Origin of the sequence: Streptomyces atratus (assembly GCF_900119365.1) — a bacterium.
In the GTDB taxonomy this organism is placed as follows: domain Bacteria; phylum Actinomycetota; class Actinomycetes; order Streptomycetales; family Streptomycetaceae; genus Streptomyces; species Streptomyces atratus_B.
Map to the genome: position 1 here is coordinate 57,672 of NZ_FPJO01000016.1, position 55,644 is coordinate 113,315.

Below are 55,644 nucleotides of genomic sequence, written 5' to 3' on the forward strand. Positions count from 1 at the left end.
CTGCTGCTTCTGCGGGGTCCAGTGCGGGATGTATCTGCGGGTCGACCGCGGCGGCAAGGTCTTCGGCGTCGAACCCCGCAACCACGACATCAACCGGATGCGGCTGTGCCCCAAGGGAATCAACGCGTACCAGCAGGTCAACCACCCCGACCGGCTCACCGCCCCGCTGATGCGCCGATCCCGTGACGAGGACTTCCGCGAGGTCTCCTGGGACGAGGCGCTCGACTTCACCGTCGCCGAGATCAAACGCATCCAGCAGAGCTACGGGAACGATGCCTTCGGACTGCTGGGCGGGGCCAGTCTCTTCTCCGAAAAGACCTATCTGGTCGGCAAATTCGCCCGGGTCGCCCTCAAGTCCCGGCATGTCGACTACAACGGCCGGCTCTGCATGGTCAGCGCCGCGGGCGCCAACAAACTCGCCTTCGGTATCGACCGGGCCGGCAACCCCTTCTCCGACATCCTGCTCACCGACTGCCTGCTGATCGCGGGCTCCAACATCGGCGAGTGCTTCCCCGTGATGACCCAGTACGTGTGGGGAGCACGGGACCGCGGTGCGAGCCTGATCGTCGTCGACCCGCGCGAGACGGCCATCGCCCGGACCGCCGACATCCACGTCGCCCTCAGGCCCGGCACCGATTCGGCCTTCTTCAACTCCGTGTTGAACGTGGTCGTCGAGGAAGGCCTGACCGACGAGGCCTATCTCGCCGCCCATGCCACCGGCTGGGAGGAGGTGAAGGCCAAGGCGGCCGAGTACCCGCCGTACCGGGCCGCCGAGATCTGCGACATCCCCGTCGAGCAGATCGCCCAGGTCGCCCGCGCCTTCGCCCGCGCACCCAAGGCCATGGCCTGGCACGCCCGGGGCATCGAGCACCACTCGCAGGGCGTCGAGAACTGCCTCAGCGTGATCAACCTCTGCACCGCCACCGGCCACATCGGCAGCCCCGGCGCCGGCTACGGCACCATCACCGGCCAGGGCAACGGGCAGGGCGGCCGCGAACACGGCCAGAAGTCCGACCTCCTGCCCGGCGGCCGCTCGATCATGAACGAGGAGCACCGCAGGCAGATCTGCGAGATCTGGGGCATCGAGGAGTCCGAACTCCCGCCCGCCGGAACCTCGATGATGGAAATGGTCTGGCAGATGCAGCGCCGCGAGATCCGCGGCCTGATCGGCATCTGCAACAACCCCTTCGTCTCCCTCCCCAACTACAAGGTGGTCAAGGAGGGGTACGACGCCACAGAGTTCCACGCCCAATTCGATTTCTTCCTTTCCGAGACCGCCGCCAACGCACATGTCGTCTTTCCCGTCACCACCTGGGCCGAGGACGAAGGGGTGATGGCCAACGCCGAGGCCCGGGTGGTCAAGCACAACAAGGCGCAGGACCCGCCGCCCGGTGTACGGACCGACACCTGGGTGATGTGCGAACTCGCCAGGCGCCTCGGCGCGGGCGACAAATTCGCCTTCGCCGACTCCCGCGCCGTCTTCGACGAACTGCGGACCGCCTCCGCCGGCACCGTCAACGACTACTACGGCATCACCTACGAACGGCTGGAGGAGACCGGCGGGATCGCCTGGCCCTGCCCCTCCACCGACCACCCCGGCACCCCTCGGCTCTTCGAGGACGGCAGGACCTACCACCCCGACGGCAAGATCCATCTGCAGGTCGTCGAGTGGCACCCGCCGATGGACCCGTACGACGACGAGCACCCCATGTCGCTCACCACCGGACGGACCGTCGCTCACTTCCTTTCCGGCAACCAGACCCGCCGTCTGGGCGCCCTCGTCGAACAGACCCCGCGCCCCTGGGCCGAGCTCCATCCCTCCCATGGCTTCCGCAACGGCGAACCGGTCCGCGTCGTCACCCGGCGCGGCAGCGAGGTCTTCCCCGCGCTGGTCACCGAGGCGATCCGCCCCGACACCGTCTTCATCCCCTACCACTGGCCCGTCCCCACCGCGGCCAACGCCCTCACCCTCGACGCCCTCGACCCCCGCTCCAAGATCCCCGAGTACAAGGTGTGCGCCTGCCGTATCGAGCACGCCGGGAAGATCGACGAAGTCCCCGCACCTCCCGTCGCGCCCGGCCACGTCGGTTACCCGGAGACCCAGGTCTCCCGTACCGACCCGCTGCCGCCCACGGCCCCCCAGGGGCGTGGCACCTCGGAGAGGAGCTGACCGCCGCATGATGGGCAGAACGATCTTCATCGACCCCGGGCGCTGCATCGGCTGCCAGGCCTGCGTCTCCGCCTGCCGGGAGTGCGACTCGCACCGCGGCAAGTCGATGATCCACCTCGACTACACCGACGAGGGCCAGTCCGTGGCCTCCCTTCCCACGGTCTGCATGCACTGTGAGGACCCGGTCGCCCCGTGCGCCGAGGTCTGCCCCGCCGACGCGATCCTGGTGACCGCGGACGGTGTGGTGCAGCAGGCCGACACCACCCGCTGCATCGGTTGCGCCAACTGCGTCAACGCCTGCCCCTTCGGCGTCCCGAAGATCGACCTCCAGGCGAAGCTGCAGATGAAATGCAACCTCTGCTACGACCGCACCGCCTACGGCCTCGCCCCCATGTGTGCGACCGTCTGCCCGACCGGAGCGCTGTTCTACGGGACCGTGGAGGAGCTCCAGGCCGAGCGCCCCGGCGTCCAGGTCGCCGACACCTTCACCTTCGGCCGGAGCGAGGTACGCACCGGCGTGGCCATGGTCGTTCCCGCCGACCGGGTGCGGTGGCCGGTGCCCGGCGGCCTTCCTGTCGTCGAGATCAACGGGAAGGACGTCCGCCGATGAGCGTCACCGGCCAGCCGCCCTCCGGCGATCCGCGCGAAGCCCTGCACGACCGGATCGCCGCCGACTCCCTCACCACCCGGCGCGACTACCTCCGGATCGTGGCGACCGTCTCCGGCGGACTCGCCGTCGGCGGCCTCGGCGTGGCGAGCGGAATCCTGCCGCGCCACGGCGACCCCGACGACGCCAAGGCACCGGCGCCGAAGCGGATCGCCGCTCAACTCCTGCCCGGCGAGTCCCTCGCCTTCCACTACCCGGACGAAGAGGACCGGGCGGTCGCCGTCCGGCTGGACGACGGCACTCTCGTCGGCTACTCCGCGATCTGCACCCATCTCGCCTGTGCCGTGCTCTGGCGCAAGGACCGCGGTACCGAGGGCGAGCTGTACTGCCCCTGCCACGAGGGCATCTTCGACGCCCGCACCGGTGAGGTCACCGCCGGGCCACCGCCCCGTGCGCTGCCCAAGGTGGTGCTCACCGAACAGCCCGACGGCAGCATCTGGGCGGTCGGCACGACGCGCTCGGGCGAGAGCGTCGAGCACGGCCTGTGCCGTCAGCTCGGCCAGGACCGCCCGGACCTCGCCTCCCGTATCGGCTGTCCCGCCGTCAAGGGCGGCGGGGCGGAAGCCCCGCCGCGCGGGGCCGGGGCCGAGACCTCCGGCAGGCGGCCATGACCGACGCCCGGCAGTCCTGGAACCAGGAGTCCCCGGAGCCCGGGGCGTATCCGGAGTACCACCCGGGAAGTGCTCGCCCCGAACTCAACCGGCCCGTCCACGAGCGCTATCCGCAGCTCCGTGCCACCAGCGGCTACGGCGACCCCCGGGTCCGCCACACCGGCCCCGGCCCGGGGGCGGGCACCGACCAGGAGCCCGAGCGGTCCTCGAAGCTGACGGCCCGCCTGGCCCTCGCCATGACGGCGGTCGTCGGACAGCTCTGGGGTCTGACCGTCGTCATCGACGCATGGATGGAGGGTCACACCGGCACGGCCTGGTGGGGTGCCGGCTTCCTCTGCCTGTCGTTCCTCGTCGTCCTCGGGCTGTGGCTGATCGACCCGAAGGATCGCTGACCATCGCCGTACCCTTGACGTATGAGCACCGCCCCCGCCCCCGGCCCGCGCGATTCGAAGCCCTCCCAGTCGGAGCGGCCGAAACCGAAACCGGCTCTGATCTTCGACGATCCGCTGGACCAGCAGTCCTCGGACGATACGGACCGAGGGTGGGGCGAGCGGGCCCCGGCCGGTGGCAGCGCCGCCGATCTGGCGCGCTTCCTCGATGAGAAGCCGCCCCACCACATCTGATCCCCCTGCTCCGTGGTGGTCCGGCGGTGGTGCCGCCGGTTCCTGAGCCGCGCGTTGCGCTACTGGTCGTGACCTCGGCCGGGGTCCTGGCCGGGGGTCTCGCCCGCCGGACCGCCGGGCTGCGAGACGAGGGCGTCGCGGATCTCCTTCAGCACCTCCAGCTCGCTCACCTCCAGCGTCTCCTGCACCGCTTTGAACCCTTCCAGCAGACTGACCTTCTTCTCGCTCACGGATGAGCCTTCCTTCGCGTGTGCCATAGGCGGAGCAAACTCCTCCGCAACTTACGGCAGTACGCCTGAAAACCACACAATCCGAGGGTTTGTCCAGGTGACTTGACCGATCATCCGTGCGAATCAGCACAGGGTCACCGCCAGTTGGGACGAGATGCCCGCACCGGCCAGTGCGGTGGCCGTGTCCCGGGGGACGGAGAGCACGATCAGCGCTCCGTCCTGGGCGGAACCCTCTGCCGGGCCCTGCGGCACCTCCGCCACCCGCGCGCCCCTCGCCAGCACCCGGGCCTGGGCTCCGGCCCCGGTTCCGGTGCCGCCCTCCCCGGTGGCGATCACGTCGACGCGGTCACCCGGCCGCAATAAACGAACCGCCCCCGCATCCGCGATCCGGACCGGAGCGGACACCGGCCGAGCCGTTCGCCGGGCCTGCGACGGCGCCGGGCCGGCCTCACCCCCGGCCCCCGCCCCGTACGCGGCGCCACCGCCCGTGCCCGCGCCGCCACCGCCCAGCCCCGTGGCGGCGAGCGCGGCAGCCGTCAGGGCCAGTCCGGCGGCCAGGGCACGGCGCTGCCGCCACAACGCCCGCCGCAACCGGCACCCACCGCCCCCGCGCACCCGCAAGGGTTCGAACGCGGGCACCCCACAGGGCGGAGGCGCCGGTGACGCAGACGGCAATGGCGAGAACGGGGACGAAGGCGAGGACGACGGCGAGAACGGGGACGAGGACGAAGAAAACGTGGATGACGCGGACGAGGACGAAGAAAACGTGGATGACACCGACGACACGGACGACGGGAACACGGTCGACACCACCTGACATGAGGAGTTCCGGACGAACACCCCTCACGATCCACCGTCCGCGAGATCCCCGCCGAAGCCTGTGGACGGCCATGGCGTTGTGGACAACTCCGTCACCCACACACGCCACAACCATCCCGGCGCACGCGCTAAGGCAGCTCGATCCCCGTCTCCAGACCGTCCAGCGCATGCGAGCACGGGCAGTCCCGGTCCGCCTCCGCCGGCAGTGCGGCCACCACGTCGAAGAGCACCGAGCGCAGCCGGTCCACATTGGCCGCGAACACCTTCAGCACCTCCCCGTGCGAGACGCCCTCGCCGGCCTCCGCGCCCGCGTCCAGGTCCGTCACCAGGGTCGTCGTCGTGTAGCAGAGGCCCAGTTCGCGGGCGAGGACGGCCTCCGGGTGACCGGTCATCCCGACCACCGACCACCCCATGGCCGCATGCCAGCGCGACTCCGCCCGGGTCGAGAAGCGCGGCCCCTCGACGACCACCAGCGTCCCGCCGTCCACCGGATCCCAGCTCTTCGCCCGCGCCGCAGCCAGCGCGGCCCGGCGCCCCGCGGGGCAGTACGGATCGGCGAAGCCCAGATGCAGGACGTTCGGCTCCGCCCCGTCGGCCCGGACCTCCCCGTCGTAGTACGTCTGCGTCCGGGCCTTGGTGCGGTCCACCAGCTGGTCGGGCACGAGCAGGGTGCCCGGCCCGTACTCCGGGCGCAGGCCGCCCACCGCGCACGGGCCGAGCACCTGGCGTACGCCGACGGAGCGCAGCGCCCACATGTTGGCCCGGTAGTTGATGCGGTGCGGCGGCAGGTGGTGGCCGCGTCCGTGGCGGGGGAGGAAGGCGACCCGGCGGCCGCCGACCTCGCCGAGGAAGAGGGAGTCGCTCGGCCGTCCGTACGGGGTGTCCACGCGCACCTCCGTGACGTCCTCCAGGAAGGAGTACAAGCCCGAGCCGCCGATGACACCGATCTCTGCGTTCACCATGCGATCACAGTAGCGGCGCGGGAAAACGCCGGGAGCCCCGCCGAACGGATCGACGGGGCTCCCGGTGGAAGCGCGGTGCGGTGTGCGACTCAGGCGGCCGACGTGCCGCTCTTCGAGGCCGACGTGCCGCTCTTCGAGGAAGACGGGGCGGAGGCCGAGGAAGAGGACGCGGACGACTTCGAGTCGGATCCCGTCGAAGCCGACGTCGAGGACCCGGACGACGAGGAGTCGGACGACGAAGCGGAACCGGACGTCTTCGCCGAGGACGAAGCCGACGTGCTGCTCGACGAGGAGCCGCGGCTGTCGTTCCGGTAGAAACCGGAACCCTTGAAGACGATGCCGACCGCCGAGAACACCTTCTTCAGGCGTCCGTCGCAGCTCGGGCACACGGTGAGGGCGTCATCGGTGAACTTCTGCACCGCCTCGAGGCCCTCGCCACATTCGGTGCACTGGTACTGATAGGTCGGCACTTGCTCCTCCTGGCACTCTGACTCAATGAGTGCTAACGACGCTCCATACTGACGTATTCCGCAGCATCAGTCCACCGTGACCGGCTTCCGGTGACCGACACCACGTGTCACGGTCCGTCCCGAGGCGGCGGGCACGAGCCTCGAACGCAGCCCCACCAGGATGATCAGGGCCAATACGGTCCCGGCCAACGGCACCAGGAATCCGGTGCTGGCCCCGTGGGCGTCCGCGAGCCGTCCGGCGACCGTCACCGCCGCCGCCTGGCCGAGCGCGACCGAGCCCGTCAGCCAGGTGAACGCCTCGGTCCGGGCGGATCCCGGAACCAGGGCCTCGACCAGCGTGTAGCCGCTGATCAGGGCCGGGGCGATGGAGAGGCCGACCAGGAGTCCGAGCCCGGCCAGCAGGGGCACCGAGTGCACCGCCCACAGTCCGGACGCGGTCAGGGTCAGTGCCGCGTACCCGACGATCAGCCGCCGACGCGGCCCGATCTTCCAGGCGATGGCACCGCAGGCGATCCCGGCGAGCATGTTGCCGGCCGCGAAGACGCCGTACATCAGGCCGTTGGCTCCCGGGCGGCCGATCTCCTCGGCGAAGGCGGTCAGCGAGACCTGCATGCCGCCGAAGACCGCGCCGATCCCGAGGAAGGCCACCGCGAGCACCCGTACACCCGGTACGGACAGCGCGGAGGCGTGCCGCTGGGCGGTGCCGGACGCGGCGTTGCGCACCGCGGGCTGGGTGCGGCGCTGCGCGGCGAAGAGCAGCCCGCCGACCAGGGTCAGCGCGGCCTCCGTGATCAGGCCGGCCGCCGGGTGCACTCCCGTGCACAGCGCGGTGGCTAGCACCGGGCCGATGACGAAAGTGAACTCGTCCGTCACCGATTCGAAGGCGGCCGCGGTGGACATCAGCGGCGAGGCCTCGCGGTCCGGTGTCGCGCCGAGCACGGCCGCCCAGCGGGCCCGCACCATCGGCCCGACCTGCGGGACGGACGCACCCGTCGGCACGGCCGCCACGAACAGCGCCCACAGGGGCGCGCCCGCCAGCGCGAGTGCCGTCAGCACCGATACGGACGCGGCGTGCACCAGGACCCCGGGCAGCAGCACGGCACGCTGGCCGAAGCGGTCGGCGAGCTTGCCGGTCTGCGGTGCGAACAGGGCCATGGAGACACCGGTCACGGCGGCGACGGCGCCCGCGCTGCCGTACGAACCGGTGGTGTGCTGGACCAGGAGCACGATGCCGATGGTCAGCATCGCGAAGGGCTGCCGTGCGGCGAAGCCCGGGAGGAGAAATGTCCACGCACCCGGGGTGCGCAGCAACTGCCCGTAACCGGGGCGGTCGGTGACCGTGGACGCCACGGTCCATGCCTTTCTGCCGCCTGGTGGCCGGGCTCCCGCAGGCGGGCGGCACCGAGGGTGCGGGCCCGTTCGTGCGGGTGCTGCCGAGAGCTGTCCTCTTCGCGCGGGACTGCGGTAGATGCCGGGCGCTCAGCAGAGGCGGAGGACGCCACGACCGCCATACGGTCGCGCCAGCTCTGCATCAGGCAGAGTTGGTCGTTCTGATTGGTCGATCGGATCGACCGGCCCCGTCACGGGGTCGATCGATTCCCTTCATGATACAGGCAGGGGTCCTTGCGCCCCTGTGATTGTACGCAAGGACTCCCTGCAAGGCCTGCACCCACAAGGCCACAGGGCCACAGGGCCACAGGGCCACAGGGGCGCAGAGGCCGGAGGGCCACAGGGCCACAAGGGCGCAGAGGCCGCAGAGGCCGCAGAGGCCGAAACCGCACCGGACATCTGCGCCCTCAGTGGTGCGACTTCGGTCCGCCGGTCTTCCCCAGCCGCTTCACGGCCTTCAGCGCATGTGTCACGTCGTGCACCACGTCGTGCCCCGCATGGGCCCCGGCGGTGCTCTCGCCGCCGCTTCTGCCGCCGGACCCCAGCCAGCCCGCGAGCTTGCCGTTCTCGCCGACCGCGTGCAGCCGTTCCTCCGCCGCGTCGCGCACCGGATCGGTGGCGACCACCAACAGCTCGTCGCCGCGCCGCAGCACGGTCGAGGGCGCCGGTACGAAGCTCTTGCCGTCCCGTACGACGAGGGTGACGGCGGCCCCGGCGGGCAGCCGCAGCTCCCCGACCTCCACGCCGTGCATCTTCGACCGGCCAGGAATGGCCACGGACAGCAGATGGCCGCGCAGCCGCTCCAGCGGCGCCGACTCGATACCCAGGTCGGCGGCCTCGGCCGGATCGTCGGAGATCTTCAGGGCCTTCGCCAGCCAGGGCAGGGTCGGCCCCTGGATGAGGGTGTAGACGACGACGAGGACGAAGACGATGTTGAAGATGCGGGTGGACCCCTCGACCCCGGCGACCATCGGGATGGTCGCCAGGATGATGGGCACGGCGCCGCGCAGCCCCGCCCAGGACATCAGCGCCTTCTCCTGCCAGGGCAGCCGGAACGGCGCCAGCGAGATGAAGACCTCCAGCGGGCGTGCCACCACGGTCAGCACCAGGCCCACCACGACCGCGGGCCAGAAGTCGTCGAGCAGGTCGTGCGGGGTGACCAGGAGCCCGAGCAGCACGAACATGCCGATCTGGGCCAGCCAGCCGAGCCCGTCGGCGAAGCCGCGGGTGGCGGGCCAGTGCGGCAGCTTGGCGTTGCCGAGGATCATCGCGGCCAGATACACGGCGAGGAAACCGCTGCCGTGGACCAGGGCGCCGGCAGCGTACGCGGACACCGCGATCGCCATCACGGCGATCGGGTACAGGCCGGAGGCGGGCAGCGCCACATGGCGCAGTCCGTACGAGCCGAGCCAGCCGACGGCGATACCCATGGCCGCACCGATGGCGAGCTCCAGGGCTATCTCGCCGATCAGTACGTACCAGCTGTCCACCGGCCCCGTGGTCGAGAAGGCGACCACCAGGATCACCACGGGGGCGTCGTTGAAGCCGGACTCGGCCTCCAGTACGCCGGTGACCCGGGCGGGCAGCGGCACCTTGCGCAGCACGGAGAAGACCGCCGCGGCGTCCGTCGACGAGACGACCGCGCCGATGATCAGCGACTGCCGCCAGTCCAGGCCGACCAGGTAGTGCGCCCCGGCCGCCGTGACGCCCACGCTCACCGCGACACCGACCAGCGAGAGCATCACCGCGGCGGGCAGCGCCGGTTTGATCTCTTTCCACTTCGTGCCCAGGCCACCCTCGGCGAGGATCACGACCAGTGCGGCGTAGCCGATGACCTGGGTCAGTTCCGCATTGTCGAACTTGACGTCGAAGATGCCGTCCTGCCCTATGGCGATCCCGATGCCGAGGTACAGGAGCAGGCTGGGGAGCCCGCTGCGGGACGAGATCCGTACCGCCACCACCGCGACGAGCAGTACGAGCGAGCAGACGAGCAGGAGTTCGTTGAGCGTGTGGACAGACAGTGGCCGTTCCTTCCCTGCGTACGTCTGCCGAGTCGATCGACCTTCGGCATCGACCTTCGGCATCGGCCGTTGGCGGCCGGTACTTCGTTACCTTACCTAATCTTTAACGCTTTCTTGACGCGTTCGAGCGTTCGTACGATCGCTGCGCAATTCGAATCATCCCGATGCCGCGTCAGAGCCGTCCCGGCGCTGCGCCTATGGTTGCTCCTGCACTCCCAGGACCACCTGCCCCTCGAAGGACAGCGATGCCCGCCAACTCAACCGCCTCTTCCGCCTCCTCCGGTGCCCCCGGTGTGAAGACGGGCAGGAAGAAGGGGCGACGTGCCCGCCTGATCGTGATCGTTCTGGTGCTGGCGCTTGTCGCGGGTATCGGTTACGGGACGTTCTGGTCCGTATCCACCGTGCGGGCGTCGTACCCGCAGACGACCGGGTCGACGAAGCTCGACGGCCTCGACGGCAGCGTCGACGTCAAACGCGACAGCTACGGGATCCCGCAGCTGTACGCGGACTCCGATGCCGATCTCTTCCGCGCCCAGGGCTTCGTCCAGGCGCAGGACCGCTTCTGGGAGATGGACGTCCGCCGTCACATGACGGCCGGCCGGCTCTCCGAGATGTTCGGCTCCGGACAGGTCGAGACGGACTCCTTCCTGCGCACGCTCGGCTGGCACAAGGTCGCGCAGGAGGAGTACGACAACGTCCTGTCCGAGGACACCAAGAAGAACCTCCAGGCGTACGCGGACGGCGTCAACGCCTACCTCAAGGGGCGCGACGGCAAGGACATCTCCGTCGAGTACGCGGCCCTCGGCTTCACCAACGACTACAAGCCCGCCGAGTGGACCCCGGTCGACTCGGTCGCCTGGCTCAAGGCCATGGCCTGGGACCTGCGCGGCAACATGCAGGACGAGATCGACCGCTCGCTGATGACCAGCAGGCTCGACGCGAAGCAGATCGAGGACCTCTACCCGCCGTACCCGTACGAGAAGCACCGGCCGATCGTGGACCAGGGGGCGATCTCCCCGGTCACCGGGAAGTTCGACCCGGACGCGACCCCGTCCGACACCACTGGCTCGAACACCGCGCAGGGCGCCACCGAGGGCCTGAACACCCAGCTCTCCGCGCTCTCCGACACCCTCGACCAGATCCCGGCGCTGCTCGGCCCGAACGGCAACGGCATCGGGTCCAACTCCTGGGTGGTCTCCGGCGACTACACGACGACCGGCAAGCCGCTGCTCGCCAACGACCCGCACCTGGCGCCGCAGCTGCCCTCGCTCTGGTACCAGATGGGCCTGCACTGCCGCGAGATCACGGCGAAGTGCCAGTACGACACCGCGGGCTACACCTTCTCCGGCATGCCGGGCGTGATAATCGGTCACAACCAGGACATCGCCTGGGGCTTCACCAACCTCGGCGCGGACGTCACCGACCTCTTCCTGGAGAAGGTCTCCGGCGACGGCTACCTGTACGACGGCAAGATCAAGCCCTTCACCACCCGTGAGGAGACCATCGAGGTCGCGGGAGGCAAGGACCGGAAGATCACCGTCCGCGAGACCGACAATGGCCCGCTGGTCTCCGACCGCAGCAGTGAAATGGAGAAGGTCGGCCAGAAGGCTCCTGTCACCAACTCCGCTCCGGACCGGGCCGACGGTTACGCGGTCGCCCTGAAGTGGACCGCGCTGGAGCCCGGCAAGTCCATGGATGCCGTCTTCGAGCTGAACCGGGCCAAGAACTTCAAGACCTTCCAGGCGGCGGCCGAGCACTTCGAGGTCCCCTCGCAGAACCTGATCTATGCGGACACCGAGGGCAACATCGGCTACCAGGCGCCCGGAAAGATCCCGGTCCGCCTCAAGGGCGACGGCACGATGCCCAGCCCCGGCTGGTCCTCGAAGTACGGCTGGGAGAAGGACCCGATCCCGTTCGACGAGCTGCCCTACGAGTACAACCCGAAGCGCGGCTACATCGTCACCGCCAACCAGGCCGTCATCGACGAGAAGTACCCGCACCTGCTGACCAAGGACTGGGGCTACGGCAGCCGCAGCCAGCGGATCGACGACCTCATCCAGTCGAAGATCAAGGGCGGCGGGAAGATCTCGACCGAAGACATGCAGAAGATGCAGATGGACAACACCAGCGAGATCGCCGCGCTGCTGGTGCCCGAGCTGATGAAGATCAATGTCTCGGACAAGAACGTCCGCGAGGCACAGAAGCTCCTGGAGGGCTGGGACTACACCCAGGAGCCCGACTCGGCCGCGGCCGCGTACTTCAACGCGGTCTGGCGCAACATCCTCAAGCTGGCCTTCGGCAACAAGCTGCCCAAGGAGCTGCGGGTCGAGGGCGAGTGCCTCAACGTGCCCCGGGCCGGCGGTTCGGGCCCGGTCGACGAGCAGGACAGGCTGGTGCGCGAGTGCGGCCGGCGGGACGCGGACTCCGCCCAGCCCGACGGCGGTGACCGCTGGTACAAGGTGGTCGCCGACCTGATGGACGACCAGAACAGCGACTGGTGGAAGGCGCCGAGGAGCGGCCGGGACGAGCCGACCGAGAACCGCGACCAGCTCTTCGCCCGCGCCATGGAGGACGCCCGCTGGGAGCTGACCGCCAAGCTCGGCAAGGACATCAGCACCTGGAGCTGGGGCCGGCTGCACCAGCTGACGCTGAAGAACCAGACCCTCGGCACCGAGGGCCCCGGTCTGCTCCAGCGGGCCCTCAACCGCGGCCCGTGGAACCTCGGCGGCGGCGAGGCCGCGGTGAACGCCAGCGGCTGGAACGCGGCGGGCGGCTACGAGGTCGTCTGGGTCCCGTCGATGCGGATGGTGGTCAACGTGGGGGACTGGGACAAATCCCGCTGGATCAACCTCACCGGCGCCTCCGGGCACGCGTTCAGCGCGCACTACACCGATCAGACCGACAAGTGGGTCAAGGGTGAACTGCTCGACTGGTCCTTCGGTACGAACGCCGTCGCCAAGTCGACGACCGACACCCTGACCCTCAAGCCCTAGGGTCTGTCCGTCCGGCGGCTCGCGGCCGGTGTCACCACCACGTCCACGGGGTGGTCGTGCGGTTCCTCCGGGACCCGCGCGACCACCTCGTCGTCGTACAGCAGGACGATCAGTGCGGGATGGGCCCCGGCCGCGGCGAGCCGGGCCAGCACCCGGTCGTAGCTGCCGCCGCCACGGCCGAGCCGCATCCCGCGCCCGTCGACCGCGAGGCCCGGCAGCAGCACCGCGTCGGCCTCCAGGACCGCTTCGGGGCCGAGCCGCGCGCCGTCCGGCTCCAGCAGTCCGCGGCCGGCCCGGACGAGACGGTCCGCCCCCTCGTACGGCGCCCAGTCCAGATCGTTGTCCGCGAGGAGCACCGGCAGCAGCACCCGCACGCCCCGGGCGCGCAGGGCCTCCAGCAGTACCCGGGTGCCCGGCTCGCTGCCCACCGAGACGTAGGCGGCGACGGTACGGGCTCCGGACAACTCCGGGAGATCCAGTGCGCCCCGGGACAGAACCACCGCGGCGTTTTCCGCGTCTTCCTTGGTCAGAAGGCGCCGTGCGGCCAGCAGTTCACGTCGGAGCAGTGCCTTTCGGGACATCTCTGTGCTCAACGGGCACCTCGGATCTCTCATATGTGCGTATAGGCGTACAAAGTTAACCGGAGCCTCATCTTCCTCACATACGCACCGGTTATGGTTCTGCGCATGACTCAGTCGCACCCCAGGATCAGCAAGGCTGTCATCCCGGCCGCGGGGCTCGGTACCCGCTTCCTGCCGGCCACCAAAGCCACTCCCAAGGAGATGCTGCCTGTGGTCGACAAGCCCGCGATCCAGTACGTCGTCGAGGAAGCGGTGACCGCCGGCCTCTCCGACGTACTGATGATCACCGGGCGGAACAAGCGTCCGCTGGAGGACCACTTCGACCGCAATTACGAGCTGGAGTCCGCGCTCACCCGCAAGGGAGACGCCGCACGGCTCAAGAAGGTCCAGGAGTCGAGCGACCTGGCCACCATGCACTACGTCCGGCAGGGCGACCCGCGCGGCCTCGGCCACGCCGTGCTGTGCGCCGCGCCGCACGTCGGCGACCAGCCGTTCGCGGTCCTCCTCGGCGACGACCTGATCGACCCGCGCGACCCGCTGCTCGCCCGCATGGTCGAGATCCAGGAGCGCGAGGGCGGCAGCGTCATCGCGCTGATGGAGGTCGCGCCGGAGCAGATCCACCAGTACGGCTGCGCGGCCGTCGAGCCCACCGCCGAGGGCGATGTGGTGCGCATCACCGGCCTCGTCGAGAAGCCCGAAGCGGGCGAGGCGCCCAGCAACCTCGCCATCATCGGCCGCTACGTCCTGGACCCCGCCGTCTTCGACATACTGCGCAGGACCGAACCGGGCCGCGGCGGCGAGATCCAGCTCACCGACGCGCTCCAGATCCTCGCCGAGGACGAGAAGACCGGCGGCCCCGTGCACGGTGTCGTCTTCAAGGGCCGCCGCTATGACACCGGTGACCGGAGCGATTACCTCCGTGCCATTGTCAGACTCGCGTGCGAACGTGAAGACCTGGGCCCGGACTTCAAGACCTGGCTCCGCAGTTACGTCACCGAGGAGATGTAGCACTTTGAGCAGCACGATGTGGTCGGTGGACGAGCACCTGGCAGACATTCTCGAAGCGGTGCGCCCGCTCGAACCCATCGAGCTGCAACTGCACGATGCCCAGGGCTGCGTCCTGGTCGAGGACGTCATGGTGGAGATCGCCCTGCCGCCCTTCGACAACAGCTCGATGGACGGGTACGCGGTCCGCGTCGCCGACATCGAGGGCGCCGACGAGGAGTTCCCCGCGGTGCTCACGGTCATCGGTGACGTCGCGGCGGGCAGCGACGGCCTGCCCGGCGACCGGGCCGTCGGCCCCGGCGAGGCCGCCCGGATCATGACCGGTGCCCCGCTGCCGGCCGGCGCCGAGGCCGTGGTCCCGGTCGAGTGGACCGACGGCGGCACGGGTGGCGGCCCCGCCGACACCATGCGCTCCCTGAGCGACGCCCCGGAAGGGGCGGGCGGCGAGGTCCGGGTGCACCGCCCCGTCGAGGCCCGCGCCCATGTCCGGGCCCGCGGCAGCGACGTCAAGCCGGGCGATCTGGCGCTGAGCGCGGGATCGGTCGTCGGCCCGCCGCAGATCGGCCTGCTCGCAGCGATCGGCCGCTCGACGGTGAAGGTGCGGCCCCGGCCGCGTGTCGTCGTCATCTCCACCGGCAGCGAACTGGTCCAGCCCGGCGAGGAACTGACCGGCGGCCGGATCTACGACTCGAACAGCTTCGCGCTCACGGCCGCGGCCAAGGACGCCGGAGCGATCGCCTACCGCGTCGGCGCCGTCACCGACGACGCCGACACGCTCCGCGCCACGATCGAGGACCAGCTGATCCGCGCCGACATCGTCGTCACCACCGGAGGCGTCAGCGTCGGCGCGTACGACGTCGTCAAGGAAGCCCTCTCCTCGGTGGGCGACGAGGACGAGCCGGGCAGCGGCATCGACTTCCGCAGGCTCGCCATGCAGCCGGGCAAGCCGCAGGGCTTCGGCTCGATCGGCCCCGACCACACACCGCTGCTGGCCCTGCCGGGCAACCCCGTCTCCTCGTACATCTCCTTCGAGCTGTTCGTACGGCCCGTGATCCGCGCCCTGATGGGGCTGCCGGACGTGAACCGCCCCACCGTCCAAGCCGTGCTGGACACCGACAAGGCACTCACCTCGCCATCCGGCAGACGCCAGTTCCTGCGCGGTACGTACGACGCGGAGGCCGGCACGGTCACCCCCGTCGGCGGCGCCGGATCGCATCTGATCGGCGCACTCGCGCGGGCGGACGCGCTGATCGTGCTGCCCGAGGACGTCACTTCCGCCGAGCCCGGCACGGACACCGAGGTGATCCTGCTCCGCTGATTCCCGGACGGTGGCGGTACGGTGTCTGGCGCTGTGCCTTCCCGGGGACACCCCCGGGCCCCCGGCCCGCACCCCGGTGCGGGCCGAGCGGGCAACCGGCGCCCTACCGCGAGGCGGAGTTAGTTGAGTACGGAGAACAGGCTGACGCACATCGACGAGGCGGGCGCGGCCCGCATGGTCGACGTCTCGGAGAAGGACGTCACCGCGCGGGTGGCCCGGGCCGGCGGCCGGGTCCTCGTCTCGCCGCGCGTCGTCGAGCTGCTCCGTGGCGAGGGAGTCCCCAAGGGCGACGCCCTCGCGACCGCCCGGATCGCCGGGATCATGGGTGCCAAGCGCACCCCCGACCTGATCCCGCTCTGCCACCCGCTGGCCGTCTCCGGCGTCGAGGTCGACCTGAGCGTCACCGACGACGCGGTGGAGATCACGGCCACCGTGAAGACCACGGACCGCACGGGCGTCGAGATGGAGGCCCTGACCGCGGTCTCCGTCGCCGCGCTCACCGTGATCGACATGGTCAAGGCGGTCGACAAGGCGGCGGTCATCACCGACGTACGGGTCGAGTCGAAGTCGGGCGGCAAGTCCGGCGACTACCGGCGCACCGGGGCCGACGGAGCGGACACATGACGGCGCCCGGGGCATCACCGGCCCCGTCCCCCTACCGTGCCCTGGTCGTCACCGCCTCCAACCGCGCCTCGGCCGGCGTCTACGCCGACAGGGGCGGCCCCCTGATCTCCGAGGCGCTCACGCAGCTCGGCTTCGCCGTCGACGGCCCGCAGGTCGTGCCCGACGGCGACCCCGTCGAACAGGCCCTGCGCGCCGGAGCGGCCGCCGGGTACGACGTCATCGTCACGACCGGCGGTACGGGCATCTCGCCCACCGACCGCACGCCCGAGGCCACCCGCCGCGTCCTGGACCGCGAGATCCCCGGCATCCCGGAGGCGATCCGCGCCGAGGGCCGCGACAAGGTCCCCACCGCCGCGCTCTCCAGGGGCCTCGCGGGCGTCGCGGGCCGCACCCTCATCGTGAACCTGCCGGGCTCCACCGGCGGGGTGCGCGACGGACTCGCCGTCCTCGCCCGTCTCCTGGTGCACGCCGTCGACCAGTTGCGCGGCGGCGATCACCCCCGACCGGGGAGCCCGAGCTGAACGTCTCGACCTGGCCGGTGGTCCTCAGCGACGGCGAGATCGTGCTCCGGCCGATCAAACTGCGCGACCAGCGCATGTGGCGCGAGGTCAACCGGCGCAACCGCGACTGGCTGCGCCCCTGGGAGGCGACCGTGCCGCCGCCCGCCCCGGGCGGACCGGTGGCCCAGCGCCCCACGTACCGTCAGATGATCCGCCATCTGCGCGTCGAGGCCAACGCGGGCCGGATACTGCCCTTCGCCATCGAGTACGAGGGCCGGCTGGTCGGTCAACTGACGGTCGCCGGGATCACCTGGGGCTCGATGTGCTCGGGCCATGTCGGCTACTGGGTCGACCAGGAGGTGGCCGGCCGGGGCGTGATGCCGACCGCGGTCGCGCTCGCCGTCGACCACTGCTTCCGCACGGTCGGACTGCACCGCATCGAGGTGTGCATTCGGCCGGAGAACGGGCCCAGCAGAAGGGTCGTGGAGAAACTGGGATTCCGTGAGGAAGGTCTGCGCCCGCGCTATCTCCACATCGACGGTGCCTGGCGGGACCACCTCATCTATGCGCTCACCGCGGAGGAAGTACCCGACGGACTGCTCCGGCGCTGGCACCGGTCACGACCCGGAACACCACGGGAAATAAAATAAGTGTTCGATATTGATCGGCGGTTGACCGATGTCGCACACACAAACACCCATGGCTGATCTGAACAATCACAAAAAAAGTCCGTGATATCAGCCGGATCGTGCGACACACCGGGCCAATTGGCGGATGCCCCCGCGCAAACCCCTCTACGGTGTGAGACGTGAGCAGCAGCGGCCTCATCTATGCAGTCATCGTCGGGGCCTGGGCCGCCTACTTGGTGCCGATGTGGCTCCGCAGGCAGGACGAGCTCAACGAAGCCCGTCCGACGGAACGCTTCAGCACCGCCATCCGGCTGCTGTCCGGACGGGCGGCGATGGAGCGCCGGTACGCCAAGGACCTGCGGGAGCGCATCGGCGAGGAGGCGGAGCCCGACGGGGACCCGGACGTCGACACGGACCGATTGGATTCCGTGGACGTCCGGGCCTTCGCCGCGCCCGACGCGCACACCGAAGCCCGGGTGCACGACCCGGCGCGCGCGCCCGAGGAGCGCCCCGAAGCGGCAGAGGCGAAGACACAGGCAAAGTCCCGGGCAAAGGCACCGGCTTCCGCGCGGCGCGCACGCCAGCGCCCCGGCGGAACGGACGCCGAGCGCGTCCGGCGGGCCCAGCGCCTGCAGGTCCTCGCGCGCCGTCGGCGCACCACCGTCGTCCTCTTCCTGGCCTTCACCCTCGGCGCGGTCGTCGCGGCGGTCGGCGGCCTCCACTTCCTCTGGGCGCCCGCGGTTCCGGCCGTGCTGCTGAGCACGTACATCGTGCATCTGCGGGCCCAGGAGCGGCGCCGGTTCGCCTTCACCATGGACCGGCGCCGGGCCGAGGTGGCGGCGCAGCATCTGCGCGAGAGCCGCACCCGCAGGCACCAGCCGGCCGCGGCGGCCCCCGCCGAGCCCGACGAGGAGCCCGAAGCGCGCCACCCCGAGCCGGAGCCCGCGCCCGCCGTCTCCCCGCAGGAGGCCGGCCGCCGTGCCCTGGTCGAGCAGACGGACCACGCGGAGTGGGTCGACCAGCAGCGTGAGCGCGGCCGGGTCCAGGGCGACAGCTGGGAGCCGGTCCCGGTCCCGCTGCCCACCTACGTCACCGCCCCGGTCGCCCCGCGCGCCACGGGCGGCGTCGAGGTCGGCAACCCGGAGACCTGGAGCGCGGCCCGCTCCAGCGTCGCCGAGCCCACCGGCACCTCGCACCCCGTCGTGCCCGCGGTCGACCCGGCACCGCGCCAGCGCACCAACCAGTCCCGCCGCAGCCGCGACCGGGGCCGGACCCCGCTCTTCGACCAGTACGAGGACGGGGAGCGCCCCAGAGCCGCCAATGAGTGAGCCCGCTCCGGGTCCACTGCCCCGCCGTCTCGGCTGACCAGCACGGACCGGATTTCCGAGCACCCCGTTCGGGGTGCTAGAGTTTCACTCGTTGCAAGGGCCTGTGGCGCAGTCTGGTAGCGCACCTCGTTCGCATCGAGGGGGTCTGGGGTTCAAATCCCCACAGGTCCACCGCACACACAGAGATCCCGTCCGATCGAAAGATCGGGCGGGATCTCTGTCGTTCACGGATGCGCCGGCGACACCGCAGGGGACCGGCGGTGTCGCCGGTCCCCTGCGGTGTGTACGGGCTGTCAGCAGCCGCTGGTCGTCCAGCGGCAGGCGGTGATCAGCGCAGCGGCGTGCTCCTCGCCGCGGGCGTCCTCGGTGCGGAGGTCCTCGGGCAGGAGCTGCAGGGCGTCGATGTCGTGCTCCATCATTTCGGTCTCCTTCGGTGGGGAGGGGTGCCGGTCCGGGTGTGGAACGGCTGCCGGTGGCCGGTGGCCACCGGACGACTCAGGGGGTGGTGCGGTCGCCCTCGGGGAGCCAGGCGCGGGGGCCGCCGAACCGCATGCGCAGCAGCAGCGAGAGGCTTCCGGCGAGGCCGGTGGCGTATTCGGCAAGGACGGTGCGCCGGTTCTCGTCCGGTATCAGGAGACGGCCGTCGCGCAGGACCGCTTGGGCCGCCAGGTGCTCGACGAGCAGTTCCGCGTCGGCGCGGCGGCGGTCGTCGCCGGTCAGTTCGGCCACGTCCAGGAGGAGTTCGGCGTTGCCCGCCAGTCCGTGGCAGGTGGCGGGCGAGTCCGTCACCCGGCCCGCCTTGACCGCGTCGGCCGCGCCCTCCACCAGTGCGCGCAGGGCGTCGTCCCCAGAGGCCCCGGCGCCGCCGGCCGCCCACAGCCGGACCAGGAAGGTGCCCGCGCCGGACGAGCCGCTGCACCAGTGCCGTGCGAGGTCCGGAGAGTCGGAGAGGTGGCGGGCGCGGTCGACGGGCCAGAGTGCTCCCGCCGGGCCGCTGCGGGCGGCGGCCGTCAGGGTCTCGCCCGCCGCGACGGCCGCGGCGCGGAACCGGTCGTCGCCGGTGGCCCCGGCCGCCAGCAGCAGGAAGGTGCCGACTCCGGCGACGCCGTGCGCGAAGCCGTAGTGCCAGGCGCCCGCCAGTGCCGAACCGAAGTCCTCGGGTATCGGCCAGAACACGCCCTCGGGGGTGTGCCGTGCCGCGGTGAGCAGCCCCTCCGCGGCCTCGGCGGCACGGTCGAGGAAGCGGGCGTCCCCGGTGCCGTGCCAGAAGTGCAACTGGGTCAGGCCCGATCCGGCCGCGCCGTGCGTCACATCGGGGTTGGGCCACCGTACGGGCAGCTCCAGGGCCGTCTTCGCGGCCCGTTCGGCGAGGTCGGGGTCGTCCAGCGCCCGCGCGGCGTCGAGCAGCGCCCAGGCCGTGCCCGAGCGGCCGAAGTGCAGGCCCGGCAGGTCCCAGGGCAGCGCGTCCTGCCGGTCGGCGGTCCAGTACGCGGCGGCCCGCAGCCCCTCGCGCAGCGCCTCGGCGGAGAGGGACGAAGGCGCTTGGGCGGACAAGCCGTCCCACTCGCGCAGCGCTCGCGCGAGCACCGCCACCCCGCCCGCCGAGCCGTGCTGGAGGGTGACCGGGTCGCAGGTCTCGCCGAAGCTGTCCGAGGGCCAGAGCCGTTCCGGGTCACCGGGCCGCATGGTGGCGAGCAGGTGGGCGATGCCGTCGTGCAGCAGGCGTTCGCGGGTGTCCTCGGCCCGGTTCGCACGGTCGGTCGAGCCGGTGCGGTCGTTCCTGGCGGTGGCCGGGCGGAAGTTCCGGGCCTCCTCCAGGGTCCAGCGCTCGGCGGGCTCGTCCCGCATCAGTCCCAGGATCAGCGGCGCGTACCCGCGTACCAGGGGCCGGTCGCGGGAGAGGAGTTCCACGAGCCGGGCCAGGCGCTCCTCGCCGGGGCGGGCCGCGGCCTCCGGCAGGTCCGGTGCGAACAGCGGGTCGGCGCCGCTCAGCGCGTGCAGCACGGTCGCGCCCAGGGCGAACAGGTCGACGGAGGGCGGCAGCGCGGGCGCCACATGGCCGGCGGCACGCAGCTCCGGGGCGGTGTAGCCGGGGGTCGCGCCGAGCACCCAGCGCTCGCCCTGCGGGGCCGCCATCTCCAGGTCGATCAGCAGCAGCCGGCCGTCCGGGGTGACCATGATGTTGTTCGGGTTGAAGTCGTGCAGGGTGAGGCCCAGTCCGTGGGCGGTGGCGACCAGTTCGACGAGCTGCCCGACCAGGGACGCGGCCGTCCTCTCGTCGGGGCAGGCGGTGCCGTCCTCGGCCAGCCGCTGGGCGACGGTGCGGCGCAGGGTGGCACCGGGCACCGACTCCACGGCCATGAGGACGCTGCCCTGCTGCTCGAACACCTCGACGACGCGCGGGACGACCGGCTCCGGGCGGGCCCCGCCGAAGCGTCCCAGCAGCGCCGCCTCCCGGCGCAGCAGGTCCCGTACGTCGAGCCCCTCCAGCCCCGCGCCCACATGGGCCCGCGCCTGCTTGACGACGACCTGCTCCCCGGTCTCGGAGTCCTCGGCCCGGAACACCCCGCCCTTGTTGGAGTGCTGGATCGCGCCCCGTACGAGATAGCGCCCGTTCAGCAGCACGGGCTTGGCCGTGGCGGTGCTGCGGGCCGGGGCGGCCGGGCGGTCGGGGAACGGGTCGCCCGCCCAGGCGGGCGGGCTGAACCAGGCGTTGCGCTCGTCGGGGACCGGCCGCCCCTCGGGGTCGGTGAGGGACGCGACGTACCCGCCGTCGGGCATCAGCCGGCGGACGCCGGAGAACACCCCGTACCGGTAGAAGACCTGGCTGTCCGGGCGGTAGCGCCGGTCGGAGAGTACGGCGGGCCCCGGCAGCCCGGCGGTGGCCCGGTGCAACTCCTCGGCGAGCAGTCGGAACTGGTCGTCGTCCGCCGGGTACACGGTGATGAACTTGCCGGACCCGCCCCGCGCGAAGCGCCCCGAGACCAGTTCGGTGACTCGGGCGGGGCTCCCCGCGAACTTGAACCGGCACCGGTGGGCGACCAGCACCTCGGCGGCCCTGGCCAGGGTCAGGGGCGCGGCGAGCGGGGTGGCCGAGACATGGAGCTTCCAGCCCTGGGCCCGCCGGATCGCCCCCTCGGGGGCCACATGGCACCAGAACTCGGCCTGGTCGACGTTCCATTCGTGCTCCGCCCCCGGTGCGTGCCGGGCGATGGCGGCACGCACGAGATCGGGCAGCAGCGCGAGGTCCGCCGGGCGCTCGGCGCGCGGGCGCCGCGGCCCCGGCGCTGACGGTGAGGCGGTCTCGGGCAGTGCTGACACGCTGGTCGACCTCGTATCTCGTGGGGGTGGGAACTCCGGGGCCGCTGGGCCTACTGCTGGTGCGGGGTGCAGTCGTCGCCCCAGCTGGTGTCGAGGAGGGATGCCGCGACCGTGCCGGCCGAGCCCGCGCCGGTTCCGTGCCCCGCGGGGACCGCCGCGACGGCGGCGGCGCCGGCGGACATCAGGACCGTGAGGACGAGAAGGCGGCGGACGGCTGAGGGCATGGCGCAGCTCCTGGGTCGGGAGTGGGGAGGCCGGCGAGCACCGCGTGGGACGGGGTTCGCCGCCAGATGTCGCGGCTGAGGGGGTTTCGGCCGGACGACCAAAGTTCATCCTCCAACGCCCTCTTGGTCCAGCGCTCCGGGCTGGCAATACCCTGCATGGCACGGAAGTAGCAGGGCCGCATTGCGGGGAAGAACATGACTACAGGCACAAATCACGGCGAACTGCCACGCCTCGACCCGACGGCCGTCGCGGTCTTCGAGCACGCACTGTCGCTGGGCAGCGTCGGGCGGCGGCGGCTCGACGTGCCGCCCGGCCTCGGTCTGGCACCGGAGGACGTCGAGCGGGCCTGCCGCGCCCTGCTGGCGCTTCGCCTGCTCAGGCCGGCACCGGGCAACCCCGACCAGCTGATCCCGGTCAGCCCGGACGCCGCCGCGGCCGAGGTGGTCGGCCCCCGGGAGGCGGAGCTGGCGCGGGCTGCGGCGCACATCCAGTCGGTGCGCGACGAGTTGCAGTCCCTGATGCCGCAGTACCGGGCCGCCCGGCGGGCGCGGAGCGGCGAGGAGGGCATCACCGTACTGCCCGACCTGGCGGCCGCTTCGGCGATGCTCACCGAGGAGTCGGCCCGCTGCTGGGACGAGGTGTTCACCGTCCAGCCCGGCGGTGGACGCTCCCCGCACCACCTCCGGGGTGCCATCGACCGGGACCTGGCGATGCTCGGCCGGGGCGTGCGGATGCGCACCCTCTACCAGCACTCGGCCCGTACCAGCCTCGCCACCCAGGGGTACGTGGAACGGCTCACCGCGGCCGGTGCCGAGTACCGCACGGCCGCCGAACTCCCGGACCGCGCCGTGGTGTTCGACCGTGCCGTGGCCTTTCTGCCCCGGCGCGCGAACGGCGGCTCGGGCGAGGGCGCGGTGCTCGTCAGGGACCCCGACGTGGTGGCGTACCTCTGCAGGTCCTTCGAGCAGCACTGGTCCGGCGCGACGCCGTTCCGCGGCACCAGCGAGGCCGCCTACAAGGAGGTCGGCGGCAGCATGCGCCGCGCGCTGGTGGGGCTGTTGGCCGAGGGCGCCAAGGACGAGGTGATCGCCCGGCGGATGGGCATGTCGCTGCGTACCTGTAGGCGGCACATCGCGGAGCTGCTGGAGGAGCTGGGTGCCGCAAGCCGCTTCCAGGGCGGCGCACTCGCCGAACGCGCGGGCCTCACGACACCCGCAGCGCCCGGCGCCCCCGGCCCGCACGACGGCGTGCCCGGTTCGCACGACCACGACGGCGTACCCGGTTCGCACGATGACGTACCCGACGAGCCGGGTGCGCCCGCCGCACCCGTCACGGGCCACGCCGCGCCCTGACCGGCCCTGATCCGCCGGGCAGGCTCTAACGCCGGGGCCCCGGCGCGTTAGGCGATGCTCAGCGAAGCGTTGGTGGCCGCTGCGACAATCCCGTGCACCATGCGGCCCATCCGGTCAGGGAGACAGAACGGACCGGTCGTCGCCCTCCGGCGGCGCCGGGAGGTCCACCGGCCGCACCAGGGCCTCCAGTTGGGACCTGGCGCGGTCCACGCCCTCCTGGAAGCCCTGGCTCGCGGCCTCCGCGAGCGCCCGGCGGACACAGCTCTCCGCCGCGTCCCGCTCGCCCAGCGCGAGCAGTGCCTCGCCCCGGCTCAGCCGCAGCGAGGCCTTGCGCAGTACGCCCAGACCCGCCGTCGCCCCGTGGTCGTCGAGCGCCAGCGCGTACGCCGTGCAGCGCTCCGCCGCCGCGATGTCGCCCCGGGCCAGGAGCTGGTGCGTCCGGTGCTGGAGCGCGAGGAGTTCGGTGAGTACGTCTTCTGCCTCGCGGGCGAGCCGGACCGCGCGGGTGACATGGTGCAGCGAGGTGCCGGTGATCCCGTCCGTGTCCAGTGCGACCGCCAGGTTGACCAGGGCGATCGCCTCGCTCGACGGGTCGTGCGCGCGGGCCGCGAGGGCGGGCGCGAGCTCCAGCTGGACGAGCGCCTCGGACAGCCGTCCCTCCCGGGTCAGCACCCAGCCCAGCAGCGCCCGCACCCGGGACTCCGCGTCCGGGTCGGCGAGCCGCCGGCTCGCCTCCAGAGCCTGTTCGAGCAGCGGCGCCCAGCCGTCCCGGACGCTCCACACCACATACGGCCACTGCAGCACGGCCAGGCGCCAGGCCCGGTCGTCGTGGCCCGCCGCGCGGGCGGCGGTGACCGCGGCGGCCAGGTTCTCGCGCTCCGCCGCGTACCACCGCAGGGCGGCGTCCCGGTCGGCGAACTTCCGGGCCGGGGCGTCGGCGGGGGCCTCTTGGGGCAGTGTGCAGCAGGGCTTCTCGCCCGGTTCGGCGGCGAGGGACGCGGCGAGCGCGGTGGCCGTGTAGCTGTCCAGCAGCCGCAGCAGCGCCCCTTCGTCGGTGCCGAGCCCACGTGCGTACAGCCGGACCAGATCGTGCATGGAGTAGCGGCCGGGGGCGCACTCGGTCACCAGATGGGCCCCCGCGAGCCGGTCCAGCGCCTCGGCCGCCACGGCGGGATCGCGGCCGAGCAGCGCGGCGGCGGCGTACCGCTCCAGATCCGGTCCGGGCACCACCCCGAGCAGGGCGAAGAGCCGCACCGCCTCCGGCGGCAGCCCCTGTACCGTGATGCGCAGCGCCGCCGCGACCCCCGACTCCTCCGCGTCGTCGAGCGAGAGCAGGGCCAACCGCCGCTGTTCGTCCGCGAGTTCGGCCGCCAGGTCGGCGAGCCGCCAGTGCGGTCTGGCCGCCAGCTGCGCCGCCGTGATGCGCAGCGCGAGGGGCAGGCCGTCGCAGAGCCGGGCGAGCCGGTCCGCCGCCTCGGGCTCGGCCGCCACCCGCTCCTCGCCGACCGCCGCGGCGAGCAGTTCGGTGGCGGGTACGGGGCCGAGGACGTCGAGCGGCACCGGCCGGGCCAGCTCCTCGACGATCAGCCCGCTGAGCCGGATGCGCGAGGTGACCAGGACGGCCGAGCCGGTCCCGGACGGCAGCAGCGAGCGGACCTGGTCGGCGCCGCGCGCGTTGTCGAGGACGACCAGGAGCGCGCGCTCCCCGGTCAGCTCGCGGTACAGGGCGGCGCCCGCCGCCGCGGAGTCGGGGAGATCGCGCGTCGGCACCCCCAGCGCGAGCAGGAACTCCCGTACCGTCTCGGCCGGTTCGACCCGTACGCCGCCGAAGCCTCGCAGATCGGCGAAGAGCGTGCCGTCCGGGTAGCGGGCCTGCCTGCTGTGCGCCCACTGGAGCGCGAGCGCGGTCTTGCCCACCCCGGCGGGGCCGGTCACCAGCGCGACGGCCCCGGCCCCGGCGATCCGGTCCAGCGCGGCCAGCTCCGTGTCCCGGCCCAGGAATCCCCGCACCCCGCGCGGCAGCAGTCGCGGCGCCGGCCCGGCCGCTGCGGGGGACCGCCCGGCCTCCCCGCAGGGCGCGTCCGGCCCCGGCACGGGAGCGGGCCCGGTCCCCGGCGCGGGCAGCAGGTCCACCGGACCGCCACCGGCCGCACCCACGGGTTCGCCGCGCAGGATCTTCTCGTAGGCACCGCGCAGCCCCGGCCCCGGATCGACGCCCAGTTCGTCGGCGAGCAGACAGCGGACGCGGTGGTACCGGTCGAGCGCGTCCGACCGGCGCCCCGCCCGGTACAGCGCCAGGACCAACGCCTCGGCCAGCGACTCGCGCAGCGGGTGCGCCGCCGCCTCCGCCTGGAGCACCGCCGCCGCACCGGCATGGTCTCCGAGCCGCTCGTAGGCGCCCGCCAGGCTCTCCACCACGTCCAGCCGGGCCTCCTCCAGCGTCTGCGCGGCGGCCCGCAGCGCGGCGCTCGGGACGGTGCCGTCGAGCGCCGGGCCGTGCCACAGCGCGAGCGCCTCACCGAGGACGGCCACCGCGTCGGCGGGCCGCTGCCGGGACCTGCCGCGCCGGGCGAGCCGCTCGAAGCGGTACGTGTCGAGCAGCGTCCGGGGCACCTCGAACACGTACGACGGGCCCCGGGTCATCAGGCTCACCCCGTGCTCCCCGGCACCGGCCGAGGCCAGCAGGGCCCGCAGCCGCGACACATGCCCCTGAACGACCGTACGTGCGTGGGCGGGTGGCCCTTCGTCCCAGAGCGCGTCGATCAACTGCTCCACCGGAACGGCAGAGTTGGCCTTGAGGAGCAGCGCGGCGAGCACACTGCGCCGCTTGGTGGGGCCCAGCTGGAGCTCTCCCGACCCGGTGGCAGCGCCCACCCTGCCGAGCAACCGGAAATCCATCGGCGCCTCCCCATCGATGCGAGAACGCTCAGCGTCAGGGCCGCCGGGTCGCGCCCGGAGGCCGTACCCCGGACCGACGATCTTACGATCCCTGCCGGTGCCCCCGGGAGCCGCGTCGCCTACGCTGGGCGTGTTCGCACGCTCGTGGATTCTCCGCGATTCCACGCTCATGGATTCTCCGTACCGCGAGGAGCGCCCCGTGCCTGTCGACCTGCCCGAGCCCCGGATCGACACCAGTAAGCCCCACCCCGCGCGCGTCTACGACTGGCTGCTGGGTGGCAAGGACAACTATCCGGTCGACCAGCAGGTGGCGGAGAAGCTGCCCGAGGAGGCACGGGGCAACGCCGCACGGAACCGGGCCTTCATGCACCGGGCCTCCGCCTGGCTGGCCCGCAGCGGCGTCGATCAGTTCCTCGACATCGGCACCGGCATCCCCACCGAGCCCAATCTGCACCACGTCGTCCAGGAGATCACCCCGTCCGCCCGGATCGTCTACGCGGACAACGACCCGATCGTGCTGCGGCACGCGGAGGCGCTGCTGGTCAGCAGGCCGGAAGGGATCACCGACTACATCCACGCGGATGTGCGCCGGCCCGAGGTGATCCTCGAACACGCCCGTGAACTGCTCGACTTCGACCGGCCCATCGCGCTCTCCCTCATCGCGCTGATGCACTTCCTGCCGGACGACGAGGACCCGTACGGCCTCACCCGCACCCTGGTCGACGCGCTGCCCCCGGGCAGCTTCCTGGTGCTCTCGCACGGCACGGCCGACCAGCACCCGGAGCTGAAGCAGGAGACCGAGACCGCGTACAAGAAGGGGGCGATCCCGCTGCGGATGCGCACCCGGAGCGAGGTCGAGCCCTTCTTCGACGGGCTGGACCTCGTCGAACCGGGACTGGTCTTCGCCACCGAGTGGTACCGCGAGGAGCCCGCGCCGGTGCGGGAGCGCAGCGGCTTCTACGTGGGCGTCGGCCGGGTGCGCTGAGCCGTCGGGGGCGCGCGTCCGGGGCCGATGGGTCCGGGGCGGTGCGGCAGTCCGTCTTCCGAGCGCACGAGCGAGAAGGTGGACCGATGAGCAATCTGCACGATCTCCTGGAGAGACGAGTCGGCGGCGGATCGGCGCCGGGGGCCGTGGGCCTGGTGGCCCGTGGCGACCGGGTCGAGGTGGCGGCGGTCGGCTCCGCCGACGCGGGCGGTACGGTCCCGATGGCCCGGGACTCGATCTTCCGCATCGCCTCGATGACCAAGCCGGTCACCGCCGCGGCGACCATGATGCTGGTCGAGGAGGGCCGGATCGCGCTGGACGAGCCGGTGCGGCAGTGGCTGCCGGAGCTGGCAGCGCCGATGGTGGTCCGTACACCGGCCTCCCCGGCCGACGACGTGGTGCCCGCCGACAAGGTCATCACCGTGGCCGACCTGCTCACCTTCCGGGCCGGGTACGGCTTCCCGTCGGACTTCTCGCTGCCCGCGGTCCGGCTGCTGTTCAGCGAGCTGAAGCAGGGAACGCTGCAGCCCCGGGCCATTGAGGCGCCGGACGCGTGGATGGCCACGCTGTCCCGTATCCCGCTGCTCCACCAGCCGGGCGAGGAGTGGCTGTACAACACCTGCTCGGACATCCTCGGGGTGCTGATCGCCCGGGTCTCGGACCGGCCGCTGCCCGAGTTCCTGGCGGAGCGGCTGTTCGTGCCGCTGGGCATGGCCGACACCGGATTCGCCGTGCCGGCCTCCAAGGCCGGCCGGTTCACCAGCTACTACCGCACCGCCCTGGACGGCGGCCTCCAGCTGGTCGACGCCCCGGACGGGCAGTGGAGCAGCGTCCCCGCGTTCCCGTCCGGCACCGGCGGGCTGGTCTCGACCGCCGACGACTGGTACGCCTTCGCCCGGATGCTGCTCGCGGAGGGGAACCCGGAAGGGAGCCCCGGCGGGCGCCGGCTGCTGTCCGCCGAATCGGTGCGGCTGATGACCACCGACCATCTGACGCGGGCACAGCGAGCCCACAGCACGCTGTTCCTGGAGGGCCAGGGCTGGGGCTACGGCGGTTCGGTCGACGTCGAGGCCATCGAGCCGTGGAACGTACCGGGACGCTACGGCTGGGTGGGCGGCACGGGAACGGCGGGGCATCTCACGCCCGCCACCGGCGCGGTCTCCATCCTGCTGACCCAGCTGGAGATGGCCGGACCGACGCCGCCCGCGCTGATGCGGGAGTTCTGGCGGTACGCGGCCGGCGCCTGAGGCGCCGGCCGCTACCGCAGCGGCTTCGCGAAGCAGCGGCTGCTCTCGTACATGCGGTAGTGGCCGAACTTCTCGCACGGGGCGTAGCCGCTGGATTCGTACAGCGCGATCGCCTCGGGCTGCTTGTCCCCGGTCTCCAGCACCATGCGGACCCGGCCCGCCGCCCGCGCGTCGGCCTCCAGGGCGGCCAGGATGCGGCGGGCCAGTCCGTTGCCGCGGCCCTCGGGTATCACGAACATCCGCTTGAGCTCGGCGTCGCCGTCCGAGTAGCCCTCGTCGTTCCGGTCCTGGGTGCGCCAGCCGCCGGTGGCGACGGGGCGGTCCTGCGCGTCGTAGGCGAGCAGATACAGCCCGTGCGGCGGCTCGAACATCGAGGGGTCGAGCGGTGTGACATCGCCCTCGTCCCCGTACCGCTCGGCGTATTCGAGCTGCACCTGGTCGTTGAGTTCGACGGCGTCGGGGTGGTCGAAGGGCCGAGGGTGGATATTCATGCGGGAAATGGTACATGTATGCGGACACGGGGTGTCGGTATCGTGCCGGAATGCTCACTGTGACCAGCGTCAATGTAAACGGGCTCCGTGCCGCCGCCAAGAAGGGCTTCGTCGAGTGGCTGGCCCGGACCGAAGCCGATGTGATCTGCCTCCAGGAAGTGCGGGCCGAGCCTCAGCAGCTGCCCGAGGAGGTGCGCGATCCGGAGGGCTGGCACACCGTGCACGCGCCGGCCGCCGCCAAGGGGCGGGCCGGGGTCTCCCTCTACTCGCGGCGTGCGCCGGAGCGCGTGCAGATCGGGTTCGGCGGCTTCGGGGACGCGGGGAGCGAGGAGTTCGACGCGAGCGGGCGGTACGTCGAGATCGACCTGCCGGGTGTCACGGTCGCGAGCCTGTATCTGCCCTCAGGTGAGGTGGGGACCGAGAAGCAGGACGAGAAGGAGCGGTTCATGGCCGCGTTCCTCCCGTATCTGAAGGGCCTGAAGAAGCGGGCCGCGGCCGAGGGCCGCGAGGTGGTGGTCTGCGGCGACTGGAACATCGCCCACCGGGAGGCCGACCTGAAGAACTGGAAGGCCAACAAGAAGAACTCCGGCTTCCTCCCCGAGGAGCGGGAGTGGCTGACCCGGGTCTTCGGTGAGGCCGAGTACGTCGATGTCGTACGGGCGCTGCACCCCGATGAGGAGGGGCCGTACTCGTGGTGGTCCTACCGCGGGCGGGCCTTCGACAATGACACCGGCTGGCGCATCGACTACCAGGTGGCGACGCCGGGGCTGGCCGGGCGCGCGGTGAAGGGCTGGGTCGAGCGGGCCGCGACGCATGCCGAGCGGTGGAGCGACCATGCACCGGTGACGGTGGTCTTCGAACAGTAGAGCGTGCGAACGGGGGGAGTGGGGGGCGGCCGGGGCCGGGCAGGATCCCGGCGTGCGATCGAGAGTGCCGGCCCGGTGGCCGTCGTGCGACCGCCCGTCAGGAGGCGGGGCTGCGCGGCGGGCCGTCGGTGTTCTCGCGGCGCAGGCGGCGGTCCAGGGCCATGGAGAGCTCGGCGTCCACCACCGCGCGGGCCAGCGGCCGGAGTTGGGGCGGGTCGGTCTCGTCGCTGTGGCTCTCCAGGACGCCCGCGAAGATTTCGGCGAGCGCGTCGGCGTGCTCGCGGACGCGGCGGCCGGTCTCCAGCACGGTCGCGAGCGGCACCCCTTCCTTCACCAGCTGGGACGAGACCTCCAGCAGGCGGCGGCTGATGTGGACGATCTCGTCGCCGTCGGTGGCGAGATAGCCCAGGTCGAGGGCGGCGGCCAGATTCTCCGCGCTGGTCTCGCCCTCGAAGTAGTCCGCGAGCTGCTCGGGCGTGAGGCGGACCGGGGTCTCCTCGGTCGGCTCGCCCAGCCCCAGCACCTCGGCGACGTCGCGGCCGCTCTCGAAGGTGCGGGCGAGATCGGCGATGCCGGTGAGGGTGTGCCCGCGCTCCAGCAGGCCGGTGATGGTGCGCAGCCGGGCCAGATGGTGGTCGTCGTACCAGGCGATGCGCCCCTCGCGGCGGGGCGGCGAGATCAGTCCGCGCTCCCGGTAGAAACGCACGGTCCGCACGGGGATGCCGGCCTCCTTGGCCAGCTCCTCCATGCGGTATTCGCGGTGCTCGCGTCCGTCAGCCACCCCCGCACCCTACCGGCCTCCCCCGTGGCGGGGAGCGGGCTCCCGACGCCCTGCGACGCCGCCCGCCGTCCGCTCTCCGTCGCGGGGGAGGCCGCATGTTGTACCGCCGGTAACTTTCCCTCGCCGTACCCCTACCCATCGGTACGGAGCTGTTCTAGTCTCCCAACAATGCCAGTGATTGCTGGCATAGTCGTGTGACGTATCGCGGGAGGCGGCAGCATGGCCCAGCACGAGCACGTACGAGTGGCGGTGATCGGATCCGGATTCGGGGGCCTCGGCGCCGCCGTCCGGCTGCGCCGCGAAGGCATCACGGACTTCGTCGTCCTGGAGCGGGCCGACTCCGTCGGAGGCACCTGGCGCGACAACAGCTATCCCGGCTGCGCCTGCGACGTACCGTCCCACCTCTACTCGTTCTCCTTCGCGCCCAACCCCGAGTGGCCGCGCACCTTCTCCGGGCAGGAGCACATCCGCGCCTACCTGGAGCATGTCGCGGACACCTTCGGACTGCGCCCGCACCTTCGGCTGGGCCATGAAGTGACGTTGATGCGCTGGGACCGCGAGGAGCTCCGCTGGGCCATCGAGACGGCCGACGGGGCTTCCTTCACCGCCGACTTCGTCGTCTCCGCGACCGGTCCGCTCTCCGACCCGAAGACGCCGGACATCCCCGGTCTCGCCGACTTCCCCGGCAAGGTCTTCCACTCGGCCCGCTGGGACCACGACGCCGATCTGACCGGTAAGCGCGTCGCCGTGATCGGCACCGGCGCCTCCGCCATCCAGATCGTGCCCGCGATCCAGCCGAAGGTCGCCGGCCTGGCGCTCTTCCAGCGCACCCCGCCCTGGGTCATGCCGCGCATGGACCGGAAGATCAGCGGCGCCGAGCGCCGGCTGCACCGCGCCCTGCCCGTCACCGGCGCCGCGCGCCGCGGACTGCTCTGGGGCATACGGGAGTTGCAGGTCAGCGCCTTCACCAAGCACCCGGGCGAGCTCGGTCTGGTCGAGAGGATAGCCAAGGCCAACATGGCGAAGGCCATCAAGGACCCCGCGCTGCGGGCCAAGCTGACCCCCTCGTACCGCATCGGCTGCAAGCGCATCCTGCTCTCCAGCACCTACTATCCGGCGCTCGCCGAGCCCAATGTGGACGTGATCACCTCCGGCCTGGCCGAGGTGCGCGGCTCCACGCTCGTCGCCTCCGACGGTACGGAGACCGAGGTCGACGCGATCATCTTCGGCACCGGCTTCCATGTCACCGACATGCCGATCGCCGAGCGCGTGGTGGGTGCGGAGGGCATCACGCTCGCCGAGTCCTGGAAGGACGGCATGCAGGCGCTGCGCGGTGCCAGCGCCGCCGGCTTCCCCAACTTCATGACGGTCATCGGCCCCAACACCGGGCTCGGGAACTCCTCGATGGTCCTGATGATCGAGTCCCAGCTGAACTACATGGCCGACTACCTGCGCCAGCTGAACGTGCTGGGCGGACGCGTCGCACTCGACGCGCGCACCTCGGCGGTCGGCGCCTGGGACCGCCGCATCCAGGCACGGATGAAGCGCACCGTGTGGAACACCGGCGGCTGCAACAGCTGGTACCTGGACGCCAACGGGCGCAACACCACCGTCTGGCCGGGCACCACCGCCGAGTTCCGCAAGGTCACGCGGTCGGTCGACCTCTCGGAGTACGAGGTCGTACGGATCCCGAAGCGGGCCGCCGCCCCGGCGAAGGCCGTCGCCGAGGAGGTCGTGGGATGAGCCGGCTGCTGCGGCGCGACGGCGCCCTGCCGGTCCCCGCGCGCGAGCTGATCGCGCGCTCCGCCGACGGCGCCCGGATCCATGTCGAGGTGCACGGGCGGGACGATGCCCCCGCGGTGGTCCTCTCGCACGGCTGGACGTGCAGCACCCACTTCTGGGCCGCGCAGGTCCGGGACCTCGCGGTGGACCACCGGGTCGTCGTCTACGACCAGCGGGGCCACGGCCGTTCGCCCGCCGTGGGCCGCGGGGGATACAGCACCGAGGCCCTCGCCGACGACCTCGAAGCGGTGCTGGCCGCCACCCTCGCACCGGGGGAGAAGGCCGTGGTCGCCGGGCACTCCATGGGCGGCATGACGATCATGGCCGCCTCGCGGCGGGCCGGGCTGCGCGAGCACGCGGCGGCCGTACTGCTGTGCAGCACCGGCAGTTCGCGGCTGGCCGCCGAGTCGCTGGTGGTGCCGGGGCCGGCCGGGGCCGTCCGGACCGGGATGACCCGCGCGATCCTCCGTGCGAAGGCCCCGCTCGGACCGGTCACACCGGTTTCCCGGCGGATACTCAAGTACGCGACGATGGGAGCGGGCTCCGCCCCCGACCGGGTGGACGCCTGCGCCCGGATCGTGCACGCCTGCCCGCGCGGCGCCCGGGCACCCTGGGGGCATGTCCTCGCGGAGCTCGATCTCGGCGCGGGCGTACGGGAGTTGAGGGTGCCCACGGCGGTGATCGCGGGTACGGAGGACCGGATGACGCCGCCCGTGCACGCTCGCGCCCTCGCGGCGGCGCTGCCCGACTGCCTGGGGCTCACCGAGCTGACGGGCATGGGCCACATGACGCCGGTGGAGGCACCGGAGGCGGTCACGGCGAAGATCCGGGAGCTCGTCACCGGGTACCTCCCGGCGGGCGACACGGGCGCGGACGCAGGCACGGACGGTACGGCCGAGAAGGAGGAGGTCGCATGAGCGACAGGCGGAGTCTCGAAGGACAGGTCGTCGTCGTCACGGGCGCGGCACGTGGCGTGGGCGAACTGCTGGCCCGCAAGCTCTCGGCGCGCGGCGCGACGCTCGCGCTGGTCGGCCTGGAGCCGGACGAACTGAAGAAGGTCTCCGAGCGGCTGCACTCGGAGAGCGACCACTGGTTCGCGGACGTCACCGACCACGAGGCGATGGTGCGGGTCGCCCAGGAGGTCAAGGAGCGGTTCGGGAAGATCGACATCGTCGTCGCCAACGCCGGGGTCGCCTCCGGCGGGCCGTTCGTCGACTCGGACCCCGAGGCGTGGCGGCGGGTCATCGAGGTCAATCTGATCGGCGGCGCGGTCACCGGGCGGGCCTTCCTGCCGGTGCTCATGGAAAGCCGCGGCTACTTCCTCCAGATCGCCTCGCTCGCGGCGATGACACCGGCGCCGATGATGACCGCGTACTGCGCGTCCAAGTCGGGCGTGGAGGCCTTCGCGCACAGCCTGCGGGCCGAGGTCGCCCACCGGGGTGTGAAGGTCGGGGTCGGCTATCTGTCCTGGACCGACACGGACATGGTGCGCGGCGCCGACCAGGACGACGTGATGCGGGAGCTGCGCCGGCGGCTGCCCTGGCCGGCGAACCGCACCTATCCGCTGGGTCCCGCCGTCGACCGGATCGTGGCGGGCATCGAGCGCCGGTCCCCGCATGTGTACGCGCAGTGGTGGCTGCGCGGGATGCAGCCTGTGCGCGGCTGCCTGCCCTCGCTGATAGGGGTCGTCGGACAGCGGGAGGTCCGCAGGTTCGGGTCGCGACTGGACGGCGTGAGCAAGGGTCTCGTCGGCGCCGGGGGCGCCGCCGATCAGGCGGCGAGGGCGGTGACTACGCAGCGTAAGTGATCGACATGCGGTGGGTGCCGGGGCCTGCGACGCTGATCGAGGTCCTCACGGACCGCCCCCAAGCACCCACTAGGAGTGAACAGCATGGGTATCGCAGACCAGTTCAAGGACAAGGCGCAGGAGCTCGCCGACCAGGCGAAGAAGAAGGCCGGCGAGGGCCGCAGCCAAGGCCAGGAGCGGACGCGCACCGAGGGCCAGGAGCGGACGCGCACCGAGGGCCGGGAGCGGACGCAGAACGAGTCCGAGCGGGCCTCGAAGACGTCGCAGCAGGGCCGTGACAAGGCCCGGGGCACCGCGGACGAGCTCCGCGAGCGCCGCGAGCGCTGACGGGCCGATCGCGACACTGCGCGTTGCCTGTGAGGGGGCGCGCCCGGATCTCCGGGCGCGCCCCTTTCGCACGGCGCGGGCCGAGGCTCTCTGCGGTCCCGGTCCCGGTTCCTGGCCTCAGTCCTCGGCCGCCGGGTGCGCCAGGTCGCCCGGGTCGGTGTTCGCCCCGCACAGCACGACGGCGATCCGCTCGCCGTCGCGAGGCCGGTAGCCGCCGTCCGGCGCCGTGAGCGCGGCGAGCGCGGTGGAGGCGGCGTGTTCGACGGCGATGCGGCGGTGGTCCCACAGCGCCTGGCGGGCGCGGACGATCTCGTCGTCCGGCACCAGGACGGAGTGGACGTCGTTCTCGCGGGCGGCGCGCAGGGCCAGGGCGGTGGCCCGCCGGGCGCCGAGGGCGTCGATGGCGACCGAGTCGACGGGGACATCGACAGGGCGGCCGGCCTCGATGGCGGCGTTCAGCGCCCGGCAGTTCTCCGGCTCGACGGCGACCGTGCGGATTCCGTGGTGCCGGGCGGCGGTGGCGACGCCGGCGAACAGGCCGCCGCCGCCGACCGAGACCACCACGGTGTCCAGGCCGGGGATCTGTGCGTGGATCTCCTCCATCAGGGTGCCGGCCCCGGCGGCGATCAGCGGGTGGTCGTAGGCGTGCGCGGCGAGCGCGCCGGACGAGGCGGCGAATTCCTCGCACGCTTCGAGGGCCTCGGCGTACTCCGCGCCGACCAGCCGCACGTCCGCCCCGTAGCCGCGCAGCTTGGCGACCTTCACCGCCGGGGCGACGCTCGGCAGGAACACCGTGGCCCGTACGCCCTGCTGCTGGGCGGCCCACGCGCAGGCCAGCCCGGCGTTGCCGCCGGAGGCGATGGTCACCCCCGCGTCCGGCAGGGTGCCCGCCTCGCGGTGGGCCTGGATGAAGTTCTGCGCGCCACGCGCCTTGAAGGAGCCGGTGTGCTGCATGTACTCCAGCGCGAACCAGAGCTCGTAGGGCTGCTCGGGCCGCTCGTCGGGTGCGACGGTGACCGGGCGGATGTGCCCGGCGGTCCGGTCGGTGGCGGCCTTGATGTCGTCGTACCCGAGGTCGTTGCCGAACAGGTCCGTGTCCCGGTCGCCCATGTCTTCTCACTTCCGTGGTCGCTGAATCAGCCAGCTTATGCAGTGGCCGGTTCGGTAGCGGGTCCGGCTCTGCCCGATGCCGCTCGCGTCCCACCGTCCCACCGTCCCTGCACCGGCTGGGCTGTTGCGTCTTCGGCCTTGCCGTCGGTGCCCTGCCCGCCGCCGAGGCCGGCTCGGTCCTGGACGCCCTGTGCGACAACCTGCGCTCCATCGAGGACTTCACCGATGTCCACGCCGCCGCCGACCTCTTCCGCGTGATCTGATCCGGGCGCCGCAGACGGCCCTGCCGCCGTAGACCTCGTCCGCCTCAGTTCTCAGAAGAGCCCTTCTCGGGCACACCAATTGGCAAAGCCGTGTCCGGGACGAACTGGCGCCAGTGGCACTGCCGCGGCCCTACGAGCAGGCCATCCTGAAGCTCTACCGCAACGAAGCGATCACTGCCGACCGAGCCCTGGGGCTGCTTCGCGGCAATTGTGGGGTCTCCGCAGGGTCCCCACGCGGTCTTCATCGTGGTCGCCGCGATGATGTCCGCCGAGCCGGAACCCGAGTTCCAGGTGTCGGGAGCCGAAACCCGGGAGCCGAGAGCCGGGTTTCGCGCTTCGAGCGTCGGGGAGGGCTTGTTCACTCTTTTGTGGGTACGCGGAGAGGTCCGGGGCCGGGTCTTGAGCTTCGGGCTTCGGGGGCCGGGACGCGGGTTTCGGGATTCGAGCGATGTCGTACAACCGGTGGGTAAAAGAAGGGGGTTGGGGAAACCTCCCCACCCTCCCCGCCCCGTCACGGCCAGCAAGTATGACTAATCGTGGCCGACTTGCGGCGCGGAGTCGCGGCTGCTTACGGTGCCAAACGTAGCGACCCCGACGCAGTGTTAGCGCACTGGCCGGGGTCTGACCCCAAGATCGAAGTAGGCGATCCCGTGGCTGTTTCAAACCTTAGCCCTGCCCTGCGAACGTCCGCATCCTCGCGCGCCCACCCGAAGGCCAGGCCCGGCTACGGAAAGCGATCCGTGCCGGAGCAACATGCGCCCCGCGAGAGCGATTTCGCAATGCTGCCCGAGCGTCCGCGACGGCCTGTGCAAGCCCTGCCGCCGACCCGACCCGGCCTGACCCGCCCGGCCCGGCGTCACGGAGGCCCGGAACCGAGCAGCGTGAAGGCTCCGTACACCCCCGACGCGAGCGCCGCCACGCCCACGACCACCGCCGGAACCATCCTTCGCCGGGCGCCCGCCAACGCCACCGCAGCCGGTAGCAGCAACGGAAACGCGGGCATCATCAGCCGGGGCCTGGAGCCGAAGTAGCCGGACCCGATCAGCGAGATCACGACCACCACGACGCAGTAGACGATCACGGGCAACGGTTGGCGAGGCCGTTGCCGTACGCACAGCCACACCACCCAGAAGAGGAAGGCGAAGGCCGCGCACAGTCCGAGTCCCGCGAAGACGTTGTGGCCGAACTGTTCCACCACGAAGGCGGCCAGCGCCGCCCCTCCGTCGATCCGGTTGTTCCAGTCCGCCTGGACATCGAAGTACGCGAACGGGTTCCCCTCCCGCACGGCCACGAAGACGATGTACGACAGCCAGCCCAGCGGCGCCAGACAGGCACCCACCACCATCCGTCGGTGTGTCCGGAGCGGTTCGCCTCCGCGCCATGCGGTGAACAGCCGCCATATCGCCGTGACGCCGATCGCCGCGATCAGCGCGGCCGCGACCGGCCGGGTGAGTCCGGCGCCGACGCACAGCACCCCCGCTGTGATCCACCTGTCGGTCAGAACGGCGTACAGTGCCCAGGCCGCCAGCGCCGTGAACAACGTCTCGGTGTACGCCATGGACTGCACGAACGCCGTCGGGTACGCCCCCCAGAGCACGGCCAGCAGTATTCCCGCCCGGCGCCCGTACAGCCGCGCACCCACGGCGAAGATGCCACCGGCGGCAGCGAGTGAGGCGAGCCAGGAGATCAACAGGCCCGCGCCGGCCACGCCGAGGGGCGGGAACAGGACGGACAGTCCCCGCTCCAGCGCGGGCAGGAGCGGGAAGAAGGCCAGATCGGAGTGGAAGGTGCCGTCCGGGAGCCGGACCCCGTAGCCGTATCCGTGCTCGGCGATCCGCTGGTACCAGACCGAGTCCCAGCGGCCTGTCAGCCGGTGCATTCCGTCCTTGCCGGTGACGGAGGCGGTGATCAGGAGGATCGCGACGCCGGTGAGCCGTACGGCGGCGTAGCCCAGCAGTGCGGGCGCGGCGTAGCGGAGTGAATCCGTCAGCGAACGGGACGCGGAACCTGGCCGCGGGGCGGCCCATGAGGGGGGAACGGCCTTGGTCTCGGGCATGCTCGAAAGTATGCCCGGGGCGCTGCGGCGGGGTCAGGACGCCTTGACGGCTTCGATGAACGGCGTCCAGGCGGACGCGGGGACGACGAGCACGGGTCCTTCGGGACGCTTGGAGTCGCGGACGGGGATGACGCCGGGGTGTCCGTCCGCGACTTCGAGGCAATTGCCGCCGCTCCCGTTGCTGTGGCTGCTCTTGCGCCAGGTGGCGAACCCCTCGGCGACTTCGACGCAGTTGCCTCCGGAGGAGTTGCTGTGGCTGCTCCTACGCCAGATCGCGGCGCTCAAGTCGATTTGGGTGCGCACCATTTCGGTATTCCTCTGCCGCTTCTTCGATCATGGCTAGGGACGCCTCCGGCGGCAAGGCGGCGGCCCTCAGGAGATCGTACGACCTCCGATACTGCTTCACGAGGCCCGGATCGTCGACGGTAATTCCGTGATGCTGGCCCTCCGTGTAGGCCAGCGGGGGAGCATCCGCGAAGTCCAGAATCAGGGCGTTGCCCAGCATGAGAGCGTGCGCTCCTGTGTTCCACGGAAGGATCTGCGTAAAGATGCGGCCGCGTCGGGTAAGGGCGGCGACGTGTTCCAACTGCTCGGCCATCTGCTGCGGCGGCAGGATCGGCAGGCGCAGCAGGGACTCGCTCAGGATGGTCCAGTACTGCGGGGTCCGGTGGCTCCGCTCGAAGAGCCGTGCCCGTGCCAGCCGCGCGTTGACCTTCACCTCGGTCTCTTCCTGGAGCTCCGGGAGCCGCTCGGCGCGGATTACGGCCTCCGCGTACGGCCTCGTCTGGAGCAGACCGGGGAAGACTGTCGGAGACCACTCTTCGATGGTCTCGGCACGCTTCTCCGCGTCCAGCACGCGCTCGAAATACTCCGCGTGCCCCTTGCGTCGGGCCTTCCGCACGTCCTCGCACCGCCGCTGGAAGAACCCGTCCGTCTTCAGTACCCGGTCCACATGCTGGGCCAGGTCGAGGGGCATCCGCCGGTGACCGTGCTCGATCTCGCTCAGGTACGTGATGCCGTAGAAGCTGCCGTCCACCAGCTTCTCCAGGGTCAGGCCCGCCTCTTCCCGCTTGAAGCGGAGTTCCTTGCCGTAGAACTGCGGGACGCCCGCCGAGCCGTCGATCTCCTTGCGTGTGGCCACTGTTGACCGCCTTTCGCGCTGTGCGTTGTGGAGCGGGAAGTCCTTTCACGGTAGAGGCCCATGCGGCAGCGTGTGAGGTGTTCGTCACAGTCAGCAACGAAAGGTGCACGCCCCCTCATGGACGACACGTACGACTTCACCGCCCACGACATCGGCCCGGACATCGACGCGCTGCGCGCCGCGCTCGCCGCGCACGGCATCACGCTGCCGACGCTCGGTGTCGACCCGCTGACCCTTGCCGCACGGACGACCCGGCCGCCGCTGGTCGCGCTCGGGAACTGCAATGTGGCGACCGTGCGCCGGATGGCCGAGGTGCTGCGTTCGGCGGCCGGGGGATGACTCCGCTGCCGTTCACGGTGGATCTGCTCGCCGTGCCGAAGGCCGTACCGGAGATGCGGCACACCCTGCGGGAGCGGTGCGTTGGTGCGGATTCGCCGGATCTGCTGCTCTGCGTCAGCGAGTTGCTGACCAATGTGATCGTCCACCTCGGCGAGGGGACACCGGTCACGCTCCGGATCAGCGGTACGCGTACCGGCAGGGTCCGGGTCGAGCTGAGCGATCCCGAGCCGTGCGCCTGGCCGACGCTCCGCACCGCCGGTCCCGGCGACGAGTCGGGGCGGGGACTGTCGCTCGTGGACGCGTTGGCGTTGCGGTGGGGCGTCGACCAAGGGCCGTACGGGAAGACGGTGTGGTGCGAGCTGCGTTGAGCGGTTCCGGCTAGCGCGGCGGCAAGGGCGGCCGTCGCCGGTCCGGGACGTCGTCGTACGTCGGTGGGGCCGCCGCGGGCTGGGCGGCCAGCAGGTCCAGGGCCACCCGTACCGCGTCGTCCAGCACCGCGTACCGGCCCTCCGCCCAGTCGAGGGGGGTGCGCAGCGTCTCCAGGTCCGGTTCGACGCCGTGGTTCTCGATCGACCAGCCGTAGGTGTCGAACCAGGCCGCGTTCATCGGCACCGTGATCACCGTGCCGTCGCCGAGCCTGGTCCGGCCGGTCATGCCGACGACGCCGCCCCAGGTCCGCTGGCCCACGACCGGGCCGAGCTTCAGCAGGCGGAAGGCGGCGGTGATCATGTCGCCGTCGGAGGAGGTCGCCTCGTCGGCCAGGGCGACCACGGGGCCGCGCGGGGCGTTGGAGGCGTAACTGACCGGCTGGGCGTTGCGGGTCAGGTCCCAGCCGAGGATGGTGCGGGTCAGTTTCTCCACCACCAGCTCGCTGATGTGGCCGCCCGCGTTGCCGCGCACGTCGACGATGAGGGCCGGCCGGGACACCTCCATGCGCAGGTCCCGGTTGAACTGGGCCCAGCCCGATCCGCCCATGTCGGGGATGTGCAGATAGCCGCACTTGCCGCCGCTCAACTCCCGTACGACTTCCCGGCGTTTGGCCACCCAGTCCTGGTAGCGCAGCGGCCTCTCGTCGACCAGGGGGACGACGGCGACGCGGCGGGGGAGGCTCCCGCCCCCGGCCGGGCGGAAGGTCAGCTCGACGGTGGTGCCGCCCGCCGCGGTGAGGAGGGGATACGGGCCGGCGACCGGGTCGACCGGGCGTCCGTCCACGTGGGTGAGGACCGCGCCCTCCCGGATGCCCGTACCGGCCAGCGGGGAGCGGGCCTTGGAGTCGGAGGAGTCGCCGGGCAGGATGCGCCGGATCGTCCAGTCGCCGTCCCGGCACACCAGGTTCGCGCCGAGCAGGCCGATCGCCCGCTGGTAGTGCGGCGGGCCCTCGTTGCGGCGGGCCGGGGTCACGTACGCGTGCGAGGTGCCCAGTTCGCCCAGGACCTCGCGCATCAGGTCGGCGAACTCGTCGGGGGAGGCGACCCGTTCGACCAGCGGGCGGTACTGGTCGAGCACGGCCGTCCAGTCGATGCCGCACATGTCCGGGTCCCAGAAGTAGGAGCGGATGATGCGGCCGCCCTCCTCGTACGCCTGCCGCCACTCCGCCGCCGGGTCGACCTCGTGCAGGATGCGGCGCAGGTCGAGGTAGACCGTCGAGTCGCTGTCGCCGACCTCGGTGGCGGGGACGGCGCGCAGCTCGCCCTCGTCCATGACGACCAGCCGGGTCGCGTCGCCGCTGACCGCGAACCAGTCGAGGTGGCCGACCAGTTCGGTCCTCCTGGCCTTGGTGATGTTGAAGTGTTCGAGGGTGGGGCGGCCCGACATGTCCGCCGGGTTGGCGAAGGTCTCGCCGAGCGCGCCGGAGATCGGCCAGCGCAGCCAGACCAGCCCGCCGCCGCTCACCGGGTGCAGCGCCGAGTACTTCGACGCGGAGACCGGGAAGGGCGTCACCCGGTTCTCCAGGCCCTCGAACTCGACGGTGACCGTCGACGGACCCTCGCCCGTACCGGCCTCGGGGATGTCGTCGGCCGGGTCGAGCCCGCCCGCCGCCGGGCGCCCCTCCGGGGACAGGGCGAACGGGGAGGGGGTGGCGGACGAGAGCGGCACCAGGTACGGGCGGCAGCCCAGGGGGAAGGAGAGGTCGCCGGTGTGGACGTCGTACACCGGGTCGAAGCCGCGCCAGGAGAGGAAGGCGAGATAGCGTCCGTCGCCCGTGAAGACGGGGTTCTCGTCCTCGAAGCGGCCATTGGTGACATCGACGATCACGGGCGCGCCGGTGCCCAGGATGCGGGCCAGCTTGATCTGGCGCAGCGAGCGGCCGATGCCGGGGTGCGACCAGGTCAGCCAGGCGCCGTCCGGGGAGAACGCCAGGTCGCGGACCGGGCCGTTGATGGAGCGGATCAGCTCGGTGGGTTCGCCGGTGGAGGTCTCCTCGTCGGTGTCCAGGAGCAGCAGCCGCCCGTCGTTCGTCGAGACGGCGAGGCGCTCGCCGTCCGGGTCGGCGATCAGCTCGTGCACCCGGCCGAGCTGCCCGGAGGCCAGCCGGCGCGGCTCGCGGTCGCCGCTGGCGCGCGGCAGGTAGGCGATCTCGATCGCGTCCTCGCCGTCGGCGTCCGTGACGTAGGCGACCTGGCCGCCGCTGCCGAGCATCTCGGGCAGCCGGACCCGGACCCCGGGGGTGTCGGCGATGGTCCGGGCGGGGCCGTCGCGGTGGGTGAGCCAGTACAGGCTGCCGCGTACGGTGACCGCGCTGGCCCGGCCCGTCTCGTCCACGGAGAGCGAGTCGACGTTGCTGGCGGCCGGGACCTGGTGGATGCGCCGTCCGGTGCGCGGCCCGCCGAGCCGCACCTCCAGCTTCCGGGGCGCCGCGTCCGGCGAGGCCAGGTCGTCGACCAGCCACAGGTCGCCCGCGCACTGGTAGACGATCCGGTGCCCGTCGCTGGAGGCGTGCCGGGCGTAGAAGGCGTCGTGGTCGGTGTGGCGGCGCAGATCGGTGCCGTCGGGCCGGCAGGAATAGAGATTGCCGACGCCCTCGTGGTCGGAGAGGAACGCGATCCGGCCGCCCACGAACATCGGTGAGGCGAGATGGCCGCCGATGTCCGGCAGCAGCCGCTTGCCGTGCAGCCAGAGCCGGCCGGTCGCGCCGCCCCGGTACCGCTTCCAGGCGGCCGGTTCGTGCGGGGGCGTGCCGGTGAGGAGCAGGGTGCGCCGCTCGCCGTCGATGTCGGCGACCGCGATGTCGGAGACCGGGCCCCAGGGCAGCTTGCCGCCGGGGCTGCCGTCGGTGGGGACGCTGTAGGCCCAGGAGACGTGCGAGAACGGCTGGTTGTGCGAGGACACGGCGAGGATGTGGGAGGCGTCCGGGGGGTCGGGGGTCCAGCCGCAGACCCGGGTGTCCGTCGAGCCCCAGTAGGTGAGCCGGCGGGCCGGGCCGCCGTCGACCGGTGCGAGATGGATCTCGGGGTCGAGCGTGCGCCAGGTCGTGTACGCGATCCGGCTGCCGTCGGGGGAGAAGCGCGGGTGGCTGACCCGGGTCCGGTCGACGGTCAGCCTCCAGGCGCGGCCGGGCCGCTCCCCCTCGGGCGCGAGGGGGGCGACCCAGAGGTCGTCCTCGGCCGCGAAGCAGAGCAGGTCGTCGTGGAGGTGCGGGAAACGGAGATACGCGACGTCGTCACTCACCCTTCAATGCTTTCCGCGCGGAAGGGCCCCGGCAACTCGTGGTGCGGGACCAGTTGTGGTGCGGAACACAAGCGAAACGATTTCGTTTCGCTGGACGGGCGGGGTGAGCGTCGATGTGTACGAAACAGTTTCGTTCGATTGACTGGCGTACGAGCAACGGAAGTACGATCACCCGAAACAGGAGGTCGAGACATGGCACGCACCCGGCTCACGCCCGAGCGCGAGAGCGAGCTGTACGCCGCCGTGCTCGACCTGCTCGGCGAGGTCGGCTACGACGCCCTGACCATGGACGCCGTCGCCGCTCGCGCCCGTTCCAGCAAGGCCACCCTCTACCGCCAGTGGGGGAGCAAGCCCGAGCTGGTCGTCAAGGCCCTGCGGCACAACAAGCCGGTGTCCCTCGCGGAGATCGACACCGGGTCGCTGCGCGGCGACTTCCACGCCGCGCTGAGTCGTACCGACGACTGCCAGATGGAGAAGAACTCCGCGCTGATGCGGGGTCTGAGCCATGCCGTCCACAACAATCCCGATCTGCTCCAGGCCCTGCGCGAACTGCTGATCGAGCCGGAAGTGACCGGTCTCGACACGCTGCTGCGCCGAGCCGTGGATCGGGGTGAACTGCGTCCGGACCAACCGGCGCTGAAATATGTACCGCACATGCTGGTCGGCGCCTTCGCCGCTCGGCAGCTCGTCGAGGACCGCGCCGTCGATCAGGCGTTCCTCGCCGACTACGTCGACTCCGTGATGCTTCCCGCGCTCGGAGTCTGACCCCCGGTCCCCTTCGCGCGATCCGTCCCCTTCGTACGGCCCCCTCCCCAAGCCCCACCTGACACGCCGCTCTCGTCGTCGGGCTGGTTCCTCACGCCCTTCTTCCACCCACGACCTGACGCTCCGGGGCCGCGTCCGAGCGGAGCGCGGCCCCGGACGTGCCGGTTACCTGTGGGGATGGGGGACCGGGCCCATGAGGAAGCCCCGTGCGAGCGGCACGGGGCTTCTGTCATGCGGGTACGGGAACGTCACGCGGGGCCGATCGAGTGGGCCGATCGGGTGGGGCCGATCACGCGGGCGTCACGTCGGGCGCGGGTCCGGCGCCCTCGTCGGTGTGCGTGCGGTGCAGAAAGCGGATCAGCGGTGCGCTGTCGAACTGCACCACCTCCACGCCCTCCTTCGAATGGACCTCCACGACCAGCTGCGTCCGCCCGCAGGGCCAGACGCGGACGCCGCCGCGCTCGGTGGGGGCGTGCAGCCCGCCCTCCAGCAGATCGCGGCCGAACGTCCATTCGTCGCCGCCGGGGAAGGCGACGTGGACGGCGCGCGGGTCCTCGTCGGCGTCGTACAGCAGGTCGACCGGGACGGCCGGGAGGTCGGGGGTGTCGTTGACGAGCCAGGCATCTGCCTGTTCATGGATCACGGGGGGCATGGAACGACTCCTCCTGTGCGTACTGCTTCGCCATCCAATGTCCCATATTTTCCGCAAACGATGCGATCGGCAGTTGTGACGCAGTCGCTCTTGCGAAGGGTTTGCAACAGGGTCCTATCATTGAGCGGTTCACGACATCGTCCGCAGCAACGCAGGACCGCAGGAAGCGGAGCCCCCTCCATGCATGTACCCGACGGATTCATCGACGCGCCCGTCTCCGCCGCCGCCGGAGTCGTCGCCGCGGGTGCGGTCGCCGTCAGCCTGCGGGGCGCCCGGCGTGAACTGGGGGGCACCTCCCGCTCGAGCGCAGCCGAGAGTGGGGGAGAGCGCACCGCGCCGCTCGCCGGTCTCGTCGCCGCGTTCATCTTCGCCGTGCAGATGCTGAACTTCCCGGTCGCGGCGGGCACCAGCGGGCATCTGCTGGGCGGGGCGCTGGCGGCGATCCTGGTCGGGCCGTACACCGGCGTGCTCTGCGTGACCGTCGTCCTGCTCATGCAGGGCATCCTCTTCGCCGACGGCGGCCTCACCGCGCTCGGCGTGAACGTGGTCGTCATGGGCATCACGACCACGGTCGTCGCGTACGCCCTCTTCCGCGGACTGCTCGGCGTGCTGCCGCGCACCCGCCGCTCCGTGACCGCCGCGTCCTTCGTCGCCGCCCTGGTCTCCGTACCGGCCGCGGCCGGTGCCTTCACGCTGATCTACTGGATCGGCGGCACCACCGACATCCCGATCGGCAAGGTCTTCACCGCGATGGTCGGGGTCCACGTCCTGATCGGTATCGGCGAGGCCGTGATCACCGCGCTGACCGTCGGCGCCGTCATCGCCGTACGTCCCGACCTGGTCCACGGCGCCCGCGGGCTCACCTCCTCGCTCAAGCTCCGGGTCGACGGCGAGCTCGTCGACGCCCCCGCCCGGCAGCCGGCCGCCCCGGTCGCCGCCCGCTCGCACCGGGGGATCTGGGTCACCGGCCTGGTCACCGCCCTCGTCCTGGCGGGCTTCGTCTCCTACTACGCCTCCGCCGACCCCGACGGCCTGGAGAAGGTCGCCGCCGACCAGGGCATCGACAAGAAGACCGAGGAACACGCGGCCAAGGACTCCCCGCTCGCCGACTACGGCGTCAAGGACATCTCCGACACCCGGATCTCCGGCGGCCTCGCCGGAGTGATCGGCGTCGGCGCCACGGTCGTGGTAGGCAGCGGAGTCTTCTACGTGGTCCGCCGCCGTCGCACGCAGGACGCCCCCGACGGCACCTCGCGCGCCGGCGAGAACGTCTGACATGGGCGCTGGGCACGCGCACAAGCTCTACCGGCACGGTCACTCGCCCGTCCACGACCTGCCGCCGCACTGCAAGATCGCCGCCGCCTTCTGCTTCGTCGTGGTCGTCGTCTCGACGCCGCGCGAGTCGGTGTGGGCGTTCGGGCTGTACGCGGTGCTGCTCGGCGCGGTCACCGCGTTCGCCCGCATCCCGGCGGGCTTCCTGCTCAAGCGGCTGCTCATCGAGGTGCCGTTCGTCGCGTTCGCGCTGCTCATGCCGTTCGTGGTGCCCGGCGAGCAGACCCATGTCCTCGGCCTCTCCGTCAGCGTCCCCGGCCTCTGGGGCGCCTGGAACGTCCTCGCCAAGGGCACCCTCGGCGTCGCCGCGTCCGTACTCCTCGCCTCCACCACCGAACTGCGCTCGCTGCTGCTCGGCCTCCAGCGGCTCAAGCTGCCGCCGCTGCTCGTCCAGATCGCCTCCTTCATGATCCGGTACGGCGATGTGATCACCGACGAGATGCGCCGGATGTCGATCGCCCGCCGCTCCCGGGGCTTCGAGGCGCGCGGCGTACGGCAGTGGGGCGTCCTGGCCAAGTCGGCCGGCGCGCTCTTCATCAGGTCGTACGAGCGCGGCGAACGCGTCCACCTCGCCATGGTCAGCCGCGGCTACGCCGGTTCCATGCCGGTCATCGACGAGGTGACGGCCTCCCGTACCCAGTGGGCCCACGCCGCCGTACTCCCCGTGCTCGCCCTCGCGATCTGTCTGCTGGGATGGACCCTATGAGTCAGCCCACCGCCCCCGCGCCGTCCCTGGAAGTCAGCGGCCTCGCCTACGCCTACCCCGACGGCCACCAGGCGCTCTTCGGGGTGGACCTCACGGTCGGCCGGGGCGAGCGGGTCGCCCTGCTCGGCCCCAACGGCGCCGGCAAGACCACCCTCGTACTCCACCTCAACGGCATCCTCGACGCCGGCGCGGGCACCGTCCGGGTCGCGGGCCTCCCCGTCGAGAAGCGCAACCTCGCCGAGATCCGCCGCCGGGTCGGCATCGTCTTCCAGGACCCCGACGACCAGCTCTTCATGCCCACCGTCCGCGAGGACGTCGCCTTCGGCCCCGCCGCCTCCGGGCTGCGCGGCGCCGAACTGGAGGAACGCGTCACCGAGGCCCTGAAGCAGGTCGGCATGGAGGAGTACGCGAACCGGCCGCCGCACCACCTCTCCTTCGGCCAGCGCCGCCGCGTCGCCGTCGCCACCGTCCTCGCCATGCGGCCGGAGATCCTCGTCCTGGACGAGCCGTCCTCCAACCTGGACCCGGCCTCGCGGCGCGAACTCGCCGACATCCTGCGGTCCCTGGACGTCACCGTGCTCATGGTCACGCACGACCTGCCCTACGCCCTGGAGCTCTGCCCGCGCGCGGTGATCCTCAGCGAGGGCGTCATCGCCGCCGACGACCGCACGCAGGACCTGCTGTGCGACGAGAAGCTGATGCGCAACCACCGCCTGGAGCTGCCCTTCGGCTTCGATCCGCGCTCGGTGACGCTGGACGTTCCGCGACTGTGAACATGAGGTGACCCGCCACACCCGCCACTTGTGACGGGATGCACCATGGGGGGATGAGCGGGAGCGCAGGAGCAGGCGTGGACGTACGGGGCACGGTGGCGGCCGGATTCGAACCGGTCAGGGATGCCTTCATCCGTAACTTCGAGCAGCGCGGCGAACGCGGCGCGGCCGTCACGGTCTACCGGGACGGGCAGAAGGTCGTCGACGTCTGGGCCGGTACGAGAGACGTCGACGGCACCGAACCATGGGCCGTGGACACGGTGCAGATCGTCCGCTCGGCGGGCAAGGGCATCGCCGCCGCCGTACCGCTGCTGCTGCACCAGCGCGGCCAGGTCGACCTCGACGCCCCGGTCGGCACGTACTGGCCCGAGTTCAAGGCGGCCGGCAAGGAACGCGTGCTCGTCCGGCACCTCCTGTCCCACCGGGCCGGGCTCCCCGCGCTCGACTGCCCGCTGACCCCCTCCGAGGCGGCCGACGGGATCTGTGGCCCGCAGGCCGTCGCCGCCCAGCGGCCCCAGTGGGAACCCGGCACCGACCACGGCTACCACGCCCAGACCTACAGCTGGCTCATCGGCGAACTGGTGCGCCGGGTCACCGGCCGCACCGTCGGCCGCTGGATCGCCGAGGAGATCGCCCGCCCGCTCGGCCTGGACTTCTGGTTCGGCCTCCCGGCGGACGAGGCGCACCGGGTCGGCCGCATCGGGCCCGTCGAACCGCCCGCGGTCCCGGGCAACGGCGGCACCCTGCGGGTGCGGCCCAAGCGGTCCGTCACCGAGGCGTACCGCGACCCGAAGTCCCTCACCCGCCGCGCCTTCGGCGCCATCGACCCGCTCCCCGACGAGAACGACCCCGGCTACCGCGCGGCCGAACTCCCCGCCTCCAACGGCATCGCCACCGCCCGCGCGCTGGCCCGCTGCTACGCCGCGATGATCGGCCCGGTCGACGGGCACCGCCTGTTCGCCCCGGCCACCCTCACCCTCGCCCGCACCGAGGAGTCGGCGGGCCCGGACCGGGTCCTGGTCGTCAACACCCGGTTCGGCCTGGGCTACATGCTGCACGGCCCGGCGGCCCCGCTGCTCGCCCGCGGCTCGTTCGGCCACCCCGGCCGGGGCGGCTCGCTCGGCTTCGCCGATCCCGAATCCGGCGTCGCGTTCGGCTATGTGACGAACGGTCTGCAGAAGGGAGTCACCGCCGATCCCCGTGCCCAGGCCCTGGTCAGGGCAGTACGGTCGGCGCTATGACTCCTCATCGCTCTGCTGGTTCACGGTTCGACGGATACGGCGTGCTCATCACCGGAGCGGGCCAGGGCATCGGCGCGGCCACGGCCCGCCGGCTGGCCTCGGAGGGCGCCCGCGTCCTGGTCACCGACCTGGACGGGGCCCGCGCCGAGAAGGCCGCCGCGGCGATACGCGAGACGGGCGGGGCCGCCGAGGCGCTGCCCTGCGACGTGGCCGACCGGGCGGCCGTCGAGGCGGCGGTGGCCCACGCGGTCGCCGCCTTCGGCTCCCTCGACGTCCTGGTCAACAACGCGTACGCCTGCACCAGGGACGTCCCGCTCTTCGAGGACGAGCCCGACGAGGCCTGGCAGCGCGACCTGGACGTCACCCTCACCGGCCCCTACCGCTGCGCCCGCGCCGCCCTCCCGCACCTGGTGGCCTCCGGCCGGGGCGCGATCGTCAACATCGGCTCGGTCAACGGCGAACAGGACTTCGGCAACCACGGCTACAGCGCCGCCAAGGCGGGCCTGGCCAGCCTCACCCGCACCCTCGCGGGACACGCGGGACCGCGCGGCGTACGCGTCAACCTGGTCGCGCCCGGCACGATCCGCACGGACGCCTGGGCGGGCCGGGACGCCGAACTGTCCCGGGTGAGCGCCCTCTACCCGCTCGGCCGGGTCGGCGAGCCGGAGGACATCGCCTCCGCCGTCGTCTTCCTCGCCTCGCGCGACGCGGCCTGGATCACGGGGACGACGCTGCGCGTGGACGGCGGGCTGACGGCGGTCAACTACGGCTTCCGGGACGCGGTTTCGGGGGCCTGACCGATGCGGGCCGGGTCCGCCCCGCGCCCGGGTCAGGCGAGCGCGGGGTGGATGAGCCGCCCGTTGAGGATGAGGGAGGCGGCCTGCTTGAGGCGGCGCACGCGCACACTGATCTCATAGCCCCTGATGCCCTCGGTACGGGCGAAGCGGCCGCTGAGGTAGCGGTAGAAGTCCGGGGTGTCCTTGCAGATGACCACGGCCATGATGTTGTGCTTGCCGCTGATGGCGGCGGCGAAGGCGCACTCGTCGTGCCCGCTGAGCTCCTCGCCGATCTCCTGGAGCCGAGGCAGGTCGACCTGGAGCCAGAGGGTGGCGTTGAGCTCGTAGCCGAGGCGTTCGGGCACGGCGTCGATGTCGTAGACCAGCGAGCCGGTCGCTTCGAGGGCCTCCAGCCGACGGGCCACGCGCGGCTTGGACCAGCCGGTGGCCTCCGCGAGCCGGGTGTGGGAGGCGCGGCCGTCCTCCGCCAGCGCTTCGAGGAGCGGGCGGTCCTCCTCGGTCGGGGTGAGCGGGGGCCCGGCGGGGATGGGGCGCTCCGCGGTCAGCAGCCGCACCTGCTCCTCGGTGAGCGAGCCCTCCCGCCCGGTCCAGCCGGCCGTGTCCGGGGAACCGAAGGCGTGGACGAGAAGATCGACGTTCAGGTCGAGGACCGAGGCCGCCCGGGGAAGCTGCCGCAGCAGCACGTCGTCGCCGACGGTCCCGGCGGGCGAACGGATGATGCAGATGATCTCCGAACCGCCCGACGCGATGCTCGTGTACGCGACCTCCGGCCTGCGGGCCAGGGAATCCGCGAGCGGCCCCACGGCGTCCGGGCGGCAGCGCAGCCGCGCGATCCACTCGGACCGGCCGTGGGCGGCGGGGCTGCTCAGCCCGACGACGCGGACGACGCCGCCGCGGCGCAGGGCGCTGTAGCGGCGCGCCACGGTCTGCTCGGACACCCCGACGACCTCGCTGAGGCGGCGGAAGGAGACCCGCGGCGAGCAGTTCAGTCCATGGATGATTTTGCGGTCCAGATCGTCAGGCATGGATGAATGGTCACATGGGCGGCGCTCCATCCGGAGGTTCCATGACGTTCGCAGGGATCGCTTGGGGATTCATCGACAGTCGGGGCGAAGCTGGTCGGCGGCTTTGCGGGTGATCCGGCGGACCGCGCGGAACGCGGTGGTACGCCGGTGCGCCCGGGAGCGGGCGCACGCCGGACGGCGGTGCTCACATCGCAACCGGTGCCCGCGCGGCACCCACCCCCGCAGCAGAAGGAACCTCTTCGTGAATTCCGCAACGACACAGGACAGATCAGGGCGGGGCGTCACGCTCGTCATGGCCTGCCTGGGCGTCTTCGTCGCCTACCTCCCCGTGACCACCGTGTCGGTGAGCCTGCCGGCCGTCCAGCGGGCTCTGGGCGCCTCCACGTCCCAGCTGTCCTGGGTCTCGGACGCCTTCGTGCTGCCGATGGCCGCGCTGATCCTGGCCACCGGGGTGTGGGGCGACGTCCACGGCCGCAAGCGGGTCTTCCAGGCGGGCATGGCCTTCTGTGCGCTGGGCGCGGCGATCTCGCTGTCCTCGGACTCGGTGCAGGCCCTGTGGGCAGGGCAGGCCGTCTCCGGGCTGGGGGCGGCGGCGCTGCTGCCCACGACGCTGGCCCTGATCAGCCACGCGGTCCCCGACCACCGGGAACGGGGCAGGTTCATCGGCCTGTGGGCCATGTCCCTGATGGCCTCGCTCGCCGTGGGCCCGCTGATCGCGGGTGCGCTGCTGGAGCACGTCGCGTGGCGCTGGATCTTCCTCCTGCCCGTGCCGGTCTCCCTGATCGTGCTGGTTGTCGCGGCGTTCCTGCTGCCCGACTCGCGCGCCCCGCACGGCCGCCGGCTCGACTGGCCCGGACAGATCAGTGCGGCCGTCGCGGTCACCGCGGTCGTCTACGGCGTCATCGAGGGCGGCGCGGACGGCTTCGGTGAGCCCGCCGTGGTGACGGCCCTGGTGCTCGGCGCGGTGTCCGCCGCCGTGTTCGTCGCCGTGGAGCGCCGCAGCGCGAGCCCGATGCTCGACCTGGCGCTGTTCCGCAGCCCGGCCTTCACCGCCACCGCCCTGGTCGCCATGATCAGCTTCCTCGGGCTGATCGGCTTCTTCTTCGTGCTGAGTCTCTACTTCGGCATGGTCCAGCACCTGACCACGATCGAGGCGGCGCTGCGGATGGTGACGGTGTCCGGGGTGGCCCTCGTCGTCGGCGCGCCCATCGGACGCCTGATGCACCGGGTCTCCGCCCGGGTCCTGATCACCACGGGCCTGGTCGTCGCGGCGGGCGCGATGCTCTCGCTGACCGGCGTCGACGCCCACACCTCCTACGGCTCGATCGTCTGGCGGCTGGCCCTGCTGGGCCTCGGCATGGGCGCCGTACTCACCCCGATGACCGCCTCCGCGGTGTCCTCCGTCCCGTACCACCTGGCCGGGATGGCCGCCGCCGGGAACAACGCCTTCCGCCAGGTCGGTGGAGCCCTCGGCCCCGCCGTGCTCGGCGCCCTGCTGACCACCCGGGCCCTCGACGCGCTGCCCGGCCGCCTCGCCGACGCGGGGGTGCCCGCCGAGGCCGGTGCCCGCGTCCTCGACACCGCCCGCGAGCAGGGACTCGGCGCCGTGGCCGGGCTCGACCTGGACGCCGCCACCGGTCCGGCCCTGACCGCCCTGGGCGACTCCTTCCTCGACGGCATGCGGCTGTGCCTGACCGTCTCGGCCTCGCTCGCCCTGCTGGCCGCCCTCGCCTGCGCCGTGCTCCTGCGCCCGGCCGCCAGGCCGACGGCCCCGGCGGCCCCGGCCACCGAGGAACCGCCGGCCCGCCTGGCGGCGGTCCCGGCGAGCTGAGCGCGGCGAGACCCGGAGCATCGGTTTCCGCCGCGTCGGCCCGCGAGCTGCCCGCCGCCGACTCCCGCCCTGCGGTGGCGAACTCCAGCAGGTCGGCCGGCGCGGCGGCCGGACGCCCGACCGCCCCGCCGTGCGTGGCACGGCGGGGCGGTGTGGGGTCGGTCCAGGTCAGACGGCGCCGAACTCCCCGGCCTTGACGCCCGCCACGAAGGCGGCGAAGGAGGCGGGGGAGGCGTGCAGCACGGGGCCGCCCGGGTTCTTGGAGTCGCGGACGGGGACGATGCCGGTGTCGAGTGCACTGAGCGGGGCCCACTCGACGCAGGAACCGCCGCTGCCGCTGTACGAAGACTTGACCCAGAGGAGGGAGGGGGAATCAGTCATCAGGGGCTTCCCTTTCGCACTTCGTCGAACATGGCCACGGACACCGCTTGGGAGAGCGCCTCGGCCTGAAGCTGATGGTAGTACCTCACCAGCGGCAGCACGGACGTCAATTCTCTGTCCAAGTACCCATTGGTTTCAGACTCCACGTAGGACATCACCGAGCGGTCGGGCAGGGTCAGGAGGTTCACCAGCCGGTTGAACGGGCGGCGCTCACCCATGGAGTAAGGGGCCACTTGAAGCACAGTGTCCGGCCTCTCGGCGCACTCGATCAGATGGGCCATCTGGCGTTCCATGACCGCTGCCCCTCCGATCACACGACGGATGCAGCTCTCGTCCAGCACCACGATCAGCATGGGCGGGATGCGACGTACCATGGCCGCCTGGCGCTCTATCAGCGCCTCGACCCGCTCCGATGCTTGATCCGGGGTGATCGTGCCCCGCTTCGCATGCCCCTCTTCGATGGCCGTCGCGTACTCCGGCGTCTGAAGCAGCCCCGGAATCACCCCAACGTCGAACATCCGGATCTCAGCCGCGCGGCTCTCCTGCCCCAGGTACTCCGGGAAGCCTTCCAGCAGACTGCCGTTCCGGAGCTCTGCCCACGCGCGTTCGAACGATTCGGCAGTGCTGGTGAATCCGAAGACAGTATCCACGCTCCGCGAAAAGCGGAGCGTTGGCGGTTTGCGGCCGGTTTCGATGGCCGAGATGTGCCTGCCCGAGTACCCCGCCAGGTCAGCCAGCTCATCCTGCGTCCAGCCGCGCAATTCACGGGAGCTGCGTAAGCGGGCGCCGTAGGCCGCTCGCGGGCTTGCCTCGGGGTTCAACTGCTTGACGTTTACCAACGTGCCCTCCGATTGCGAAACGTTGAAGATGTCTCGACCCTAGGCCACGCTGAAGCCTCCTGGTAGTGGAATGGCTACGGAGCGGAGTTGACGTGCCCGAAGACGACGGTGCCCTGACTCGTCGCGAACCCCTTCAAGTCCCCTCGCCCGGAACGCTTTTCCGGGATACCGGCCATGGCGACCGGGTGGGCGAGTTCCGCGGGGTTGCCGGTCCGTACTGGTCGTTGCGGCCGGTCGGTGGTGGTGTGGAGTGGGAGGCGGAGCCCGAGTGGGTCCGGGCGCTGACTCCGGCCGAGCGGCTGAGCGTGGAAAACGCGTTGCGGAATCTGCGGAGCAGCCGGGGTGGGCTGTGAACGGGGCGGCGCCGCAGGGGGGTTACCGGTGCGAGGCGCTGGCGGTGGAATTCTTCGGGGGCACGGGAGAGATGGCGAGGCACGTGCTGGGCACGTTCCGGACCGCCTCCCCGGTGCTGGCGCTGCGGTGGCTGGGCGGTCAGGCGTTGTGGATCGCGGACCGGATAGACGCCGACTCCGACTCCGACGCCGATCCCGACTCCGACGCCGATCCCGACTCGGACGCTGATCCCGCCTCCGCCTCCGCCTCCGCCTCCGCCTTCGGCCTTGGCTTCGGCCTGCGATCGGACCTGGAGGGTTCGGCGTGGGTGCAGCCCATGGGGCGGCTGCCGGTCGGCTCCATGCCCGACCGCCCCGCCGAGCTCCGTGCCTGGTACGAGGACCGGCAGGGCCAGCGCGCGGCCCAGGCGCACATCAAGAGCGGCAACCCACTGCTCGTCGTCGTCCCCGACACCGACTGCACGTACACCCTCTCCGTACACCCCGATTAGAGCGTGACGATCGACCCACGATGTGTCACGTTCATTCGCGGGGTACTGCTGCTGGAGCCGTGCTCAACTCGTGTGCAGCATCAGCCCGATGCCGACGACCGTCAGCCCGGCCGCTGCGATGCGCGGTGCGCCGAACCGCTCCTTGAAGAACAGCGTCCCTATGGCCGCGCCGACGATGATGGACGACTCGCGCAGCGCCGCGATCGGGGCCAGCGCCGCCCGCGTCTGGGCCCACAGGACGAGTCCGTACGCCGTCACCGACAGGGCCGCGCCCAGCAGCCCGCGGGCGGCGAACGGCCTCAGCCGCTCGACGAGTTCGGCCCGGTGCCGGTACAGCGCGTAGGCCGGGATGGCAAGCCCCTCCAGGATCATCAGCCAGGCGACGTAACCGAGCGAGGTGCCCGAGGCGCGCACCCCGACGCCGTCCACCGTGGCGTACACGGCGATGGCCAGACCGGTCGCGAGGGCGGCCAGCAGCGCAGGCCAGTCCGGACGCCTGCCGGAACCCCGGATGCCCCAGAGGGCGAGCCCGACGAGCCCCGCCGAGGCCACCGCGACCCCGGCCGTGGCCCAGCCGTCCGGGTGCTCGCCGACGAAGACCGCGGCGAGGACCGTCACCACCAGCGGGGCCGTACCTCGGGCGATCGGATACATCTGCCCGAAGTCGCCCAGGGTTGTGAGCTGCTGTCGGTTTGGTGAGCTGGAGCGAGTTTTGGTGAGCTGGAGTGAGTCCGGTCGGCGGCTTCGCGGGGTGGGAACGGTAGTTCTGGTGCCGAATGGGTGACCTTGGCTGCTTGGTGCTCGTTGGACTGGGTGGTGGCTGTCCGGCTTCGAGGGAGGGGGTGTTGTGGTGGGTGG

Annotated in this window: 55 protein-coding genes, 1 tRNA gene and 1 pseudogene (2 of these 57 running past the window's edge); 33 read left to right on the forward strand and 24 right to left on the reverse strand. The window is 71.8% G+C overall.

Annotated features, from left to right (window positions below):
• The 5 genes in view from BT364_RS24385 to BT364_RS24405 are tightly spaced (at most 21 nt apart) and all read left to right on the forward strand, a layout consistent with a single transcriptional unit that may run on beyond the window.
• Positions 1-2,170: the 3' portion of a molybdopterin oxidoreductase family protein gene (locus tag BT364_RS24385; protein WP_072487474.1), read on the forward strand. 179 nt of this gene lie to the left of the window's left edge; 2,170 of the gene's 2,349 nt are visible here — the last part of the coding sequence; its start codon lies off the left edge, out of view; its stop codon occupies positions 2,168-2,170.
• 7 nt (positions 2,171-2,177) lie between these two features.
• Positions 2,178-2,780, forward strand: coding sequence for a 4Fe-4S dicluster domain-containing protein (locus BT364_RS24390; protein WP_072487374.1), 603 nt, complete (start codon positions 2,178-2,180; stop codon positions 2,778-2,780).
• Positions 2,777-3,448, forward strand: a complete 672-nt coding sequence (locus tag BT364_RS24395) for a QcrA and Rieske domain-containing protein (protein WP_072487375.1) — start codon at positions 2,777-2,779, stop codon at positions 3,446-3,448. The genes BT364_RS24390 and BT364_RS24395 overlap by 4 nt, the downstream gene beginning before the upstream one ends.
• Positions 3,445-3,840: a hypothetical protein gene (locus BT364_RS24400; protein WP_072487376.1), complete on the forward strand. Its 396-nt coding sequence runs from the start codon at positions 3,445-3,447 to the stop codon at positions 3,838-3,840. Before BT364_RS24395 ends, BT364_RS24400 begins: the two co-directional genes overlap by 4 nt.
• A 21-nt stretch (positions 3,841-3,861) precedes the next feature.
• Positions 3,862-4,071 carry a hypothetical protein gene (locus BT364_RS24405; RefSeq protein ID WP_072487377.1) on the forward strand — a complete coding sequence of 70 codons (210 nt, stop codon included), beginning with the start codon at positions 3,862-3,864 and terminating at the stop codon, positions 4,069-4,071.
• A 59-nt stretch (positions 4,072-4,130) separates the two neighbouring features.
• Here the strand turns inward: BT364_RS24405 and BT364_RS24410 are convergent, their stop codons facing one another.
• The 6 genes from BT364_RS24410 to BT364_RS24435 all read right to left on the reverse strand — a co-directional run bounded on the left by BT364_RS24410 (position 4,131) and on the right by BT364_RS24435 (position 9,902).
• Positions 4,131-4,301, reverse strand: a complete 171-nt coding sequence (locus BT364_RS24410) for a hypothetical protein (protein WP_371268640.1) — start codon at positions 4,299-4,301, stop codon at positions 4,131-4,133.
• A 123-nt stretch (positions 4,302-4,424) separates the two neighbouring features.
• The gene (locus BT364_RS24415; RefSeq protein WP_079179618.1) at positions 4,425-5,087 is read right to left on the reverse strand and encodes an RcpC/CpaB family pilus assembly protein; all 663 of its coding nucleotides are present in this window, start codon (positions 5,085-5,087) and stop codon (positions 4,425-4,427) included.
• A 161-nt stretch (positions 5,088-5,248) separates the two neighbouring features.
• Entirely contained in the window at positions 5,249-6,082 is an 834-nt protein-coding gene (locus BT364_RS24420; protein ID WP_072487380.1) for an S-methyl-5'-thioadenosine phosphorylase, read from the reverse strand.
• A gap of 89 nt (positions 6,083-6,171) precedes the next feature.
• The gene (locus BT364_RS24425; protein ID WP_072487381.1) at positions 6,172-6,552 is read right to left on the reverse strand and encodes an FmdB family zinc ribbon protein; all 381 of its coding nucleotides are present in this window, start codon (positions 6,550-6,552) and stop codon (positions 6,172-6,174) included.
• 66 nt (positions 6,553-6,618) lie between these two features.
• Positions 6,619-7,902: an MFS transporter gene (locus tag BT364_RS24430; RefSeq protein WP_072487382.1), complete on the reverse strand. Its 1,284-nt coding sequence runs from the start codon at positions 7,900-7,902 to the stop codon at positions 6,619-6,621.
• A gap of 446 nt (positions 7,903-8,348) precedes the next feature.
• Entirely contained in the window at positions 8,349-9,902 is a 1,554-nt protein-coding gene (locus tag BT364_RS24435; protein WP_256260206.1) for a potassium/proton antiporter, read from the reverse strand.
• A gap of 305 nt (positions 9,903-10,207) precedes the next feature.
• On the opposite strand from BT364_RS24435, the gene BT364_RS24440 reads away from it, so the two are divergent.
• Positions 10,208-12,955: a penicillin acylase family protein gene (locus BT364_RS24440; RefSeq protein WP_072487383.1), complete on the forward strand. Its 2,748-nt coding sequence runs from the start codon at positions 10,208-10,210 to the stop codon at positions 12,953-12,955.
• Here the strand turns inward: BT364_RS24440 and BT364_RS24445 are convergent.
• Positions 12,952-13,536 (reverse strand): 5-formyltetrahydrofolate cyclo-ligase, encoded by a 585-nt coding sequence (locus BT364_RS24445; protein ID WP_072487384.1) that lies wholly within the window; start codon positions 13,534-13,536, stop codon positions 12,952-12,954. The two genes, BT364_RS24440 and BT364_RS24445, sit on opposite strands and share 4 nt — an antisense overlap.
• Positions 13,537-13,641: 105 nt before the next feature.
• Here BT364_RS24445 and galU point away from each other — a divergent pair, with 105 nt between their 5' ends.
• The 7 genes from galU (at position 13,642) to BT364_RS24480 (ending at position 19,111) form a co-directional block, all read left to right on the forward strand.
• On the forward strand, positions 13,642-14,544 hold the full coding sequence (gene galU / locus BT364_RS24450) for a UTP--glucose-1-phosphate uridylyltransferase GalU (RefSeq protein ID WP_072487476.1): 903 nt from the start codon (positions 13,642-13,644) through the stop codon (positions 14,542-14,544).
• Between the two features lie 4 nt (positions 14,545-14,548).
• Complete coding sequence (gene glp / locus BT364_RS24455; protein ID WP_072487385.1) at positions 14,549-15,859, forward strand: molybdotransferase-like divisome protein Glp; 1,311 nt, start codon at positions 14,549-14,551, stop codon at positions 15,857-15,859.
• Positions 15,860-15,982: 123 nt separating this feature from the next.
• On the forward strand, positions 15,983-16,483 hold the full coding sequence (moaC, locus tag BT364_RS24460) for a cyclic pyranopterin monophosphate synthase MoaC (RefSeq protein WP_072487386.1): 501 nt from the start codon (positions 15,983-15,985) through the stop codon (positions 16,481-16,483).
• Positions 16,480-17,004: a MogA/MoaB family molybdenum cofactor biosynthesis protein gene (locus tag BT364_RS24465; RefSeq protein ID WP_072487387.1), complete on the forward strand. Its 525-nt coding sequence runs from the start codon at positions 16,480-16,482 to the stop codon at positions 17,002-17,004. Before moaC ends, BT364_RS24465 begins: the two co-directional genes overlap by 4 nt.
• 17 nt (positions 17,005-17,021) lie before the next feature.
• A complete protein-coding gene (locus BT364_RS24470; protein WP_072487388.1) occupies positions 17,022-17,633 on the forward strand; it encodes a GNAT family N-acetyltransferase in 612 nt (203 codons plus the stop codon).
• Between the two features lie 158 nt (positions 17,634-17,791).
• Positions 17,792-18,940, forward strand: coding sequence for a divisome protein SepX/GlpR (gene sepX, locus BT364_RS24475; RefSeq protein WP_072487389.1), 1,149 nt, complete (start codon positions 17,792-17,794; stop codon positions 18,938-18,940).
• A 97-nt stretch (positions 18,941-19,037) separates the two neighbouring features.
• Positions 19,038-19,111, forward strand: a tRNA-Ala gene (locus tag BT364_RS24480).
• Positions 19,112-19,233: 122 nt separating this feature from the next.
• Here the strand turns inward: BT364_RS24480 and BT364_RS42300 are convergent.
• The 3 genes from BT364_RS42300 to BT364_RS41665 all read right to left on the reverse strand — a co-directional run bounded on the left by BT364_RS42300 (position 19,234) and on the right by BT364_RS41665 (position 22,485).
• Complete coding sequence (locus tag BT364_RS42300; RefSeq protein ID WP_218172452.1) at positions 19,234-19,359, reverse strand: ALQxL family class IV lanthipeptide; 126 nt, start codon at positions 19,357-19,359, stop codon at positions 19,234-19,236.
• 76 nt (positions 19,360-19,435) lie between these two features.
• Complete coding sequence (gene lanL, locus BT364_RS24485; RefSeq protein ID WP_079179612.1) at positions 19,436-22,261, reverse strand: class IV lanthionine synthetase LanL; 2,826 nt, start codon at positions 22,259-22,261, stop codon at positions 19,436-19,438.
• A 50-nt stretch (positions 22,262-22,311) separates the two neighbouring features.
• Positions 22,312-22,485: a hypothetical protein gene (locus BT364_RS41665; protein ID WP_177328214.1), complete on the reverse strand. Its 174-nt coding sequence runs from the start codon at positions 22,483-22,485 to the stop codon at positions 22,312-22,314.
• Positions 22,486-22,680: 195 nt separating this feature from the next.
• Between BT364_RS41665 and BT364_RS24490 the strand changes: the two genes are divergently transcribed.
• Positions 22,681-23,838: a hypothetical protein gene (locus BT364_RS24490; protein WP_072487390.1), complete on the forward strand. Its 1,158-nt coding sequence runs from the start codon at positions 22,681-22,683 to the stop codon at positions 23,836-23,838.
• Between the two features lie 114 nt (positions 23,839-23,952).
• Here the strand turns inward: BT364_RS24490 and BT364_RS24495 are convergent, their stop codons facing one another.
• Entirely contained in the window at positions 23,953-26,736 is a 2,784-nt protein-coding gene (locus BT364_RS24495) for an AfsR/SARP family transcriptional regulator (protein WP_072487391.1), read from the reverse strand.
• A gap of 199 nt (positions 26,737-26,935) precedes the next feature.
• On the opposite strand from BT364_RS24495, the gene BT364_RS24500 reads away from it, so the two are divergent.
• Both BT364_RS24500 and BT364_RS24505 read left to right on the forward strand, forming a co-directional pair.
• Positions 26,936-27,721 (forward strand): SAM-dependent methyltransferase, encoded by a 786-nt coding sequence (locus tag BT364_RS24500; RefSeq protein WP_256260196.1) that lies wholly within the window; start codon positions 26,936-26,938, stop codon positions 27,719-27,721.
• A gap of 86 nt (positions 27,722-27,807) precedes the next feature.
• Complete coding sequence (locus BT364_RS24505) at positions 27,808-28,968, forward strand: serine hydrolase domain-containing protein (RefSeq protein ID WP_072487392.1); 1,161 nt, start codon at positions 27,808-27,810, stop codon at positions 28,966-28,968.
• A gap of 11 nt (positions 28,969-28,979) precedes the next feature.
• Here the strand turns inward: BT364_RS24505 and BT364_RS24510 are convergent, their stop codons facing one another.
• The gene (locus BT364_RS24510) at positions 28,980-29,459 is read right to left on the reverse strand and encodes a GNAT family N-acetyltransferase (RefSeq protein WP_072487393.1); all 480 of its coding nucleotides are present in this window, start codon (positions 29,457-29,459) and stop codon (positions 28,980-28,982) included.
• Between the two features lie 50 nt (positions 29,460-29,509).
• Between BT364_RS24510 and BT364_RS24515 the strand changes: the two genes are divergently transcribed.
• Positions 29,510-30,325 carry an exodeoxyribonuclease III gene (locus tag BT364_RS24515; protein ID WP_072487394.1) on the forward strand — a complete coding sequence of 272 codons (816 nt, stop codon included), beginning with the start codon at positions 29,510-29,512 and terminating at the stop codon, positions 30,323-30,325.
• A gap of 97 nt (positions 30,326-30,422) precedes the next feature.
• Here BT364_RS24515 and BT364_RS24520 read toward each other — a convergent pair whose 3' ends face one another.
• Positions 30,423-31,073, reverse strand: coding sequence for a MerR family transcriptional regulator (locus BT364_RS24520; RefSeq protein ID WP_072487395.1), 651 nt, complete (start codon positions 31,071-31,073; stop codon positions 30,423-30,425).
• Positions 31,074-31,325: 252 nt separating this feature from the next.
• Between BT364_RS24520 and BT364_RS24525 the strand changes: the two genes are divergently transcribed.
• The 4 genes from BT364_RS24525 to BT364_RS24540 all read left to right on the forward strand — a co-directional run bounded on the left by BT364_RS24525 (position 31,326) and on the right by BT364_RS24540 (position 35,022).
• The gene (locus tag BT364_RS24525; protein WP_072487396.1) at positions 31,326-32,849 is read left to right on the forward strand and encodes a flavin-containing monooxygenase; all 1,524 of its coding nucleotides are present in this window, start codon (positions 31,326-31,328) and stop codon (positions 32,847-32,849) included.
• Positions 32,846-33,805, forward strand: a complete 960-nt coding sequence (locus BT364_RS24530; RefSeq protein ID WP_072487397.1) for an alpha/beta fold hydrolase — start codon at positions 32,846-32,848, stop codon at positions 33,803-33,805. The genes BT364_RS24525 and BT364_RS24530 overlap by 4 nt, the downstream gene beginning before the upstream one ends.
• Positions 33,802-34,695, forward strand: a complete 894-nt coding sequence (locus BT364_RS24535; RefSeq protein ID WP_072487398.1) for an SDR family oxidoreductase — start codon at positions 33,802-33,804, stop codon at positions 34,693-34,695. Before BT364_RS24530 ends, BT364_RS24535 begins: the two co-directional genes overlap by 4 nt.
• Positions 34,696-34,779: 84 nt before the next feature.
• On the forward strand, positions 34,780-35,022 hold the full coding sequence (locus BT364_RS24540; RefSeq protein ID WP_072487399.1) for a hypothetical protein: 243 nt from the start codon (positions 34,780-34,782) through the stop codon (positions 35,020-35,022).
• Between the two features lie 117 nt (positions 35,023-35,139).
• Here BT364_RS24540 and BT364_RS24545 read toward each other — a convergent pair whose 3' ends face one another.
• From BT364_RS24545 to BT364_RS24570, 5 genes are all read right to left on the reverse strand, one after another.
• Entirely contained in the window at positions 35,140-36,132 is a 993-nt protein-coding gene (locus BT364_RS24545) for a threonine/serine dehydratase (RefSeq protein WP_072487400.1), read from the reverse strand.
• Positions 36,133-36,439: 307 nt separating this feature from the next.
• Entirely contained in the window at positions 36,440-36,757 is a 318-nt protein-coding gene (locus tag BT364_RS41060; protein ID WP_143166539.1) for a hypothetical protein, read from the reverse strand.
• 494 nt (positions 36,758-37,251) lie between these two features.
• Entirely contained in the window at positions 37,252-38,451 is a 1,200-nt protein-coding gene (locus BT364_RS24560) for a hypothetical protein (RefSeq protein WP_072487403.1), read from the reverse strand.
• Between the two features lie 33 nt (positions 38,452-38,484).
• On the reverse strand, positions 38,485-38,757 hold the full coding sequence (locus tag BT364_RS24565) for a DUF397 domain-containing protein (protein WP_072487404.1): 273 nt from the start codon (positions 38,755-38,757) through the stop codon (positions 38,485-38,487).
• Positions 38,714-39,592, reverse strand: coding sequence for a helix-turn-helix domain-containing protein (locus BT364_RS24570; protein ID WP_072487405.1), 879 nt, complete (start codon positions 39,590-39,592; stop codon positions 38,714-38,716). Before BT364_RS24570 ends, BT364_RS24565 begins: the two co-directional genes overlap by 44 nt.
• A gap of 117 nt (positions 39,593-39,709) precedes the next feature.
• Between BT364_RS24570 and BT364_RS24575 the strand changes: the two genes are divergently transcribed.
• Both BT364_RS24575 and BT364_RS24580 read left to right on the forward strand, forming a co-directional pair.
• Positions 39,710-39,931: a hypothetical protein gene (locus BT364_RS24575; RefSeq protein ID WP_072487406.1), complete on the forward strand. Its 222-nt coding sequence runs from the start codon at positions 39,710-39,712 to the stop codon at positions 39,929-39,931.
• A complete protein-coding gene (locus BT364_RS24580) occupies positions 39,928-40,299 on the forward strand; it encodes an ATP-binding protein (RefSeq protein ID WP_072487407.1) in 372 nt (123 codons plus the stop codon). The genes BT364_RS24575 and BT364_RS24580 overlap by 4 nt, the downstream gene beginning before the upstream one ends.
• A 10-nt stretch (positions 40,300-40,309) precedes the next feature.
• Here the strand turns inward: BT364_RS24580 and BT364_RS24585 are convergent, their stop codons facing one another.
• Positions 40,310-43,600: a S41 family peptidase gene (locus BT364_RS24585; protein WP_072487408.1), complete on the reverse strand. Its 3,291-nt coding sequence runs from the start codon at positions 43,598-43,600 to the stop codon at positions 40,310-40,312.
• Positions 43,601-43,792: 192 nt separating this feature from the next.
• On the opposite strand from BT364_RS24585, the gene BT364_RS24590 reads away from it, so the two are divergent.
• Positions 43,793-44,365 carry a TetR/AcrR family transcriptional regulator gene (locus BT364_RS24590; RefSeq protein ID WP_072487409.1) on the forward strand — a complete coding sequence of 191 codons (573 nt, stop codon included), beginning with the start codon at positions 43,793-43,795 and terminating at the stop codon, positions 44,363-44,365.
• 289 nt (positions 44,366-44,654) lie between these two features.
• Here BT364_RS24590 and BT364_RS24595 read toward each other — a convergent pair whose 3' ends face one another.
• Positions 44,655-45,017 carry an SsgA family sporulation/cell division regulator gene (locus BT364_RS24595; protein ID WP_072487410.1) on the reverse strand — a complete coding sequence of 121 codons (363 nt, stop codon included), beginning with the start codon at positions 45,015-45,017 and terminating at the stop codon, positions 44,655-44,657.
• Between the two features lie 180 nt (positions 45,018-45,197).
• On the opposite strand from BT364_RS24595, the gene BT364_RS24600 reads away from it, so the two are divergent.
• The 5 genes from BT364_RS24600 to BT364_RS24620 all read left to right on the forward strand — a co-directional run bounded on the left by BT364_RS24600 (position 45,198) and on the right by BT364_RS24620 (position 49,866).
• On the forward strand, positions 45,198-46,292 hold the full coding sequence (locus tag BT364_RS24600; RefSeq protein WP_072487411.1) for an energy-coupling factor ABC transporter permease: 1,095 nt from the start codon (positions 45,198-45,200) through the stop codon (positions 46,290-46,292).
• 1 nt (position 46,293) lies between these two features.
• Entirely contained in the window at positions 46,294-47,055 is a 762-nt protein-coding gene (gene cbiQ / locus BT364_RS24605; protein WP_072487412.1) for a cobalt ECF transporter T component CbiQ, read from the forward strand.
• Positions 47,052-47,828, forward strand: a complete 777-nt coding sequence (locus BT364_RS24610; RefSeq protein ID WP_072487413.1) for an energy-coupling factor ABC transporter ATP-binding protein — start codon at positions 47,052-47,054, stop codon at positions 47,826-47,828. The genes cbiQ and BT364_RS24610 overlap by 4 nt, the downstream gene beginning before the upstream one ends.
• Positions 47,829-47,905: 77 nt before the next feature.
• The gene (locus BT364_RS24615; RefSeq protein ID WP_072487414.1) at positions 47,906-49,069 is read left to right on the forward strand and encodes a serine hydrolase domain-containing protein; all 1,164 of its coding nucleotides are present in this window, start codon (positions 47,906-47,908) and stop codon (positions 49,067-49,069) included.
• Positions 49,066-49,866, forward strand: a complete 801-nt coding sequence (locus tag BT364_RS24620) for an SDR family NAD(P)-dependent oxidoreductase (protein WP_072487415.1) — start codon at positions 49,066-49,068, stop codon at positions 49,864-49,866. Before BT364_RS24615 ends, BT364_RS24620 begins: the two co-directional genes overlap by 4 nt.
• 32 nt (positions 49,867-49,898) lie before the next feature.
• On the opposite strand, the gene BT364_RS24625 is transcribed toward BT364_RS24620, so the two are convergent.
• Positions 49,899-50,891 (reverse strand): Lrp/AsnC family transcriptional regulator, encoded by a 993-nt coding sequence (locus BT364_RS24625; protein WP_072487416.1) that lies wholly within the window; start codon positions 50,889-50,891, stop codon positions 49,899-49,901.
• Positions 50,892-51,183: 292 nt separating this feature from the next.
• Between BT364_RS24625 and BT364_RS24630 the strand changes: the two genes are divergently transcribed.
• The gene (locus BT364_RS24630) at positions 51,184-52,722 is read left to right on the forward strand and encodes an MFS transporter (protein ID WP_072487417.1); all 1,539 of its coding nucleotides are present in this window, start codon (positions 51,184-51,186) and stop codon (positions 52,720-52,722) included.
• Between the two features lie 168 nt (positions 52,723-52,890).
• Here the strand turns inward: BT364_RS24630 and BT364_RS24635 are convergent, their stop codons facing one another.
• Together BT364_RS24635 and BT364_RS24640 are read right to left on the reverse strand one after the other, a co-directional pair.
• Positions 52,891-53,106, reverse strand: coding sequence for a DUF397 domain-containing protein (locus BT364_RS24635; RefSeq protein ID WP_072487418.1), 216 nt, complete (start codon positions 53,104-53,106; stop codon positions 52,891-52,893).
• Positions 53,103-53,942 (reverse strand): helix-turn-helix domain-containing protein, encoded by an 840-nt coding sequence (locus BT364_RS24640; protein ID WP_072487419.1) that lies wholly within the window; start codon positions 53,940-53,942, stop codon positions 53,103-53,105. Before BT364_RS24640 ends, BT364_RS24635 begins: the two co-directional genes overlap by 4 nt.
• A 92-nt stretch (positions 53,943-54,034) precedes the next feature.
• Here BT364_RS24640 and BT364_RS43230 point away from each other — a divergent pair, with 92 nt between their 5' ends.
• Both BT364_RS43230 and BT364_RS24650 read left to right on the forward strand, forming a co-directional pair.
• Entirely contained in the window at positions 54,035-54,295 is a 261-nt protein-coding gene (locus tag BT364_RS43230; RefSeq protein WP_072487420.1) for a hypothetical protein, read from the forward strand.
• A 71-nt stretch (positions 54,296-54,366) separates the two neighbouring features.
• Entirely contained in the window at positions 54,367-54,786 is a 420-nt protein-coding gene (locus BT364_RS24650) for a hypothetical protein (RefSeq protein WP_143166540.1), read from the forward strand.
• 63 nt (positions 54,787-54,849) lie between these two features.
• Here the strand turns inward: BT364_RS24650 and BT364_RS24655 are convergent.
• Positions 54,850-55,461 (reverse strand): annotated as a pseudogene (locus BT364_RS24655) (EamA family transporter); the annotation flags it as partial.
• 175 nt (positions 55,462-55,636) lie between these two features.
• Between BT364_RS24655 and BT364_RS24660 the strand changes: the two are divergent.
• On the forward strand, positions 55,637-55,644 hold the 5' end (the start) of the coding sequence (locus tag BT364_RS24660; protein ID WP_177328215.1) for a transposase. It continues 1,621 nt past the right edge of the window; only the first 8 of its 1,629 coding nucleotides appear in the window; its start codon is at positions 55,637-55,639; its stop codon lies off the right edge, out of view.

What these genes read in the sequence shown, in the direction of transcription:
- BT364_RS24390 (WP_072487374.1), top strand. Translation starts at nt 2,178, where the DNA reads ATGATGGGCAGAACGATCTTCATCGACCCCGGGCGCTGCATCGGCTGC.
- BT364_RS24395 (WP_072487375.1), top strand. Translation starts at nt 2,777, where the DNA reads ATGAGCGTCACCGGCCAGCCGCCCTCCGGCGATCCGCGCGAAGCCCTG.
- BT364_RS24400 (WP_072487376.1), top strand. Translation starts at nt 3,445, where the DNA reads ATGACCGACGCCCGGCAGTCCTGGAACCAGGAGTCCCCGGAGCCCGGG.
- BT364_RS24405 (WP_072487377.1), top strand. Translation starts at nt 3,862, where the DNA reads ATGAGCACCGCCCCCGCCCCCGGCCCGCGCGATTCGAAGCCCTCCCAG.
- BT364_RS24420 (WP_072487380.1), bottom strand. Translation starts at nt 6,082, where the DNA reads ATGGTGAACGCAGAGATCGGTGTCATCGGCGGCTCGGGCTTGTACTCC.
- BT364_RS24440 (WP_072487383.1), top strand. Translation starts at nt 10,208, where the DNA reads ATGCCCGCCAACTCAACCGCCTCTTCCGCCTCCTCCGGTGCCCCCGGT.
- BT364_RS24445 (WP_072487384.1), bottom strand. Translation starts at nt 13,536, where the DNA reads ATGTCCCGAAAGGCACTGCTCCGACGTGAACTGCTGGCCGCACGGCGC.
- galU (WP_072487476.1), top strand. Translation starts at nt 13,642, where the DNA reads ATGACTCAGTCGCACCCCAGGATCAGCAAGGCTGTCATCCCGGCCGCG.
- BT364_RS24465 (WP_072487387.1), top strand. Translation starts at nt 16,480, where the DNA reads ATGACGGCGCCCGGGGCATCACCGGCCCCGTCCCCCTACCGTGCCCTG.
- BT364_RS42300 (WP_218172452.1), bottom strand. Translation starts at nt 19,359, where the DNA reads ATGATGGAGCACGACATCGACGCCCTGCAGCTCCTGCCCGAGGACCTC.
- BT364_RS41665 (WP_177328214.1), bottom strand. Translation starts at nt 22,485, where the DNA reads ATGCCCTCAGCCGTCCGCCGCCTTCTCGTCCTCACGGTCCTGATGTCC.
- BT364_RS24490 (WP_072487390.1), top strand. Translation starts at nt 22,681, where the DNA reads ATGACTACAGGCACAAATCACGGCGAACTGCCACGCCTCGACCCGACG.
- BT364_RS24495 (WP_072487391.1), bottom strand. Translation starts at nt 26,736, where the DNA reads ATGGATTTCCGGTTGCTCGGCAGGGTGGGCGCTGCCACCGGGTCGGGA.
- BT364_RS24505 (WP_072487392.1), top strand. Translation starts at nt 27,808, where the DNA reads ATGAGCAATCTGCACGATCTCCTGGAGAGACGAGTCGGCGGCGGATCG.
- BT364_RS24510 (WP_072487393.1), bottom strand. Translation starts at nt 29,459, where the DNA reads ATGAATATCCACCCTCGGCCCTTCGACCACCCCGACGCCGTCGAACTC.
- BT364_RS24515 (WP_072487394.1), top strand. Translation starts at nt 29,510, where the DNA reads ATGCTCACTGTGACCAGCGTCAATGTAAACGGGCTCCGTGCCGCCGCC.
- BT364_RS24520 (WP_072487395.1), bottom strand. Translation starts at nt 31,073, where the DNA reads ATGGAGGAGCTGGCCAAGGAGGCCGGCATCCCCGTGCGGACCGTGCGT.
- BT364_RS24525 (WP_072487396.1), top strand. Translation starts at nt 31,326, where the DNA reads ATGGCCCAGCACGAGCACGTACGAGTGGCGGTGATCGGATCCGGATTC.
- BT364_RS24530 (WP_072487397.1), top strand. Translation starts at nt 32,846, where the DNA reads ATGAGCCGGCTGCTGCGGCGCGACGGCGCCCTGCCGGTCCCCGCGCGC.
- BT364_RS24535 (WP_072487398.1), top strand. Translation starts at nt 33,802, where the DNA reads ATGAGCGACAGGCGGAGTCTCGAAGGACAGGTCGTCGTCGTCACGGGC.
- BT364_RS24540 (WP_072487399.1), top strand. Translation starts at nt 34,780, where the DNA reads ATGGGTATCGCAGACCAGTTCAAGGACAAGGCGCAGGAGCTCGCCGAC.
- BT364_RS24545 (WP_072487400.1), bottom strand. Translation starts at nt 36,132, where the DNA reads ATGGGCGACCGGGACACGGACCTGTTCGGCAACGACCTCGGGTACGAC.
- BT364_RS24560 (WP_072487403.1), bottom strand. Translation starts at nt 38,451, where the DNA reads ATGCCCGAGACCAAGGCCGTTCCCCCCTCATGGGCCGCCCCGCGGCCA.
- BT364_RS24565 (WP_072487404.1), bottom strand. Translation starts at nt 38,757, where the DNA reads ATGGTGCGCACCCAAATCGACTTGAGCGCCGCGATCTGGCGTAGGAGC.
- BT364_RS24575 (WP_072487406.1), top strand. Translation starts at nt 39,710, where the DNA reads ATGGACGACACGTACGACTTCACCGCCCACGACATCGGCCCGGACATC.
- BT364_RS24580 (WP_072487407.1), top strand. Translation starts at nt 39,928, where the DNA reads ATGACTCCGCTGCCGTTCACGGTGGATCTGCTCGCCGTGCCGAAGGCC.
- BT364_RS24590 (WP_072487409.1), top strand. Translation starts at nt 43,793, where the DNA reads ATGGCACGCACCCGGCTCACGCCCGAGCGCGAGAGCGAGCTGTACGCC.
- BT364_RS24595 (WP_072487410.1), bottom strand. Translation starts at nt 45,017, where the DNA reads ATGCCCCCCGTGATCCATGAACAGGCAGATGCCTGGCTCGTCAACGAC.
- BT364_RS24600 (WP_072487411.1), top strand. Translation starts at nt 45,198, where the DNA reads ATGCATGTACCCGACGGATTCATCGACGCGCCCGTCTCCGCCGCCGCC.
- cbiQ (WP_072487412.1), top strand. Translation starts at nt 46,294, where the DNA reads ATGGGCGCTGGGCACGCGCACAAGCTCTACCGGCACGGTCACTCGCCC.
- BT364_RS24610 (WP_072487413.1), top strand. Translation starts at nt 47,052, where the DNA reads ATGAGTCAGCCCACCGCCCCCGCGCCGTCCCTGGAAGTCAGCGGCCTC.
- BT364_RS24620 (WP_072487415.1), top strand. Translation starts at nt 49,066, where the DNA reads ATGACTCCTCATCGCTCTGCTGGTTCACGGTTCGACGGATACGGCGTG.
- BT364_RS24625 (WP_072487416.1), bottom strand. Translation starts at nt 50,891, where the DNA reads ATGCCTGACGATCTGGACCGCAAAATCATCCATGGACTGAACTGCTCG.
- BT364_RS24630 (WP_072487417.1), top strand. Translation starts at nt 51,184, where the DNA reads ATGGCCTGCCTGGGCGTCTTCGTCGCCTACCTCCCCGTGACCACCGTG.
- BT364_RS24650 (WP_143166540.1), top strand. Translation starts at nt 54,367, where the DNA reads ATGGCGAGGCACGTGCTGGGCACGTTCCGGACCGCCTCCCCGGTGCTG.